The organism is Citrobacter sp. wls714, assembly GCF_005281025.1.
GTDB classification, from domain to species: Bacteria; Pseudomonadota; Gammaproteobacteria; order Enterobacterales; family Enterobacteriaceae; genus Citrobacter; species Citrobacter werkmanii.
Genome location: NZ_SZWZ01000063.1, coordinates 57,672 through 115,142 on the forward strand (window position 1 = coordinate 57,672; position 57,471 = coordinate 115,142).

Annotated in this window: 57 protein-coding genes (2 of these 57 running past the window's edge); 45 read left to right on the forward strand and 12 right to left on the reverse strand. The window is 53.4% G+C overall.

The features are described from left to right. The 15 genes from pdxB to hisP all read left to right on the forward strand — a co-directional run. Window positions 1–445, forward strand: partial view of a 4-phosphoerythronate dehydrogenase PdxB gene (gene pdxB, locus FDX11_RS12690; protein ID WP_042307060.1) — the final stretch only. It extends 692 nt beyond the left edge of the window; 445 of the gene's 1,137 nt are visible here — the last part of the coding sequence; the start codon falls outside the window, past its left edge; its stop codon occupies window positions 443–445. Window positions 446–512: 67 nt separating this feature from the next. After that, window positions 513–1,526, forward strand: coding sequence for an aspartate-semialdehyde dehydrogenase (locus tag FDX11_RS12695; RefSeq protein ID WP_137398014.1), 1,014 nt, complete (start codon window positions 513–515; stop codon window positions 1,524–1,526). Beyond that, entirely contained in the window at window positions 1,526–2,338 is an 813-nt protein-coding gene (truA, locus tag FDX11_RS12700) for a tRNA pseudouridine(38-40) synthase TruA (protein WP_042307062.1), read from the forward strand. The genes FDX11_RS12695 and truA overlap by 1 nt, the downstream gene beginning before the upstream one ends. 24 nt (window positions 2,339–2,362) lie before the next feature. Then, complete coding sequence (locus FDX11_RS12705) at window positions 2,363–3,022, forward strand: DedA family protein (protein WP_003028140.1); 660 nt, start codon at window positions 2,363–2,365, stop codon at window positions 3,020–3,022. 149 nt (window positions 3,023–3,171) lie between these two features. Beyond that, window positions 3,172–4,086 carry an acetyl-CoA carboxylase, carboxyltransferase subunit beta gene (gene accD, locus FDX11_RS12710; protein ID WP_137398015.1) on the forward strand — a complete coding sequence of 305 codons (915 nt, stop codon included), beginning with the start codon at window positions 3,172–3,174 and terminating at the stop codon, window positions 4,084–4,086. A 192-nt stretch (window positions 4,087–4,278) separates the two neighbouring features. Further along, a complete protein-coding gene (gene folC / locus FDX11_RS12715) occupies window positions 4,279–5,547 on the forward strand; it encodes a bifunctional tetrahydrofolate synthase/dihydrofolate synthase (RefSeq protein ID WP_079223280.1) in 1,269 nt (422 codons plus the stop codon). Continuing rightward, window positions 5,537–6,205 carry a cell division protein DedD gene (dedD, locus tag FDX11_RS12720; protein ID WP_137398016.1) on the forward strand — a complete coding sequence of 223 codons (669 nt, stop codon included), beginning with the start codon at window positions 5,537–5,539 and terminating at the stop codon, window positions 6,203–6,205. Before folC ends, dedD begins: the two co-directional genes overlap by 11 nt. A gap of 202 nt (window positions 6,206–6,407) precedes the next feature. Next, complete coding sequence (gene cvpA / locus FDX11_RS12725) at window positions 6,408–6,896, forward strand: colicin V production protein (RefSeq protein WP_006683632.1); 489 nt, start codon at window positions 6,408–6,410, stop codon at window positions 6,894–6,896. A gap of 33 nt (window positions 6,897–6,929) precedes the next feature. Continuing rightward, window positions 6,930–8,447: an amidophosphoribosyltransferase gene (purF, locus tag FDX11_RS12730; RefSeq protein ID WP_005129677.1), complete on the forward strand. Its 1,518-nt coding sequence runs from the start codon at window positions 6,930–6,932 to the stop codon at window positions 8,445–8,447. Window positions 8,448–8,544: 97 nt separating this feature from the next. Further along, window positions 8,545–9,114 (forward strand): UbiX family flavin prenyltransferase, encoded by a 570-nt coding sequence (locus FDX11_RS12735; protein ID WP_137398017.1) that lies wholly within the window; start codon window positions 8,545–8,547, stop codon window positions 9,112–9,114. Window positions 9,115–9,401: 287 nt separating this feature from the next. Next, the gene (gene argT / locus FDX11_RS12740; protein WP_137398018.1) at window positions 9,402–10,184 is read left to right on the forward strand and encodes a lysine/arginine/ornithine ABC transporter substrate-binding protein ArgT; all 783 of its coding nucleotides are present in this window, start codon (window positions 9,402–9,404) and stop codon (window positions 10,182–10,184) included. 248 nt (window positions 10,185–10,432) lie between these two features. Next, window positions 10,433–11,215, forward strand: coding sequence for a histidine ABC transporter substrate-binding protein HisJ (gene hisJ, locus FDX11_RS12745; protein ID WP_003028120.1), 783 nt, complete (start codon window positions 10,433–10,435; stop codon window positions 11,213–11,215). Between the two features lie 185 nt (window positions 11,216–11,400). Beyond that, the gene (locus tag FDX11_RS12750; protein ID WP_038642334.1) at window positions 11,401–12,087 is read left to right on the forward strand and encodes a histidine ABC transporter permease HisQ; all 687 of its coding nucleotides are present in this window, start codon (window positions 11,401–11,403) and stop codon (window positions 12,085–12,087) included. After that, entirely contained in the window at window positions 12,084–12,791 is a 708-nt protein-coding gene (gene hisM, locus FDX11_RS12755) for a histidine ABC transporter permease HisM (RefSeq protein WP_006683637.1), read from the forward strand. Before FDX11_RS12750 ends, hisM begins: the two co-directional genes overlap by 4 nt. Window positions 12,792–12,804: 13 nt before the next feature. Continuing rightward, window positions 12,805–13,578 carry a histidine ABC transporter ATP-binding protein HisP gene (gene hisP / locus FDX11_RS12760; protein ID WP_038642330.1) on the forward strand — a complete coding sequence of 258 codons (774 nt, stop codon included), beginning with the start codon at window positions 12,805–12,807 and terminating at the stop codon, window positions 13,576–13,578. 33 nt (window positions 13,579–13,611) lie between these two features. On the opposite strand, the gene FDX11_RS12765 is transcribed toward hisP, so the two are convergent. From FDX11_RS12765 to yfcG, 4 genes are all read right to left on the reverse strand, one after another. Beyond that, window positions 13,612–14,127, reverse strand: coding sequence for a GNAT family N-acetyltransferase (locus FDX11_RS12765; RefSeq protein WP_137398019.1), 516 nt, complete (start codon window positions 14,125–14,127; stop codon window positions 13,612–13,614). Window positions 14,128–14,198: 71 nt separating this feature from the next. Next, window positions 14,199–15,092, reverse strand: a complete 894-nt coding sequence (locus FDX11_RS12770; RefSeq protein WP_137398020.1) for a TIGR01777 family oxidoreductase — start codon at window positions 15,090–15,092, stop codon at window positions 14,199–14,201. 19 nt (window positions 15,093–15,111) lie between these two features. Further along, window positions 15,112–15,474, reverse strand: a complete 363-nt coding sequence (gene folX, locus FDX11_RS12775) for a dihydroneopterin triphosphate 2'-epimerase (protein ID WP_038642324.1) — start codon at window positions 15,472–15,474, stop codon at window positions 15,112–15,114. Window positions 15,475–15,528: 54 nt separating this feature from the next. Continuing rightward, window positions 15,529–16,164: a GSH-dependent disulfide bond oxidoreductase gene (yfcG, locus tag FDX11_RS12780; RefSeq protein ID WP_042307078.1), complete on the reverse strand. Its 636-nt coding sequence runs from the start codon at window positions 16,162–16,164 to the stop codon at window positions 15,529–15,531. Between the two features lie 134 nt (window positions 16,165–16,298). Between yfcG and yfcF the strand changes: the two genes are divergently transcribed. The 3 genes from yfcF to yfcD are packed head-to-tail and all read left to right on the forward strand — an operon-like array spanning window position 16,299 to window position 18,161. Then, on the forward strand, window positions 16,299–16,943 hold the full coding sequence (gene yfcF, locus FDX11_RS12785; protein ID WP_061382116.1) for a glutathione transferase: 645 nt from the start codon (window positions 16,299–16,301) through the stop codon (window positions 16,941–16,943). A 55-nt stretch (window positions 16,944–16,998) separates the two neighbouring features. Continuing rightward, on the forward strand, window positions 16,999–17,550 hold the full coding sequence (yfcE, locus tag FDX11_RS12790) for a phosphodiesterase (protein ID WP_042307082.1): 552 nt from the start codon (window positions 16,999–17,001) through the stop codon (window positions 17,548–17,550). 56 nt (window positions 17,551–17,606) lie between these two features. After that, window positions 17,607–18,161, forward strand: a complete 555-nt coding sequence (yfcD, locus tag FDX11_RS12795; protein WP_042307083.1) for an NUDIX hydrolase YfcD — start codon at window positions 17,607–17,609, stop codon at window positions 18,159–18,161. A 56-nt stretch (window positions 18,162–18,217) separates the two neighbouring features. Here the strand turns inward: yfcD and yfcC are convergent, their stop codons facing one another. The 3 genes from yfcC to ackA all read right to left on the reverse strand — a co-directional run bounded on the left by yfcC (window position 18,218) and on the right by ackA (window position 23,360). Continuing rightward, window positions 18,218–19,738 carry a putative basic amino acid antiporter YfcC gene (gene yfcC / locus FDX11_RS12800; protein WP_042307085.1) on the reverse strand — a complete coding sequence of 507 codons (1,521 nt, stop codon included), beginning with the start codon at window positions 19,736–19,738 and terminating at the stop codon, window positions 18,218–18,220. Window positions 19,739–19,939: 201 nt separating this feature from the next. After that, a complete protein-coding gene (pta, locus tag FDX11_RS12805) occupies window positions 19,940–22,081 on the reverse strand; it encodes a phosphate acetyltransferase (protein WP_042307087.1) in 2,142 nt (713 codons plus the stop codon). Between the two features lie 76 nt (window positions 22,082–22,157). Beyond that, window positions 22,158–23,360 carry an acetate kinase gene (gene ackA, locus FDX11_RS12810; protein WP_042307090.1) on the reverse strand — a complete coding sequence of 401 codons (1,203 nt, stop codon included), beginning with the start codon at window positions 23,358–23,360 and terminating at the stop codon, window positions 22,158–22,160. A 339-nt stretch (window positions 23,361–23,699) separates the two neighbouring features. Between ackA and yfbV the strand changes: the two genes are divergently transcribed. From yfbV to FDX11_RS12830, 4 genes are all read left to right on the forward strand, one after another. Beyond that, on the forward strand, window positions 23,700–24,155 hold the full coding sequence (yfbV, locus tag FDX11_RS12815) for a terminus macrodomain insulation protein YfbV (protein WP_038642312.1): 456 nt from the start codon (window positions 23,700–23,702) through the stop codon (window positions 24,153–24,155). Window positions 24,156–24,237: 82 nt separating this feature from the next. Beyond that, the gene (locus FDX11_RS12820; protein WP_137366470.1) at window positions 24,238–24,732 is read left to right on the forward strand and encodes a YfbU family protein; all 495 of its coding nucleotides are present in this window, start codon (window positions 24,238–24,240) and stop codon (window positions 24,730–24,732) included. Then, the gene (locus FDX11_RS12825; protein WP_094301032.1) at window positions 24,725–25,402 is read left to right on the forward strand and encodes a sugar phosphatase; all 678 of its coding nucleotides are present in this window, start codon (window positions 24,725–24,727) and stop codon (window positions 25,400–25,402) included. Before FDX11_RS12820 ends, FDX11_RS12825 begins: the two co-directional genes overlap by 8 nt. Window positions 25,403–25,479: 77 nt before the next feature. Next, the gene (locus tag FDX11_RS12830; RefSeq protein ID WP_038642308.1) at window positions 25,480–27,312 is read left to right on the forward strand and encodes an SLC13 family permease; all 1,833 of its coding nucleotides are present in this window, start codon (window positions 25,480–25,482) and stop codon (window positions 27,310–27,312) included. Between the two features lie 48 nt (window positions 27,313–27,360). Here the strand turns inward: FDX11_RS12830 and yfbR are convergent, their stop codons facing one another. Then, complete coding sequence (gene yfbR / locus FDX11_RS12835) at window positions 27,361–27,960, reverse strand: 5'-deoxynucleotidase (RefSeq protein ID WP_042307093.1); 600 nt, start codon at window positions 27,958–27,960, stop codon at window positions 27,361–27,363. Between the two features lie 97 nt (window positions 27,961–28,057). Continuing rightward, complete coding sequence (gene alaA / locus FDX11_RS12840) at window positions 28,058–29,275, reverse strand: alanine transaminase AlaA (RefSeq protein ID WP_137398021.1); 1,218 nt, start codon at window positions 29,273–29,275, stop codon at window positions 28,058–28,060. Window positions 29,276–30,205: 930 nt separating this feature from the next. Here alaA and lrhA point away from each other — a divergent pair. The 14 genes from lrhA to nuoN all read left to right on the forward strand — a co-directional run bounded on the left by lrhA (window position 30,206) and on the right by nuoN (window position 46,720). Continuing rightward, the gene (gene lrhA, locus FDX11_RS12845; protein ID WP_042307095.1) at window positions 30,206–31,144 is read left to right on the forward strand and encodes a transcriptional regulator LrhA; all 939 of its coding nucleotides are present in this window, start codon (window positions 30,206–30,208) and stop codon (window positions 31,142–31,144) included. Between the two features lie 627 nt (window positions 31,145–31,771). Continuing rightward, on the forward strand, window positions 31,772–32,215 hold the full coding sequence (nuoA, locus tag FDX11_RS12850) for an NADH-quinone oxidoreductase subunit NuoA (protein WP_003028077.1): 444 nt from the start codon (window positions 31,772–31,774) through the stop codon (window positions 32,213–32,215). Between the two features lie 15 nt (window positions 32,216–32,230). After that, window positions 32,231–32,884: an NADH-quinone oxidoreductase subunit NuoB gene (nuoB, locus tag FDX11_RS12855; RefSeq protein WP_137398022.1), complete on the forward strand. Its 654-nt coding sequence runs from the start codon at window positions 32,231–32,233 to the stop codon at window positions 32,882–32,884. An 85-nt stretch (window positions 32,885–32,969) separates the two neighbouring features. After that, the gene (nuoC, locus tag FDX11_RS12860; protein ID WP_072276965.1) at window positions 32,970–34,772 is read left to right on the forward strand and encodes an NADH-quinone oxidoreductase subunit C/D; all 1,803 of its coding nucleotides are present in this window, start codon (window positions 32,970–32,972) and stop codon (window positions 34,770–34,772) included. Between the two features lie 2 nt (window positions 34,773–34,774). Next, a complete protein-coding gene (gene nuoE, locus FDX11_RS12865) occupies window positions 34,775–35,275 on the forward strand; it encodes an NADH-quinone oxidoreductase subunit NuoE (RefSeq protein ID WP_006683660.1) in 501 nt (166 codons plus the stop codon). Next, window positions 35,272–36,609: an NADH-quinone oxidoreductase subunit NuoF gene (nuoF, locus tag FDX11_RS12870; protein WP_003839356.1), complete on the forward strand. Its 1,338-nt coding sequence runs from the start codon at window positions 35,272–35,274 to the stop codon at window positions 36,607–36,609. Before nuoE ends, nuoF begins: the two co-directional genes overlap by 4 nt. A gap of 80 nt (window positions 36,610–36,689) precedes the next feature. After that, window positions 36,690–39,416, forward strand: a complete 2,727-nt coding sequence (gene nuoG / locus FDX11_RS12875) for an NADH-quinone oxidoreductase subunit NuoG (RefSeq protein WP_137398023.1) — start codon at window positions 36,690–36,692, stop codon at window positions 39,414–39,416. Continuing rightward, window positions 39,413–40,390 carry an NADH-quinone oxidoreductase subunit NuoH gene (gene nuoH, locus FDX11_RS12880; protein WP_003028063.1) on the forward strand — a complete coding sequence of 326 codons (978 nt, stop codon included), beginning with the start codon at window positions 39,413–39,415 and terminating at the stop codon, window positions 40,388–40,390. The genes nuoG and nuoH overlap by 4 nt, the downstream gene beginning before the upstream one ends. Window positions 40,391–40,404: 14 nt before the next feature. Then, window positions 40,405–40,947: an NADH-quinone oxidoreductase subunit NuoI gene (gene nuoI / locus FDX11_RS12885; protein ID WP_003028062.1), complete on the forward strand. Its 543-nt coding sequence runs from the start codon at window positions 40,405–40,407 to the stop codon at window positions 40,945–40,947. An 11-nt stretch (window positions 40,948–40,958) separates the two neighbouring features. Further along, window positions 40,959–41,513: an NADH-quinone oxidoreductase subunit J gene (gene nuoJ / locus FDX11_RS12890; RefSeq protein WP_003028059.1), complete on the forward strand. Its 555-nt coding sequence runs from the start codon at window positions 40,959–40,961 to the stop codon at window positions 41,511–41,513. After that, window positions 41,510–41,812, forward strand: coding sequence for an NADH-quinone oxidoreductase subunit NuoK (gene nuoK / locus FDX11_RS12895; RefSeq protein ID WP_006683663.1), 303 nt, complete (start codon window positions 41,510–41,512; stop codon window positions 41,810–41,812). The genes nuoJ and nuoK overlap by 4 nt, the downstream gene beginning before the upstream one ends. Next, on the forward strand, window positions 41,809–43,650 hold the full coding sequence (gene nuoL, locus FDX11_RS12900) for an NADH-quinone oxidoreductase subunit L (protein WP_042307099.1): 1,842 nt from the start codon (window positions 41,809–41,811) through the stop codon (window positions 43,648–43,650). Before nuoK ends, nuoL begins: the two co-directional genes overlap by 4 nt. Before the next feature lie 76 nt (window positions 43,651–43,726). Continuing rightward, window positions 43,727–45,256, forward strand: coding sequence for an NADH-quinone oxidoreductase subunit M (gene nuoM, locus FDX11_RS12905; RefSeq protein WP_061382114.1), 1,530 nt, complete (start codon window positions 43,727–43,729; stop codon window positions 45,254–45,256). A gap of 6 nt (window positions 45,257–45,262) precedes the next feature. After that, complete coding sequence (gene nuoN / locus FDX11_RS12910; protein ID WP_137398024.1) at window positions 45,263–46,720, forward strand: NADH-quinone oxidoreductase subunit NuoN; 1,458 nt, start codon at window positions 45,263–45,265, stop codon at window positions 46,718–46,720. Window positions 46,721–46,779: 59 nt separating this feature from the next. Here the strand turns inward: nuoN and FDX11_RS12915 are convergent, their stop codons facing one another. Beyond that, on the reverse strand, window positions 46,780–47,784 hold the full coding sequence (locus tag FDX11_RS12915) for a chemotaxis protein (RefSeq protein ID WP_042307102.1): 1,005 nt from the start codon (window positions 47,782–47,784) through the stop codon (window positions 46,780–46,782). Window positions 47,785–47,848: 64 nt separating this feature from the next. Further along, window positions 47,849–48,766, reverse strand: coding sequence for a ribonuclease BN (rbn, locus tag FDX11_RS12920; protein WP_042307104.1), 918 nt, complete (start codon window positions 48,764–48,766; stop codon window positions 47,849–47,851). Between the two features lie 67 nt (window positions 48,767–48,833). Here rbn and FDX11_RS12925 point away from each other — a divergent pair, with 67 nt between their 5' ends. The 9 genes from FDX11_RS12925 (at window position 48,834) to pmrD (ending at window position 57,179) form a co-directional block, all read left to right on the forward strand. Further along, window positions 48,834–49,295 carry a GNAT family N-acetyltransferase gene (locus tag FDX11_RS12925; protein WP_042307106.1) on the forward strand — a complete coding sequence of 154 codons (462 nt, stop codon included), beginning with the start codon at window positions 48,834–48,836 and terminating at the stop codon, window positions 49,293–49,295. A gap of 63 nt (window positions 49,296–49,358) precedes the next feature. Beyond that, on the forward strand, window positions 49,359–49,664 hold the full coding sequence (gene elaB / locus FDX11_RS12930; RefSeq protein WP_042307107.1) for a stress response protein ElaB: 306 nt from the start codon (window positions 49,359–49,361) through the stop codon (window positions 49,662–49,664). A gap of 104 nt (window positions 49,665–49,768) precedes the next feature. Continuing rightward, window positions 49,769–51,067: an isochorismate synthase MenF gene (gene menF, locus FDX11_RS12935; protein ID WP_042307109.1), complete on the forward strand. Its 1,299-nt coding sequence runs from the start codon at window positions 49,769–49,771 to the stop codon at window positions 51,065–51,067. An 84-nt stretch (window positions 51,068–51,151) separates the two neighbouring features. Next, a complete protein-coding gene (gene menD, locus FDX11_RS12940) occupies window positions 51,152–52,822 on the forward strand; it encodes a 2-succinyl-5-enolpyruvyl-6-hydroxy-3-cyclohexene-1-carboxylic-acid synthase (RefSeq protein ID WP_042307111.1) in 1,671 nt (556 codons plus the stop codon). After that, window positions 52,819–53,577, forward strand: a complete 759-nt coding sequence (gene menH, locus FDX11_RS12945; protein ID WP_137360953.1) for a 2-succinyl-6-hydroxy-2,4-cyclohexadiene-1-carboxylate synthase — start codon at window positions 52,819–52,821, stop codon at window positions 53,575–53,577. Before menD ends, menH begins: the two co-directional genes overlap by 4 nt. A gap of 14 nt (window positions 53,578–53,591) precedes the next feature. After that, complete coding sequence (gene menB / locus FDX11_RS12950; protein ID WP_038642278.1) at window positions 53,592–54,449, forward strand: 1,4-dihydroxy-2-naphthoyl-CoA synthase; 858 nt, start codon at window positions 53,592–53,594, stop codon at window positions 54,447–54,449. Beyond that, window positions 54,449–55,411 carry an o-succinylbenzoate synthase gene (gene menC, locus FDX11_RS12955; RefSeq protein WP_042307116.1) on the forward strand — a complete coding sequence of 321 codons (963 nt, stop codon included), beginning with the start codon at window positions 54,449–54,451 and terminating at the stop codon, window positions 55,409–55,411. The genes menB and menC overlap by 1 nt, the downstream gene beginning before the upstream one ends. Then, window positions 55,408–56,820 carry an o-succinylbenzoate--CoA ligase gene (gene menE, locus FDX11_RS12960; protein ID WP_137398025.1) on the forward strand — a complete coding sequence of 471 codons (1,413 nt, stop codon included), beginning with the start codon at window positions 55,408–55,410 and terminating at the stop codon, window positions 56,818–56,820. The genes menC and menE overlap by 4 nt, the downstream gene beginning before the upstream one ends. A 95-nt stretch (window positions 56,821–56,915) precedes the next feature. Then, on the forward strand, window positions 56,916–57,179 hold the full coding sequence (gene pmrD, locus FDX11_RS12965; protein WP_042307121.1) for a signal transduction protein PmrD: 264 nt from the start codon (window positions 56,916–56,918) through the stop codon (window positions 57,177–57,179). Window positions 57,180–57,181: 2 nt separating this feature from the next. Here the strand turns inward: pmrD and arnF are convergent, their stop codons facing one another. Then, on the reverse strand, window positions 57,182–57,471 hold the 3' portion of the coding sequence (gene arnF, locus FDX11_RS12970; protein ID WP_137398026.1) for a 4-amino-4-deoxy-L-arabinose-phosphoundecaprenol flippase subunit ArnF. Its footprint extends 97 nt past the window's final position; 290 of the gene's 387 nt are visible here — the last part of the coding sequence; the start codon falls outside the window, past its right edge — the gene reads right to left on this strand; the stop codon is at window positions 57,182–57,184.

A 57,471-nucleotide genomic window follows, 5' to 3' on the forward strand; every position in this document is an offset into this window, starting at 1 on the left:
GGATGTCTGGGAAGGCGAGCCGGATCTCAATGTGGCGTTGCTGGAGAAAGCCGATATTGGCACCGCGCACATTGCCGGATATACCCTGGAAGGAAAGGCTCGTGGGACCACGCAGGTCTTTGAGGCCTATAGCAAGTTTATTGGTCGCGAGCAGCACGTGGCGCTGAACACCCTGTTACCTGCGCCGGAATTCGGTCGTATCACGTTGCATGGCCCGTTAGATCAGCCAACGCTGAAAAGGTTGGCGCATTTAGTGTATGATGTGCGCCGCGATGATGCGCCGCTGCGTAAAGTCGCTGGAATTCCGGGTGAATTTGATAAACTGCGTAAAAATTATCTTGAGCGCCGTGAATGGTCGTCTTTATACGTGATGTGTGACGACGAGACGGCAGCCGCCTTGCTGTGTAAGCTGGGTTTTAACGCTGTTCATCACCCGGCACATTAATGTCTTCTTAATGCTCCCTGTCGAATAATGCGACAGGGACGCTTATGTATTTCTGGAGTAAATCACCATGTCTGAAGGCTGGAACATTGCCATTCTGGGCGCAACGGGCGCCGTAGGCGAAGCCCTGCTCGATACGCTGGCTGAACGCCAGTTCCCGGTCGGTGAAATTTTTGCGCTGGCGCGTAACGAAAGTGCCAGTGAGCACCTGCGTTTTAACGGTAAATCGGTCATTGTTCAGGATGTTGCAGACTTTGACTGGACGCAAGCACAACTGGCATTTTTTGTTGCGGGCGCTGAGGCCACCGCTGCATGGGTGGAAGAAGCAACCAATGCCGGTTGCCTGGTTATCGACAGCAGTGGTTTGTTCGCACTTGAGCCTGACGTTCCGCTGGTGGTTCCGGACGTTAACCCGTTCGTGTTGGCAGATTACCGCAACCGCAATGTGATTGCGGTCCCTAATAGCCTGACCAGTCAACTGTTGTCTGCGCTGAAACCGCTGATTGATGATGGTGGTCTTTCACGTATTACGGTGACCAATATTCTGTCGGCCTCTGCGCACGGTAAAAAAGCGGTGGATGCGTTGGCAGGGCAAAGTGCGAAACTGCTCAATGGTATCCCGATTGACGAAGACGATTTCTTTGGTCGCCAGCTGGCATTCAATATGCTGCCGCTGCTGCCAGATCGCGAAGGTAGCGTGCGTGAAGAACGTCGTATCGTTGATGAAGTGCGCAAAATTATGCAGGATGACGGTCTGCTTATCTCCGCTAGCATCGTACAGTCACCGGTATTCTACGGTCACGCGCAGATGGTGAATTTTGAAGCTCTGCGTCCATTAGCTGCGGAAGAAGCGCGCGATGCGTTTTCTCGCGCTGAAGACGTGGCGTTGTCGGAAGAGACCGATTTCCCGACTCAGGTTGGCGATGCGTCAGGTACGCCACATCTTTCCATCGGCTGTGTACATAACGATTACGGTATGCCGGAGCAGGTTCAGTTCTGGTCCGTGGCAGACAACGTGCGTTTTGGCGGCGCGTTGATGGCGGTGAAAATTGCGGAGAAACTGGTGCAGGAGTATCTGTACTAATGTCGGACCTGCAACAGCCGCTAACCCATAAAATTGCGCTGGGCATTGAGTATGACGGCAGCAAATATTATGGCTGGCAGCGCCAGAACGAAGTGCGTAGCGTTCAGGAAAAGCTGGAAAAAGCGCTTTCTCAGGTCGCGAATGAGCGTATCAATGTCTTTTGTGCGGGGCGCACGGATGCGGGCGTTCATGGCACAGGGCAGGTCGTGCATTTTGAAACGCACGCTGTGCGTAAAGACGCCGCCTGGACGTTGGGCGTAAATGCGAATTTACCTGGTGACATCGCCGTGCGCTGGGTGAAAGCTGTACCTGATGATTTTCATGCCCGATTTAGCGCCACGGCTCGCCGTTATCGCTACATCATCTACAATCATCGGTTGCGCCCTGCGGTTTTGGGCAAAGGGGTAACCCATTACTATGAGCCGCTGGATGCTGAACGTATGCATCGTGCAGCCCAGTGTCTGATCGGCGAAAATGATTTTACCTCGTTTCGTGCGGTGCAGTGCCAGTCACGCACACCGTGGCGTAACGTGATGCACATTAACGTTGAACGTTTTGGTGCATATGTGGTGGTGGATATTAAAGCGAATGCCTTTGTACATCATATGGTCAGGAATATTGTCGGCAGCCTGATGGAAGTAGGCGCCAACAACCAGCCGGAGAGCTGGATAGCAGAACTGTTAGCAGCGAAGGACAGAACGCTGGCAGCGGCAACGGCGAAAGCGGAAGGACTGTATTTGGTCGCGGTAGATTACCCTGACCGGTTCGACCTGCCAAAACCGCCAATGGGCCCGCTATTTCTGGCGGACTAATTTGAGTCGTATAAAGGCAAAACTATGGACCTGATTTACTTTCTTATCGATTTTATTCTGCACATTGATGTGCACCTGGCGGAGCTGGTCGCGGAATACGGTATCTGGGTATACGCGATTCTGTTTCTGATCCTGTTCTGTGAAACCGGGCTGGTAGTGACGCCGTTCCTGCCGGGGGACTCACTGCTGTTTGTTGCTGGCGCACTTTCTGCGCTGCCAACTAACGATCTCAATGTTCATCTGATGGTGGCGTTGATGATTGTAGCTGCGATTGTCGGCGATGCGGTGAACTATACGATTGGCCGGTTGTTCGGTGAAAAACTCTTTAGTAACCCGAACTCCAAAATTTTTCGTCGCAGCTACCTGGATAAAACCCATGCGTTCTACGAGCGTCATGGCGGAAAAACGATTATCCTGGCGCGTTTCGTGCCTATCGTGCGGACATTTGCGCCATTTGTTGCCGGTATGGGACACATGTCCTACCGCCACTTTGCGATGTATAACGTTGTAGGTGCACTGCTGTGGGTATTGCTGTTCACCTATGCAGGCTATCTGTTTGGCGATCTGCCCATCGTTCAGGAAAACCTGAAATTATTGATTGTGGCGATTATCGTCCTTTCCGTATTGCCGGGTGTGATTGAAGTAATTCGTCATAAACGGGCTGCGTCACGGGCTGCAAAATAGAAAGTAACTCAGCGGTTCGACCACTTTTTTATCCAAAGTTTCGGGCTGTTATGTTTTAATGTGCAACATTCATGGTCTGTTAGGGGCAAAAATGGCATTATGCGCCCCTTATAACAAAGCTGACTAGGGTTCAGGCAGAAAGGTCACCAATGAGCTGGATTGAACGAATTAAAAGCAACATTACTCCCACCCGCAAGGCAAGCATTCCTGAAGGGGTGTGGACCAAGTGTGATAGCTGCGGTCAGGTTTTATACCGTGCTGAGCTGGAACGTAATCTTGAGGTCTGTCCGAAGTGTGACCATCATATGCGCATGTCGGCGCGCAATCGCCTGCATAGCCTGTTAGATGAAGGTACTCTTGTGGAACTGGGTAGCGAACTTGAGCCGAAAGACGTGCTGAAGTTTCGTGACTCCAAAAAGTACAAAGACAGACTGGCCTCAGCACAGAAAGAAACCGGCGAGAAAGATGCGCTGGTGGTGATGAAAGGCACGCTTCACGGTATGCCGGTCGTTGCGGCTGCATTCGAGTTCGCGTTTATGGGCGGCTCCATGGGTTCTGTCGTCGGTGCGCGTTTCGTCCGTGCCGTTGAGCAGGCGCTGGAAGACAACTGTCCGCTAATCTGCTTCTCCGCTTCTGGCGGGGCGCGTATGCAGGAAGCGCTGATGTCTCTGATGCAGATGGCGAAAACCTCTGCTGCGCTGGCGAAAATGCAGGAACGCGGTTTACCGTACATTTCTGTACTGACCGACCCAACGATGGGCGGTGTTTCCGCAAGCTTCGCGATGCTGGGCGATCTCAACATTGCCGAACCGAAAGCGTTGATCGGCTTTGCGGGTCCGCGTGTTATCGAGCAAACCGTACGTGAGAAACTGCCGCCGGGATTCCAGCGCAGCGAGTTCCTGATTGAAAAAGGCGCTATCGATATGATCGTCCGCCGTCCGGAAATGCGCCTGAAACTGGCAAGCATTCTGGCGAAGCTGATGAATCTTCCGGCGCCGAATCCGGATGAGCCGCGTGAAGGCGAGGTGGTACCTTCGGTACCCGATCAGGGATCAGAGTCCTGATAATTTACTCTATGGATTTCGAGTTGCAGGTAGGCGGCAAGAGAGTTCATCCCGATGAGCTTGCACAGGCAAGTGATTCGGGTGAACGAGAGCAGCCAACAAGCCTGCAGCTTGAAAGACGACGAGTACAAAAGGGCAGGGCCAGTTGGCGCTGCCTTTTGCTTTTCTCAACGTAAAGAATCTACAGGCATCATGGACAATAAACGTATTCCTCAAGCCGCGTCGCCTCTGGCGTCGTGGCTTTCTTATCTGGAAAACCTGCACAGTAAAACTATCGATCTGGGCCTCGAACGCGTAAGCCTGGTGGCGCGCAAACTGGGCGTGTTGAAACCCGCACCATTTGTCTTTACGGTGGCGGGAACCAACGGAAAAGGCACGACCTGCCGTACGCTGGAATCGGTGCTGACCGCCGCAGGTTATAAAGTCGGAGTATACAGTTCGCCGCATCTGGTGCGTTACACGGAACGCGTGCGCGTGCAGGGGCGTGAACTGCCGGAATCCGCGCATACCGCCTCGTTTGCTGAGATTGAAGACGCACGTGGCGATATTTCCCTGACCTACTTTGAATACGGTACGCTATCGGCGCTCTGGTTGTTTAAACAGGCTAAGTTGGACGTAGTCATTCTGGAAGTGGGGTTAGGCGGTCGCCTTGACGCGACGAATATCGTCGATGCCGATGTTGCGGTCGTCACCAGTATTGCGCTTGATCATACCGACTGGCTGGGCCCGGATCGCGAGAGCATTGGTCGTGAGAAAGCGGGGATTTTCCGCGCAGAGAAACCGGCCATCGTTGGCGAACCGGAAATGCCATACACTATTGCGGATGTGGCGCAAGAGTGCGGGGCGATTTTGCAACGCTGTGGTGTGGACTGGCGCTATACGGTAACGGAGAACGACTGGTCCTTTACGGACGCTCACGGCACGTTGGCGCATCTGCCATTGCCACAGGTTCCACAACCGAACGCCGCGACCGCACTGGCTGCGCTGCGTGCCAGTGGTCTTGATGTTAGCGAGCAGGCAATTCGTGACGGAATCAAACAGGCGATTTTACCGGGGCGCTTCCAGATTGTAAGCGAGTCGCCGCGGGTGATTTTTGATGTTGCCCATAACCCGCATGCGGCGGAATATCTGACCGGACGTCTGAAAAAGTTAGTGAAAAGCGGGCGTGTACTTGCAGTTATCGGTATGCTACATGATAAAGATATTGCCGGTACGTTGGCCTGGTTAAAAAGCGTGGTCGACGCCTGGTACTGCGCGCCACTGGAAGGGCCGCGTGGCGCAACGGCAGAACAGCTGTTAGAACATCTGGGCAAAGGTGAAGCCTATGACAGCGTGGCGCAGGCATGGTCTGCGGCACTGGCCGAGGCGAAGCCAGAAGATACCGTGTTGGTGTGTGGATCGTTTCACACTGTCGCACATGTCATGGAAGTGATAGACGTGGGGAGAAGCGGTGGCGAGTAAGTTTCAGAATCGATTAGTTGGCACAATTGTGCTGGTCGCGCTTGGGGTGATTGTGCTCCCCGGGCTGCTTGACGGGCAAAAAAAACATTATCAGGATGAGTTTGCTGCGATCCCTCTGGTGCCCAAACCTGGCGATCGCGACGAACCGGACATGATGCCTGCGGCAACGCAGGCGCTGCCGACGCAACCACCTGAAGGGGCGGCAGAAGAGGTGCGCGCGGGCGATGCCGCCGCGCCATCGTTGGAACCGTCGCGTATGACAACGGCAAACAGCGCGGAGTTAGATCCTGTCCCCGTACCTGTTGAACCGCCGAAACCTAAACCGAAGCCGCAACCCGTTGTCGCCACACCGGCGCCAACGCCTGCGCCAGCTCCAGCGCCGAAACCGGTCGCTGAAGAAGCGCCAGCCCCGACCGGCAAAGCGTATGTTGTGCAGCTCGGCGCGCTGAAAAATGCGGATAAGGTCAATGAGATCGTGGGTAAACTTCGTGGCGCGGGCTTCCGGGTATATACTTCCCCGTCAACGCCGGTACAGGGTAAAATAACCCGCATTCTCGTAGGGCCTGACGCCTCCAGAGATAAGCTGAAGAACTCGCTGGGCGAGCTGCAGAAGATCTCTGGTCTGAGTGGGGTTGTGATGGGGTATACCCCTAATTAAGGGGCCGTCTCATGTCGGCCGGATACGGTGTTTTCACCGCTATCCGGCAGTGTCCGAAGAGGCATAAAACCGTATGGCGTTGAAGATTTTTTCAGCGCCATTTTTATTTACGCGTGGAAAGGAAATCCCTACGCAAACGTTTTCTTTTTCTGTTAGAATGCGCCCCGAACAGGACGACAGGGCGTAAAATCGTGGGACACTTATGGTCTGGATTGATTACGCCATTATCGCGGTGATTGGTTTTTCCTGTCTGGTTAGCCTGATCCGTGGCTTTGTTCGTGAAGCATTATCGTTGGTGACTTGGGGTTGTGCTTTCTTTGTCGCCAGCCATTACTACACTTACCTGTCTGTCTGGTTTACGGGCTTTGAAGACGAACTGGTTCGAAATGGGATTGCTATCGCGATACTGTTCATCGCGACACTTATCGTCGGCGCTATCGTTAACTTTGTGATAGGCCAACTGGTAGAGAAAACAGGTCTGTCGGGTACCGACAGGGTGTTGGGGGTTTGCTTTGGTGCTCTGCGAGGAGCGCTGATCGTCGCCGCCATACTGTTCTTTCTCGATACGTTTACCGGTCTGTCGAAAAGTGAAGACTGGAGTAAGTCGCAGCTGATCCCGCAGTTCAGTTTCATCATCAGATGGTTCTTTGACTATCTGCAAAGCTCGTCAAGTTTCTTGCCCAAAGTATAAACTTTGGGTCGTTGCTGAACGAGGAAAAGACGTATGTGCGGTATTGTCGGTATCGCCGGTGTTATGCCGGTAAACCAGTCGATTTATGACGCGTTAACGGTGCTCCAGCATCGTGGTCAGGATGCTGCGGGCATCATCACTATTGATGCCAACAACTGCTTCCGCTTGCGTAAAGCAAACGGAATGGTGAGCGATATTTTTGAAGCGCGCCATATGCAGCGTTTGCAGGGCAATATGGGCATCGGTCATGTGCGTTACCCAACGGCTGGCAGCTCCAGCGCCTCCGAAGCTCAACCTTTTTACGTTAACTCACCGTATGGCATCACGCTTGCCCACAACGGCAACCTGACCAATGCGCATGAGCTGCGTAAAAAGCTGTTTGAAGAAAAGCGCCGCCACATCAATACCACTTCAGATTCTGAAATCCTGCTGAATATTTTCGCCAGCGAGCTGGATAACTTCCGCCATTACCCGCTGGAAGCAGACAATATTTTTGCGGCCATTGCGGCAACTAACCGCCAGATCCGTGGCGCCTACGCCTGCGTGGCGATGATTATCGGCCACGGTATGGTTGCCTTCCGCGATCCAAACGGTATTCGCCCGCTGGTACTGGGCAAACGCGATATTGGCGACGGTCGCACCGAGTATATGGTGGCTTCCGAGAGCGTGGCGCTGGATACGCTGGGCTTTGAATTTCTGCGCGACGTAGCACCTGGCGAAGCGGTGTACATCACCGAAAAAGGCCAGCTGTTTACCCGCCAGTGCGCCGATAACCCGGTCAGCAATCCGTGCCTGTTCGAATACGTTTACTTTGCGCGTCCTGATTCCTTTATCGACAAGATTTCCGTCTACAGCGCCCGTGTGAATATGGGAACTAAGCTCGGCGAAAAAATTGCCCGCGAGTGGGAAGATCTGGATATCGACGTGGTGATCCCGATTCCGGAAACCTCTTGTGATATCGCGCTGGAAATCGCCCGTATTCTCGGCAAGCCGTACCGTCAGGGGTTTGTGAAAAACCGCTACGTAGGGCGTACCTTTATCATGCCGGGCCAGCAGCTGCGTCGTAAATCCGTGCGCCGTAAACTGAACGCCAACCGTGCGGAGTTCCGTGATAAGAACGTGCTGCTGGTGGATGACTCTATCGTACGTGGCACCACCTCAGAACAGATTATCGAGATGGCGCGTGAAGCTGGGGCGAAGAAGGTGTATCTGGCCTCTGCCGCACCGGAAATTCGCTTCCCGAACGTGTATGGTATCGATATGCCGACGGCGACGGAGCTGATTGCCCACGGTCGCGAAGTGGACGAGATTCGTCAGATAATCGGCGCAGACGGGCTTATCTTCCAGGACCTGAACGATCTGATTGAGGCCGTTCGCGCTGAGAACCCAGATATTCAGCAGTTTGAATGTTCAGTGTTTAACGGCGTCTATGTCACCAAAGACGTTGACCAGCAGTATCTCGATTTCCTCGATTCCCTGCGTAATGACGATGCCAAAGCGATATTGCGTCAGAATGAAGCGGAAAACCTTGAGATGCATAACGAAGGTTAATGTTTGCTCGCAAGCAAGGGCACAATCCGCACCCTTGCTTGCAACTCCCCATAAATTCCTGCAAAGTCGGCCCTGAAGCAAGCAAGGGCGATTAAACATGAAACGACTCATCATTGGTATTTCTGGCGCAAGTGGCGCAATTTACGGCGTGCGCCTGCTGCAGGTTTTGCGTGACGTTACTGATGTGGAAACCCATCTGGTGATGAGCGCCGCTGCCCGGCAGACGCTGGCGCTGGAAACGGACCTCTCTGTACGCGACGTGCAGGCGCTGGCGAATGTGACTCACGATACGCGCGATATCGCCGCCAGTATTTCCTCTGGCTCTTTTCAGACCGCCGGAATGGTTATTCTGCCGTGTTCAATCAAAACGCTTTCTGGCATCGTTCACAGCTACACCGATGGACTGCTTACCCGTGCGGCAGACGTGGTGTTAAAAGAACGTCGCCCGCTGGTGCTGTGCGTGCGTGAAACGCCATTGCATCTGGGGCATCTGCGGCTAATGACGCAGGCGGCAGAAATTGGGGCGGTGATTATGCCACCGGTGCCGGCGTTTTATCATCGCCCGCAAACCCTCGATGACCTGATTAATCAAACGGTTAATCGTGTCCTTGACCAGTTTGATATCTCCCTTCCTCATGACCTCTTCACCCGCTGGCAAGGGGCGTAAGCCGTTCCATCAGGGTGCAAAGAAACATCCGTTGCCCTGTTTCAGGGCAATTTTGTAACCGCGATCATATCCTCAACATTTAATTCGTCAAAACTCAACGAAACGCTGCGTTTCAACCGTCAGACCTGCTATCTTCAAAATCAGGACAATATTGCAACGTTTTATTAACATATTTAACGTCGAATATCCTCAACGACGCGAAAATGGCATAAGACCTGCATGAAAAAGTCTGCAAACACACAACACAACGTAAAACATAATAAAATTACGCCACTTGAGGGTTATGTATGAAGAAGACGGTTCTTGCTTTGTCTTTGCTGGTAGGACTTTCCGCAACCGCGGCCAGCTACGCAGCACTTCCGCAGACAGTTCGTATTGGTACAGATACCACGTATGCACCTTTTTCCTCTAAAGATGCCAAAGGCGATTTCGTCGGTTTTGATATCGATCTGGGAAATGAGATGTGTAAGCGCATGCAGATCAAATGTACCTGGGTTGCCAGCGACTTTGATGCGCTGATCCCGTCGTTGAAAGCGAAAAAAATTGATGCCATCATCTCCTCGCTTTCCATCACCGAGAAGCGTCAGCAAGAGATTGCCTTCTCAGACAAGCTTTACGCCGCAGATTCTCGTTTGATCGCCGCGAAAGGTTCCCCGATTCAACCGACTCTGGACTCCCTCAAAGGTAAACACGTAGGCGTACTGCAAGGCTCTACTCAGGAAGCCTATGCCAATGATAACTGGCGCAGCAAAGGCGTGGATGTGGTGGCCTACGCGAACCAGGACCTGATCTATTCTGACCTGACGGCGGGACGTCTGGATACGGCATTGCAGGATGAAGTCGCGGCCAGCGAAGGTTTCCTGAAACAACCGGCAGGTAAAGACTACGCTTTTGCCGGTCCTTCAGTTAAAGATAAAAAATACTTTGGCGACGGAACCGGGATTGGCTTGCGCAAAGATGATGCGGAGCTGAAAGCGGCTTTCGATAAAGCGCTGGGTGAACTGCGCAAAGACGGCACCTACGACAAAATGGCGAGTAAGTATTTTAACTTTAATGTCTACGGCGATTAATTCATCGACGTGGGGGCGTTGGCTGCACCATTGCGGGTAACCATTACGGTGCATCATAAATTCAGTGCACTGTTTTGGTGCCTTTATCGCTGGCTTAATAAGCATGAGTGCATACTTAAGCGCTTTTCATGCAAATAAATACCGCCGACAAGGTAGAATGCTTTGCCTTGTCGGCCTGATTAATGGCACGATAACTGCACCTGGTCCTGTAAAGATCCCCTATAAAAGACAGTCTGTTGAGGATAGTTATGAAAAAACTGGTGTTGTCTCTTTCTTTGGTCCTGGCTTTCTCCAGTGCTACCGCAGCATTTGCAGCCATTCCGCAAAAAATTCGTATCGGCACCGATCCTACTTATGCGCCGTTCGAATCGAAAAATGCGCAGGGTGAATTAGTCGGTTTTGATATCGATCTGGCTAAAGAGCTATGCAAACGTATTAATACACAATGTACCTTCGTGGAAAACCCGCTGGATGCGCTGATCCCTTCGCTAAAAGCGAAGAAAATCGATGCGATTATGTCCTCGCTTTCCATTACTGAAAAACGTCAGCAGGAAATCGCGTTTACCGACAAGCTTTATGCAGCCGACTCGCGTCTGGTTGTCGCTAAGGATTCTGCTATTCAGCCGACCATTGAGTCGTTGAAAGGCAAACGTGTCGGCGTGCTGCAGGGTACCACTCAGGAAACGTTCGGCAACGAACACTGGGCGCCAAAAGGCATTGAAATTGTCTCCTATCAGGGACAAGACAACATCTATTCTGACCTGACAGCCGGGCGTATTGACGCCGCATTCCAGGATGAAGTCGCTGCCAGCGAAGGCTTCCTGAAACAGCCAGTTGGTAAAGATTACAAATTCGGCGGCCCGTCTGTGAAAGACGAGAAATTGTTTGGCGTGGGTACCGGTATGGGACTGCGTAAAGACGATAACGAGCTGCGCGAAGCACTGAATAAAGCCTTTGCTGAGATGCGCGCCGACGGCACTTACGAGAAGCTGGCTAAAAAGTACTTCGATTTTGATGTTTACGGCGGTTAATCACCGCAGGTGCTGATAAAGCCCGTAGATTTTTGACGCGTTAAATTTATGCCTGATGGCGCTGCGCTCATCCGGCCTACGTTGATTTGTAGGCCGGATAAGGCAAAGCCGCCATCCGGCATTTAACGGTAAGTCTGAAATCAAAAGAGGCTTATTACTCCACCACACACGACAGGACAGGCAGCATGTTGTATGGCTTTTCAGGTGTTATTTTACAGGGCGCAATTGTTACGCTTGAGCTGGCTCTCAGCTCAGTGGTGCTGGCGGTTCTGATAGGTCTTGTCGGCGCGGCAGCAAAACTGTCGCAAAGCCGGGCGTTGGGGCTTATTTTCGAAGCGTACACCACGCTTATCCGCGGCGTGCCCGATCTGGTCTTAATGTTGCTCATCTTCTATGGATTACAAATCGCGCTGAATACCATTACCGATGCAATGGGGGTCAGCCAGATTGATATCGATCCGATGGTAGCGGGGATAATCACGCTCGGATTTATCTACGGGGCCTACTTTACGGAAACGTTCCGCGGCGCGTTTATGGCTGTGCCCAAAGGCCATATTGAAGCCGCGACGGCATTCGGCTTTACCAGTTCACAAATTTTTCGCCGCATTATGTTCCCGGCAATGATGCGCTATGCCTTACCGGGAATTGGTAATAACTGGCAGGTTATTCTCAAAGCCACTGCGTTGGTATCGCTGCTCGGTCTGGAAGATGTGGTGAAAGCGACTCAGCTTGCCGGGAAAAGTACCTGGGAGCCGTTCTATTTTGCCGTCGTGTGCGGGGTCATCTATCTGGTGTTTACCACAGTTTCTAATGGTGTGCTGCTGTACCTTGAGCGCCGCTACTCCGTGGGTGTGAAGAGGGCTGACCTGTGATTGAGATTATTCAGGAATACTGGAAGTCCCTGCTGTGGACCGACGGATACCGCTTTACTGGCGTGGCTATCACCCTGTGGCTTCTGATTTCGTCGGTGGTGATGGGCGGGATACTGGCGCTGTTTTTGGCGATTGGTCGCGTTTCCAGTAATAAATTTATTCAGTTTCCCATCTGGTTATTCACCTATATTTTTCGTGGGACACCGCTGTATGTACAGCTACTGGTGTTTTATTCCGGGATGTATACGCTGGAGATAGTCAAAGGAACGGACTTCCTCAACGCGTTTTTCCGCAGCGGGTTGAATTGCACCGTACTGGCGCTGACGCTGAATACCTGCGCCTATACCACGGAGATTTTCGCCGGGGCGATTCGTTCCGTGCCGCACGGTGAGATTGAAGCCGCGCGCGCTTACGGTTTCTCGTCATTCAAACTGTATCGCTGCATAATTTTGCCTTCCGCGCTGCGTATTGCGTTGCCGGCATACAGCAATGAAGTGATTTTAATGCTGCATTCCACGGCGCTGGCGTTTACCGCCACGGTGCCTGATTTGTTGAAAATCGCCCGCGATATCAACTCGGCAACGTATCAACCGTTTACCGCTTTCGGTATTGCCGCGGTGCTGTATTTGATTATTTCGTATGTCCTGATCAGTCTGTTCCGTAAAGCGGAAAAACGCTGGTTGCAGCATGTATCCTCTAAATAATTCGAGTAACACGATGTCTGAGAATAAATTAAACGTTATCGATTTACATAAGCACTACGGCGAACATGAAGTGCTGAAAGGGGTATCTCTGCAGGCTAATGCGGGTGATGTTATCAGTATTATCGGCTCGTCAGGTTCCGGTAAAAGTACCTTTCTGCGCTGCATTAACTTTCTTGAAAAACCGAGTGCTGGTTCCATTGTCGTCAGTGGGCAGAACATTGGTCTGGTGCGTGACAAAGATGGCCAGCTCAAGGTTGCGGACAAAAATCAGCTGCGTTTGCTGCGCACAAGACTAACCATGGTCTTTCAGCACTTTAATCTGTGGAGCCACATGACGGTGCTGGAAAACGTCATGGAAGCGCCGATTCAGGTACTGGGACTGAGCAAGCAGGAAGCCCGCGCACGCGCGGTGAAGTATCTGGCTAAAGTGGGTATTGATGAGCGAGCGCAGGGCAAATATCCGGTGCATTTGTCTGGTGGTCAGCAGCAGCGCGTTTCTATTGCGCGTGCGCTGGCGATGGAACCGGAGGTGTTGCTGTTTGATGAACCCACCTCGGCGCTTGACCCAGAGCTGGTCGGCGAGGTACTACGCATTATGCAGCAACTGGCCGAAGAGGGGAAAACCATGGTGGTCGTGACCCATGAAATGGGGTTTGCCCGAAATGTCTCCACGCACGTGATTTTTCTGCATCAGGGGAAAATCGAAGAAGAGGGCGACCCGGAGCAGGTATTCGGCAACCCGCAAAGCCCACGCTTGCAGCAGTTCCTCAAAGGATCGCTGAAGTAATTCAGTTGCCCGGAGGTGCCATGCTTTCCGGGCCTACCGCTTTAACGCATCGCACTCCAGGCGATAAACCCAGTCGTCGTGCGCGATCCCATTAATCTGATACGCTTTTTCCAGCACCTGCGTTCGTACAAAGCCTGTCTTTTCCAGAACACGTATCGAACCCTTATTCTCTGCCAGCACGTAAGCATTTATCGCCGTGACGCCAGCATGTTCAAAGGCATACTGGCACACCGCGCGCACGGCTTCGCTGGCAATACCTTTCCCCTGCGCATGTGGCATGATGGCGTAACCGAGGTCGGCCTCCTGCGGATAAAGATGACTGATTTGCAGACCAATATCGCCGAGCGGCGTCGGGTTGTTATGCTCGCGAATAACAAATGTGTGCTGTGCGGCAAGGCGTCTGGCGAATAACAGACGCGTATCCTTCGCTGGGGCGATGTCGCCCATATAGCGCATGACTTCAGGGCTTTCACGTAATCTCTGGAAAAATGACCAGTCAGAAAATTGAAACAAAGAGAGGGTAAGACGGGGAGTCGATATTTTTGCCATAACGTCGCCATTGCGGAAGTCAGATCTATAACCTTACCATCGCAACGGCGAATGTGAATAGCGCTTAGCAACTATCGGATAACATCCGCTAGCGCCTCTTCTAAATCGTACCAGCGAAACGCGAAACCGGACGCTTCCAGACGTTTGGGTAACGCCCGCTGTCCGCCGAGAACCAGCACGGAAGACTCGCCCATCAGTAGACGTATTACGCCAGCGGGAACGCGCAGAATGGCCGGGCGGTTTAAGGCATGGCCCAGCGCGTGGGCAAACTGCTCATTGTGTACCGGATATGGCGAAACCATATTGAAGGGGCCACGCAGATCGTTATCCAGCAGCCAGATAATGCCGTTGACCATATCATCAATATGAATCCAGGCCAGATACTGGCGTCCGTTACCGATCGGGCCGCCTAAGCCAAGACGAAACGGCGGGACCATTTTTCCCAGAATCCCGCCAGCAGAGGCCAGTACCACGCCGGTACGCAACATACACACGCGGGTTTTGTCACTTTGCGCTGTGCTGGCAATTTGCTCCCAACGGGCGCACAGTTTATGGGTAAATTCGTTATGCGGCGGCTCTTCTTCCGTGACCACAACTTCGCCCAGATCGCCGTAGTAACCGGTAGCGGAACCGGATATTAACACCGCGGGCGGCGTCTCGCTGGCGTGGATTAAATCGACCAGTTTCTGCGTGATGCCCCAGCGACTCTGACACAGGCGCTCCTTTTGCTCAGCGCTCCAGCGCTTATCTGCAATAGGCTCTCCGGCAAGATTAATCACGGCATCAATGCCATTGAGATTTTGCTGCTCTGTCAGCCCCTTCCACAACGTGACCCGAGAGCCGAGAATCTGACGCGCCTTATCAGGGTTACGTGTCACTATGGTTACCTGATGCCCCAGTTCGAACAGGCGGGGGATCAGATGACGTCCAATCAGGCCAGTACCGCCGGTAATCAGAATCTGCATGTCGCCTCCCGGGTTACGTTTAGCGCTGCCAGCTCAGCGTCATGGATACTGAGTCGGCGTAACGCAATGCGTGAAGTTTATCGATCTCTACTTCAGCATAAGTGACCCAGTGATGTTCGCGTGCGATATCGAGCACATCTTGAGTTAATTTTTCTAATAGTGAGAAGCGGTTACTCTCCACGTGCGCAATGATGCTTTTGGTGATAGTGCGATAATTCAGCGCGTCGTTGATGTCTTCGCTGATACGGGCTTTGTCTGCCGGATAATGAATGGCAATGTTGATGACGATATCCTGGCGGTTAAGGATCTCCTCTTCTTTGATGCCGATAAAGGTGCGCAGACGAAGGTTTTTTATACGAATAATAGCGTCAGGTTGTGACATTGCAGGTTTCCTCCATGTATGAACCTATTCATGATACACGAGAATCGAACCGTGTTACCGCTTCTCACTCTGCGCTTGCTGCATGGCGCGTTCCGTGGCAGGCCGCGTACGGATGCGCTCATGCCAGTTATTAACCGCCGGGTAATTGTCGAGGTCGATACGCTGACGCTGGTGGGCATGAATCCATGGCCAGCAGGCTATGTCAGCAATGCTGTAGTGATCGCCCCCCAGCCAGGGGGAGGTTTCCAGACGTTTATTCATCACGTTGTACAGGCGCTGAGTTTCAACCTGGTATCTTTCAATGGCGTAGGGGATCGTCTGCGGGGCGTAATGACTGAAATGGTGATTCTGACCGAGCATGGGCCCCAGGCCGCTGACCTGCCAGAACAGCCATTGCAACGTGGTGTGGCGCTCACGTAACTCACCGCTCAGCAGCTTGCCGCTCTTTTCCGCCAGATAGAGTAAAATTTCTCCGGACTCAAACAGGCTGATCGGGCTTCCGCCGTCCTGCGGTGCATTGTCGATAATGGCCGGGATTTTATTGTTCGGCGAGATCTGCAGAAAATCAGGACGAAACTGGCTACCTTTGTTGATATCAACATGAATCAGACGGTATTGCAGCTGCGTCTCTTCAAGAAACAGCGTGATTTTGTGACCGTTTGGCGATGGCGTGTAATAGAGATCGATCATTTTCAGCGTCCGTTTTGTCATGAACCGGGTCATTACAAGTATAGAGGCTGTTAGCGTGCGTGAGTTTTCATCAAGTGACAGCGAGAGAAAGACTCTATATTTTGAAGGCAAGCCAATACACTTCAGAGGACGTTATGAGCAAACCTGCAATTACGCTGTGGTCAGATGCCAATTTTTTCTCCCCTTACGTGCTGTCTGTTTATGTCGCTCTGCAAGAGAAAGGACTACCTTTTACGCTGAAAACTGTTGATCTCAACAGCGGTGAACACTTGCAACCTTCATGGCAAGGTTATGCGTTGACGCGCCGCGTGCCGGTCCTGGAGATTGACGATTTCGAGCTGAGCGAATCATCAGCAATTACTGAGTTTCTGGAAGAGAGCTTTGCCCCGCCGCAGTGGGAGCGCATCTACCCACACGATGTGCAAAAGCGCGCGCGGGCTCGCCAGGTGCAGGCGTGGATCCGCAGCGATCTGATGCCTATTCGTGAAGAACGTTCAACGGATGTAGTTTTTGCTGGCGTGAAAAAAGCGGCGTTGAGCGAAGCCGGAAAAGCCAGTGCAGAAAAATTGTTCGCCACTGCGAGCAGTTTACTGAGCCACGGTAAACAAAATTTATTTGGCGAATGGTGTATCGCTGATTGCGATTTAGCGCTAATGCTTAATCGTCTGGTCCTTAACGGCGATGAGGTGCCAGAAGCGCTTGCGGAATATGCCACCTTCCAGTGGCAGCGCGCTTCCGTTCAGCGTTTTATCGCGCTTTCAGCGAAGCGTTCCTGCTGACCATCGAAGCGTAATCCAGTATCATTACAAGGTACTTTTCAACGAGGAGTGAGTGATGAAACTGATGTTCGCATCGGACATTCATGGTTCGTTGCCAGCCACGGAACGCGTACTCGAACTGTTTACCGCAAGCGGAGCGCAATGGCTGGTGATATTGGGTGATGTTTTAAATCACGGACCGCGTAATGCGTTGCCGGAAGGCTATGCGCCCGCGCAGGTTGCAGAGCGGTTGAATGAACTGGCAGCGCGGATTATTGCGGTGCGTGGCAATTGCGACAGCGAAGTGGATCAGATGCTCCTGCATTTTCCGATAACCGCGCCGTGGCAGCAAATTCTGACAGAAAACCAGCGACTCTTTTTGACGCACGGGCATCTTTTTGGCCCGCAAAATATGCCAGCGCTCAGCGCGGGAGATGTACTGGTTTATGGCCATACGCATCTGCCAGTTGCCGAGTTGCAAGGGGATGTCTATCACTTTAACCCCGGCTCGGTAAGCATCCCGAAAGGAGGCTTTGCGGCAAGCTACGGGATTCTGGATGATAATGTTCTCAGCGTCATGGCACTCAATGATCAAAGTGTTATTGCGCAGATCGAGATTAATCCGTAATTTACCCCACAAACATAAACGCGCCGTAAGAGCGCCAGAAAAAAGAAGGTTTCCTGATGGTGGAACAGCGTCATTTGGCAAGTACGGAATGGGTGGATATTGTGAACGAAGACAACGAAGTCATCGCACAGTCCAGCCGGGAACAAATGCGGGCGCAGCGCTTACGCCATCGTGCGACGTATATCGTGGTGCACGATGGTATGGGCAAAATTCTGGTTCAGCGTAGGACTGAGACAAAAGACTTTTTGCCCGGCATGCTGGATGCCACCGCTGGCGGTGTTGTTCAGGCTGACGAGCAGCTACTGGACTCAGCGCGCCGTGAAGCGGAAGAGGAGTTGGGGATTGCGGGCGTGCCGTTTGCCGAGCACGGTCAGTTTTATTTTGAAGACCAGAATTGTCGCGTCTGGGGTGGGCTGTTTAGCTGTGTGTCCCACGGACCGTTCGCGTTACAGGAAGAAGAGGTCAGTGAAGTTTGCTGGCTTACGCCGGAAGAAATTACCGCACGCTGCGACGAATTTACGCCGGACTCTCTGAAAGCGCTGGCGCTGTGGATGACCCGCAACGCCAAGAATGAAGGGGCAAAAGCCGAAAAGCAGGAAGAAGCCGAGTAACGTCTGCTCATCCGGCCTACAGCGTCGAGAAATCATGTAGGCCGGGCAATCATTTTTTAATGGTAACCCATTATCTGCGCACCAATCACCACCACGCTGGACATAATAAACAGCAGGCCTAACAGCGTGGCACCTACTTTCAGCCAGTTACGAAAATCCACCCGACAAACGCCTAACGTTGCCATCAATGATGCCGACGTCGGATAGATAATGTGGCTGAATCCGTCGCCAAACTGGAAGGCCAGTACGGTGACCTGACGGTTTACGCCAACCAGATCGCCCAGCGGCGCTAATAGCGGCATGGTCAATGCAGCCTGGCCAGAGCCGGACGTAACGAAGAAATTAAATACCGCCTGGAACAGCAGCATAAACCATGCAGCGATAGCGTTATCCAGCCCGCTGATACCGTTGGCAATACTGTGCAGCAGGGTATTTAATACGCTGGCTTCGCCCGCCTCTCCGTTACCGACCAGCAGTAATATGCCCTTGGCGAAACCGACCAGCAGGGCGGGAGCAATCATCATTCGCGCACCTTCAGTGAAGGAAGATGCCATGACGTTGACCGTCATACCGTTGAGACGGAACACCACACCGATGATGCCAATCACCAGTCCCATCGTGAAGAACTGGCTGGCGATCTCAGGAATAAACCACGCGTTGACGATAACGCCCCAGACGACCCAAATCATCACCGCGGTCAGTACCAGCAATACCAGCCAGTCGCCCAGCGTGAAGCGTCGTTCTACAACCTCGTCCTGCTGCTCACGAAAGAAGCGGTCGGACTCATGTACCCGGGAGAGAAGCGGATTTTTTTTGATGCGCGCTGCGTAGGCCAGGGTGAAGGTCAACCCTATCAGGGTCGCAACGACCCATACTACGATACGCAGACCGGAACCAGAGAGCACCGGGACACCTGCAATACCCTGCGCGACCACCACGCAGAACGGGTTCATCCATGAACTGGCAAAACCAATTTGGGTAGCGATATAGGTGACCAGCACGGTGGTGATACTGTCGTAACCTAAGCGTACCATCAAAGGCGCAATGATAATGGCAAAAGCAACCGCCTCTTCGCCCATGCCAAACACCGCGCCGCCTAATGAGAAGAGAATAAACAGCACCGGGATAAACAGAACTTCGTTACCCCGCGTATGACGAATGAGCGCCAGAATGCCATTATCAATGGTTCCGGTACGCATAACGATGCCAAATGCGCCGCCAATCACCAGCATAAACATGATGATACCAACCGCCGTGCCGAACTTAGAGCCGGAGGTTAACCCTTCAAACGGAAAATTCATCAGGCCGGGGCGTTCATCTCCGGTGGTGAAAAACTGCACCCGGTGATACTGCTCTTCACCCGCGTCGTTGGTCAGAATACGAAAAGAGTGGGGGTCAACAACTTTACGGGTTTTGGTTTGCCCATCAACCTGATACTGCACTTCCTGGCTGTCGAACATCCCGACCGGAACTACCCATGTCGCCAGGCTGGTTAAAATGGCGACGAAAAAAATAATCACCAGCGTATCGGGCATCGCCCATTTTTTGGCTGGCTGTGATTCTGTGACTGCTGACATGAAAGACTATCCCTGTTGCAATGCAAAAGAGAGTAAGTATGCAAACAGAAGAATAGTTATTCATTGATGCAGCGCATCCTGGCAAATATTTCAGAATTTACAAAAGAAAAAAACGGATATAAAAAAACCGGAAATATCAGCTATTTCCGGTTTGATAAGCAGAGGTGTTGCCGGATAAGAGATCCGGCACACTGCAGCAAATTACTGCTGCTGGGAAGACTGGATCGCGGTCAGGGCGATGGTATAGACGATATCGTCTACCAGCGCGCCACGGGACAGGTCGTTCACCGGCTTGCGCATACCCTGCAGCATCGGCCCGATGGAGATCAGGTCGGCAGAACGCTGTACCGCTTTGTAGGTGGTGTTACCGGTATTCAGATCCGGGAAGATGAACACTGTAGCGCGACCTGCAACCGGCGAGTTCGGCGCTTTGGATTTCGCTACGTCAGCCATAACCGCGGCGTCGTACTGCAACGGACCGTCGATCATCAGGTCAGGACGTTTTTCCTGCGCCAGACGAGTCGCTTCGCGAACTTTCTCTACGTCGCTACCTGCACCAGAGGTACCGGTGGAGTAGGAGAGCATCGCAACGCGCGGTTCGATACCGAAGGCGATGGCGGATTCAGCGGACTGAATGGCGATTTCTGCCAGCTGTTCAGCAGTTGGATCCGGGTTGATCGCACAGTCACCGTAAACGTAAACCTGTTCCGGCAGCAGCATGAAGAACACGGAAGACACCAGAGAGCTACCCGGCGCAGTTTTGATCAACTGCAGCGGCGGACGAATGGTGTTTGCGGTGGTGTGAACGGCACCAGAAACCAGACCGTCAACGTCGTCCTGCTCCAGCATCAGGGTACCGAGAACCACGTTGTCTTCCAGCTGTTCGCGGGCAACGGTTTCGGTCATGCCTTTGTTCTTACGCAGCTCAACCAGGCGAGCAACGTAGCTTTCGCGAACCACATCCGGGTCAACGATTTCTACGCCAGCGCCCAGCTCAACGCCCTGAGAGGCCGCAACGCGGGTGATCTCGTCCGGGTTACCCAACAGAACGCAGGTAGCGATACCGCGTTCAGCACAGATAGCAGCCGCTTTAACGGTGCGCGGTTCGTCGCCTTCCGGCAGAACAACGCGTTTGCCCGCTTTACGCGCCAGCTCGGTCAGCTGATAACGGAACGCCGGCGGAGACAGGCGACGGCTGCGCTCAGAGGTCGCGGTCAGAGATTCAATCCAGTCAGCGTTGATGTAGTTAGCAACGTATTCCTGAACTTTTTCGATGCGCTCGTGATCGTCAACCGGAACTTCCAGGTTGAAGCTCTGCAGGCTCAGAGAGGTCTGCCAGGTATTGGTGTTCACCATGAATACCGGCAGGCCGGTAGCGAATGCACGTTCGCACAGTTTGTTAATACGCGCGTCCATTTCGTAGCCGCCGGTCAGCAGCAGTGCACCGATTTCTACACCGTTCATCGCTGCCAGACATGCTGCAACCAGCACGTCAGGACGGTCGGCAGAAGTCACCAGCAGAGAACCTGCGCGGAAGTGCTCCAGCATGTGCGGAATGCTGCGTGCGCAGAAAGTCACAGACTTCACGCGGCGGGTGTTGATATCGCCTTCGTTAACGATGGTAGCGTTCAGGTGACGCGCCATATCGATTGCACGGGTAGCGATCAGATCGAAGCTCCATGGCACCGCGCCCAGAACCGGCAGCGGGCTGGATTCTTGCAGTTTAGCCGGATCAACTTTGATCACCTGCGCTTTGGAAGAGTCGTCGAAAATCTCGGACAGATCCGGGCGAGTACGGCCCTGGTCATCAACCGGCGCGTTCAGTTTGTTAACGATGACGCCAGTGATGTTGGTGTTTTTCGCGCCGCCGAAGCTGCTGCGAGTCAGTTCAATACGCTCGTTCAGCTGTTCCGGAGTATCGGTGCCCTGAGACATCACGAAGACGATTTCCGCATTCAGCGTTTTCGCGATTTCGTAGTTCAGAGACTGCGCGAACTGATGTTTACGGGTTGGGACCAGGCCTTCAACCAGTACGACTTCAGCATCTTTGGTGTTCGCGTGGTAATTCGCGATGATCTCTTCCATCAGCACATCTTTCTGATTGCTGGACAGCAGAGATTCAACGTGGCTCATCTTCAGCGGCTCAGCAGCTGGCAGGTTAGAGTTCGCACGAACGATAGTAGTAGTCTGGTCTGGCGCATCGCCACCGGCACGAGGCTGAGCGATTGGCTTAAAGACGCTCAGACGAACGCCTTTGCGTTCCATAGCGCGGATCACGCCGAGGCTGACGCTGGTCAGGCCGACGCTGGTTCCGGTAGGGATCAGCATAATAATACGGGACACGGTTTATCCTCTTTCGTTACCGCCCATTTCAGGCGGGTTACAAAACAGCACCGCCAGCTAGGCTGGCGGTGTGAAATCAGGCAGTCAGACGGCTCGCGTCTTGCGCGATAACCAGTTCTTCGTTGGTTGGGATAACCACCGCAGGACGGGTACCTTCTTTGTTGATGAAACCAGATTTGCCGAAACGTGCGGCCAGGTTACGTTCGTGGTCAACTTCAAAGCCCAGAACGCCCAGTTTGCCCAGAGACAGTTCACGAACCATCGCTGCGTTTTCACCGATACCACCGGTGAAGACAACCGCATCCAGACGACCATCCATCAGCGCAGTGTAAGAACCGATGTACTTCGCCAGACGGTGGCAGTAAACGTCCATTGCACGTTTAGCGTCTTCTTTGGTTGCGTAGTTATCTTCAACATAACGGCAGTCGCTGGTGACTTCGGTCAGACCCAGCAGGCCGGACTCTTTGGTCAGCATTTTGTTGATCTGGTCAACGCTCATGCCCAGGGTGTCGTGCAGGTGGAAGATGATCGCCGGGTCGATGTCACCGGAACGCGTACCCATCACCAGACCTTCCAGTGGGGTCAGACCCATGGAGGTATCAACACATTTACCGTTACGGATAGCAGATACAGAACCGCCGTTGCCCAGGTGGCAAGTGATGATGTTCAGTTCATCAACCGGTTTGTTCAGCATTTTTGCCGCTTCCTGAGTAACAAAGAAGTGGCTGGTACCGTGCGCGCCGTAACGACGAACGCCGTGTTCTTTGTACAGGCTGTACGGCAGAGCATAGAGGTAAGACTCTTCCGGCATAGTCTGATGGAACGCGGTGTCGAATACAGCCACGTTTTTGTCTTTCAGGCTTGGGAAGGATTTCAGCGCTTCTGCGATACCGATCAGGTGAGCAGGGTTATGCAGCGGTGCGAAAGAGGCAGAATCTTTGATGCCCTGGATAACAGAATCATCGATAACCACAGAGCTGGTATACTTCTCGCCGCCGTGTACGATACGGTGACCGATAGCGGTCAATTGCGCAGACAATTCTGGTTTTTGTGCCAGAATAGTGTTAACGATAAAGTTCAGCGCTTCACTGTGAGCGGCGCCTGCACCTAAAGCCGCTTCTTGTTTACCGCCGTCCATTTTCCACTTGATGCGTGCTTCTGGGAGATGGAAACATTCGGCTAAACCAGAGAGGTATTCTTCACCGTTTACTGCATCGATGATGGCAAATTTCAGTGAGGAGCTACCGCAGTTCAGAACCAGTACTAACTTACTCGACATGGAAGTACCTATTTATGATACGTGGCTAAAAAAACGTCAGAGAGTCATAGAGCGTAGCGCATGATGACACCGACGTTTATGATTAACATCATGCGCCAGAGTCTTTTTGGGCACGATGGAATAAATACCTTTGAGTCTATGTCATTTTGCGTATTTTTCAGCCAGTGGCATACTGTATGCCAATTTGACGACTCAATGATTTTGGACTAAAGGCCTTACAGGCCGGCACAGGATACCTGAATGTGGGTATCAAAGACAAAATGTTTTGAACGATGTCCCTTGTAGTTGTTGTTTTGCACAAATTTTTTAATTTTTATATGTGAAGTTGAGGTAACCGCCATGTCGACACCGGATAATCGTTCCGTCAATTTTTTTAGTTTGTTTCGCCGGGGGCAGCACTATGCGAAGACGTGGCCGATGGAAAAGCGCCTCGCGCCCGTGTTTGTTGAGAACCGCGTGATCCGCATGACGCGTTACGCAATCCGTTTTATGCCGCCCATCGCTGTTTTCACCTTATGCTGGCAAATTGCTTTAGGCGGGCAGTTGGGACCGGCCGTGGCGACAGCGCTGTTTGCACTCAGCCTGCCGATGCAGGGCATGTGGTGGCTGGGTAAGCGTTCCGTCACACCGCTGCCGCCTTCAATACTCAACTGGTTCTACGAAGTTCGGGGTAAATTGCAAGAGGCCGGACAGGCGCTCGCTCCGGTAGAAGGAAAGCCTGATTATCAGGCGCTGGCTGACACGCTTAAGCGCGCCTTCAAACAACTGGATAAAACTTTCCTCGATGATTTGTAATTGACCCCTGATTACGCATATAAAAGAAGGCACAAGATGCCTTCTTTTTTTCATCGTAGTAGCAGTGATACAGGAGTCCCAAATGGAAATGACCAACGCTCAACGTCTGATTTTGTCTAACCAGTACAAAATGATGACTATGCTCGATCCCACTAACGCCGAGCGTTATCGTCGTTTGCAGACGATTATTGAACGCGGTTACGGCTTGCAGATGCGTGAGTTGGATCGTGAGTTTGGTGAGCTGACGGAAGAAACCTGTCGTACGATTATCGATATTATGGAGATGTATCACGCATTACATGTCTCCTGGACCAATCTAAAAGACGCGCAGTCTATTGATGAGCGCCGCGTGACCTTCCTCGGTTTTGACGCCGCAACGGAAGCCCGTTTCCTCGGGTACGTTCGTTTTATGGTCAATGTGGAAGGGCGTTATACCCACTTCGATGCGGGTACGCATGGTTTCAACGCCCAGACCCCGATGTGGGAAAAATATCAGCGTATGCTGAATATCTGGCACTCTTGCCCGCGCCAGTATCACCTGAGCGCGAATGAAATTAACCAAATCATTAATGCCTGAGGGGGCGAGCGTGCAGTGCAAAGGTTTTCTGTTTGATCTGGATGGAACGCTGGTCGATTCCTTACCCGCAGTAGAACGCGCGTGGTGCAACTGGGCCGATCGTTTTGGCCTCGATCACGCCGAGGTGCTCGGCTTTATTCATGGTAAGCAGGCCATTACCTCCCTGCGACACTTTATGGTGGGCAAGTCCGAGGCGGAGATCGCTGCGGAGTTCACCCGCCTGGAGCAGATCGAAGCGACGGAAACCGCGGGGATCACCGCGCTGCCAGGGGCGGTTGACTTGCTCAACCATCTCAACAAAGCGGGCATTCCATGGGCGATTGTGACTTCAGGATCAATGCCGGTCGCACGGGCGCGCCATCGTGTCGCAGGACTTCCTGCTCCTGAGGTGTTTGTCACTGCCGAACGGGTAAAAAGAGGTAAACCAGAGCCTGACGCCTATCTGTTAGGCGCTCAGTTACTGGGCCTGGCGCCACAGGAATGCGCGGTAGTCGAGGATGCGCCCGCAGGGGTGCTCTCGGGACTGGCTGCAGGGTGCCATGTAATAGCGGTAAATGCGCCAGCGGACACGCCGCGTCTGGATGAGGTCGATTTTTCGCTGACCAGTCTGGAACAGATTTCTGTGACCAAACAGCCCAACGGAAATGTGGTCGTTGTAAGAAATACCTGATCATGATTTAGCCCCAGATTGTTGGGGCTTTTTTATGGCAGAATCGGTCCATCCATCTCATTTAACAAGGATATGTTGTGAACGGTGAATTGATATGGGTTCTCTCATTGCTGGCGATTGCCGTCGTCTTGTTTGCAACTGGCAGAGTGCGTATGGACGCGATCGCTTTGCTGGTCATTATTGCCTTTGTTCTGAGTGGAACATTGAGCATCACAGAAGCTTTTTCCGGGTTCAGCGATCCTAACGTTATTTTGATCGCGGCTTTATTTATTATCGGCGACGGTCTGGTGCGTACCGGGGTGGCGACGGTGATGGGGGCCTGGCTGGTGAAGGTCGCCGGCAGCAGTGAAGTCAAAATGCTGGTGTTGCTGATGATAACCGTGGCCGGGCTCGGTGCGTTTATGAGTTCGACCGGCGTGGTTGCTATCTTTATACCGGTTGTCTTAAGCGTTTCCATGCGCATGCAAATTTCTCCCTCACGTCTGATGATGCCGCTGAGCTTTGCCGGATTGATAAGCGGCATGATGACGCTGGTGGCGACACCGCCAAACCTGGTCGTCAACAGTGAGTTGCTACGCGAAGGACTTAACGGTTTCAGCTTTTTTAGCGTCACTCCGCTGGGGCTGGTGGTTCTGGTGCTTGGCATAATTTATATGCTGCTGATGCGCTTTATGCTGAAGGGCGAAGACTCCGGGCAGCCAGGAGACGGTTGGAAACGCCGGACTTTTCGCGATTTAATCAAAGAGTATCGCCTTACAGGGCGTGCCCGCCGTCTGGCTATTCGCCCTGGTTCACCGATGATTGGCCAGCGTCTGGACGACCTGAAACTGCGTGAGCGTTACGGAGCAAACGTGATTGGCGTGGAGCGCTGGCGGCGCTTTCGTCGCGTGATTGTTGACGTTAACGGGGTTTCTGAGTTTCGCGCCCGTGACGTGCTGCTGATTGATATGTCTGCAGCGGATGTCGATCTGCGAGAATTTTGCAGTGAGCAACTGCTGGAGCCGATGGTGCTGCGCGGGGAATACTTCTCCGAGCAGGCGTTGGATGTGGGCATGGCCGAGATCTCACTGATCCCAGAATCGGAACTGATTGGCAAAACGGTACGGGAGATAGCCTTTCGTACGCGTTACGGTCTGAATGTGGTCGGCCTGAAACGCGATGGTACGGCGCTGGCAGGCGCGGTGGTGGATGAACCGTTGCTGATGGGGGATATCATTCTGGTGGTGGGTAACTGGAAGCTCATCACACTGCTGGGACAAAAAGGGCGCGACTTCGTGGTGTTGAACATGCCAGCTGAGGTCAGTGAAGCTTCCCCGGCGCACAGCCAGGCGCCGCATGCCATTTTCTGCCTGGTGCTGATGGTCGCCCTGATGCTCACCGATGAAATTCCTAATACGGTTGCCGCAATTATCGCCTGCCTGCTGATGGGGAAATTCCGCTGTATCGATGCCGAAAGCGCCTATAAAGCGATTCACTGGCCAAGCATTATTTTGATCGTCGGGATGATGCCCTTCGCATTGGCACTACAAAAAACTGGCGGTGTCGATCTGGTGGTAAAAGGACTGATGGACGTCGGCGGCGGGTATGGCCCGTACATGATGCTGGGCTGCCTGTTCGTCCTGTGCGCGAGCATTGGGTTATTTATCTCTAACACTGCAACGGCGGTACTCATGGCGCCAATCGCCCTGGCGGCGGCAAAGTCGATGGGGGTTTCGCCGTATCCTTTTGCGATGGTGATTGCAATGGCGGCATCCGCAGCCTTTATGACACCGGTCTCTTCGCCGGTAAACACGCTGGTGCTGGGACCGGGTAACTATAGCTTTAGCGATTTCGTGAAAATTGGCGTGCCGTTTACGGTGATCGTGATGGCGGTGTGCGTGGTGATGATCCCGATGCTGTTCCCGTTTTGATTTTTATGTGCCGGATAAGACGTTGACGTCGCCATCCGGCAAAATCGTTTAAAGCGGTGAATCCTGGCTGATCTCATCTAATGAGAGGTGAAAGCTCGGGACAAACACCTCCATAAAATAGTCCATCTCTTCGCTGCGCCGCGACTCCAGCGTTTTTTCCAGCCGCGTTTTCGCCAATAGGAACTCATTATTGCCCGCCGAAAGTTCCTCCAGACACTTCAGATAGGCGCACAGCGCATCGGCTTGTTTGACGATAGATTTCTCTTCTTCGCTGTAAGCATGTTCATCAATCAGCGGAGCAAAAATATCGCGCAGCTCGTCGGGCACCATATCGACCAGCTTTTGCTGGGCAATTTTCTCTATCGCTTTATATTCCTGGGCTATTTGTGAGTTGAAGTATTTTACCGGGGTAGGGAGGTCACCGGTCAGCACCTCTGAAGCGTCATGGTACATTGCCAACAGGGCAATGCGCTCTGCATTAAGCTGACCACCAAATTTACGGTTTTTGATCGCGGCCAGCGCATGAGCGACCATGGCAACTTGCAAACTATGCTCGGACACATTTTCGGTGCGCACGTTGCGCATCAGCGGCCAGCGGTTAATGAGCTTCAGACGGGAGAGGTGGGCAAAAAAATGGCTCTGCTTCATAACGACCCTTATATGATGGCAACCTAAGAGTCATTGTGCGCAGAGAAGGCTGTCAGATGCAAATACTCGTCATACTGATCCAACAGCCCGTGTTTTATTACAGCTGGTGATACCCTGACAGGAAGCGCTCAAATTTACTCAGCGACATTTCGATATCGTCAATGCGCGGGAGCGTGACGATGCGGAAATGATCCGGCCACGGCCAGTTGAACGCCGTCCCCTGAACCAGCAGCACTTTTTCCTGCAACAGGAAGTCGAGCACCATTTTCTGGTCGTCATGAATGTTGAAGCGTTTAGCGTCGATTTTCGGGAACATATACAGCGCGCCGCGTGGTTTCACGCAGGAGACGCCGGGAATATCATTGAGTAACTCCCAGGCGCGGTTGCGTTGTTCATACAGGCGCCCGCCAGGCATGATAAATTCACTGATGCTCTGGTATCCGCCCAGCGCGGTCTGAATCGCATGTTGCGCCGGAACGTTAGCACATAAGCGCATAGAGGCCAGCATCTCAAGACCTTCGATGTACCCCTTGGCATGTTTCTTCGGCCCGTTCAGCACCATCCAGCCCTGACGGAAACCGGCAACGCGATAGGTTTTTGACAGGCCGTTGAAGGTAATAGTCAGCAGGTCCGGCGCCATTGCGGCGATCGAGTGGTGTTCAGCGTCATCGTAGAGAATTTTGTCGTAAATCTCGTCCGCAAAAATGATTAGATTGTTCTGGCGAGCAATTTCAACAATCTCCATCAGCAGCTCTTTGGAGTAAACAGCGCCGGTTGGGTTGTTGGGGTTAATGATGACAATCCCACGCGTGCGTGGGGTAATTTTGGCGCGAATGTCGTCCAGGTCCGGGTACCAGTCTGATGATTCGTCACACAGGTAGTGCACGGCATTACCGCCGGAGAGCGATACCGCCGCCGTCCACAGCGGGTAATCAGGTGCCGGAACGAGCATTTCGTCCCCACTGTTCAGCAATGCCTGCATAGCCTGCACAATCAATTCGGAAACGCCATTGCCGATATAGATATCTTCCACGGTCACATCGCGCATCCCGCGGGCCTGATAATGCTGCATGATCGCTTTACGGGCTGAATAGAGACCTTTTGAGTCGCAATATCCTTGCGCTGTTGGCAAATTGCGGATCACATCAACCAGAATTTCATCTGGCGCTTCAAACCCGAATGGCGCCGGGTTGCCGATGTTCAGTTTCAGAACTTTATTGCCTTCTTCTTCCAGGCGCTTTGCTTCCTTCAGAACCGGGCCGCGAATGTCATAACAGACGTTTTCTAATTTGCTGGATTTTTCAATGGGGGACATGAACGTTGACCTTTTTAGCTGTGAATGCCACTCCCTGCCATGGAAGTCAGCCCAGCACAATGTACTCCCACGACGGTAAGTTTTGAAGGGTCTTTAGTAGAAGATTTTGAAAATCCATGAAGTTATAATTGACTGTTAATATCTAAATATATCAGAAATATTAGTATAATAAACCAATAAAATGTATTTTATTGGTTTTATATTTTATACCTTCGGTTTTGATGTGGTGGTTTGTCTGGTCAAAAAAACTTAAGTCTGGAAAGCAAAAGGTAACCGACACTTAAGCTGTATGACGTCATTCGAAAATACTGAGGTTTTATCTGCGAGGGCTGTTATCGGCCTGATCCGCGCGTGGTACGGTGTGAATTCATTGTTAAGCATAATTAATGAATTGAGGGATTCTTAATTAATTATTATTTAATATTTAAATCGCATTAATTTGAATGGACTAATAATACGAAAACCTCAGTTCTGACATAACGCCTTGTTGCCTCGAATTATTCGCGATAACACTTATAAATATAGTGGTTTTAGGTTAAGATAAGTCTCATGAAATGGTGCGTAGTAAGAATTTTACGATAATTCAAATGTTTGTTGGTTGTTCCTAACATACTGAAAAGTTAGTTTTTAATGTGTAAATTATTGTTCGTTAACTTTTTTTAAATTTACAAAATTTACATGTTTTCCATTAGTCAGAATCATCCAGCAGCTAAAAATATGGCCCTTTCTCGTTGCTATATTCCGATGAGTGTCACGGTTATTATATAGCGTAGAAAGAGAATTGTTTCGTTTGTTAAACCAAATACATCCTTATTTTCACTTGGTTACACTAAGCGAAACTGCAAGGAAGGCAGGCAGATAACAAATGGAGTTGTTTGATTCTGAATGCACAGCATTAACACGGTATGACCCGCGAGTAAGTGAAAAACTATGATAAATGCAAATCGTCCGATAATTAACCTCGACCTCGATCTGCTGAGAACCTTCGTTGCTGTTGCCGACCTGAATACCTTCGCGGCTGCGGCAGCTGCGGTATGTCGCACTCAGTCTGCGGTGAGTCAGCAAATGCAGCGTCTTGAGCAACTCGTGGGGAAAGAGTTGTTCGCGCGCCATGGACGCAACAAACTGCTGACCGAACATGGTATACAGCTGTTGGGTTACGCCAGAAAAATCTTGCGTTTTAATGATGAGGCATGCTCATCATTAATGTTTAACAATCTTCAGGGAGTGTTAACTATCGGAGCTTCTGATGAATCTGCCGATACTATACTGCCTTTCCTGCTCAACCGTATAAGTTCGGTTTATCCGAAGCTTGCATTGGATGTGAGGGTCAAGCGCAACGCCTATATGGTGGATATGCTGAAGTCGCAAGAAGTGGATTTGGTGGTAACGACTAACCGTCCGGGCGATTTTGAATGCCTGAATCTGCGCACTTCACCGACGCACTGGTATTGTGCAGCTGAATATATCCTGCAAAAAGGTGAGCCGGTTCCGTTGGTTCTGCTGGACGATCCGAGCCCGTTCCGCGATATGGTGTTGGCAACGCTGAATGCTGCACAGATCCCGTGGCGCTTAGCGTATGTTGCTTCAACATTGCCTGCGGTTCGTGCTGCGGTCAAAGCCGGTCTGGGCGTTACTGCACGTCCCGTTGAAATGATGAGTCCTGATTTACGCGTACTGGGCGCGGCGGACGGATTACCGCCATTGCCTGATACCGAGTATCTGTTGTGCTGCGATCCGGCTACGCAAAATGATTTAGCTCAGGTTATCTTTAACTCGATGCAGACTTATCAAAATCCTTGGCAATACAATCAGTTTACCCCCGAAGGGGGAGATGATTCGCTCCTTGTTGAAGGGGACTTCGAGTAACGCGTCACAAAAAACGTTTTAAAATGTAAGTGTAAAAAAAGAGCCGCTAATGATGAAAAAACATCCAGCGGCTCTTTTTTTATGCAAATAACGTTGGTTTATGTCATTTGCTATACTAAAACTTAACAAAATCAGCGGGTAAAAAAACAGCCTGCAAATAGGGTGAAAAATAATCAGCAGAAGTGTTAATTGTTTCCATGTTAAAAAACTAGAGAAATTGTTGCTGTTTTTTATGGTGAATTAACAAAAGCGTGTCACAGATCAAGAAAATACTCCCATTTAGGGGGAGGCATTAGTGTGAATTCCTGTCAAAATAGACGTGTATTATCTTTTTTACTTCACTACGGACACGATTCAACAACATTAAAAAAGACCGATGATGCGATCGAAATGGGTCTAAACAGCACTTTATGTTAATGAGGTTGGAACAGTGTAAAATAATGTGAGGAAACTTTTGTTAAAGTTGACAAAAGGTTATAGAAAGGAGTAAAAAACCCCATCAATTGGCTGTATAAAATGGTTTTCTACAGTGATTGTAAGGTTTTTTTTATTCCTCCCCATGAATCGATGTGGCGTTCATCTGCCGAAAAGAGCAGAGAATTTGGCGCTACTTTTGATGAGTAAGCAATGAGTATGTCAACATCCACTGAAATCATCGCTCATCACTGGGCATTCGCTATCTTTCTTATTGTCGCCATTGGCCTGTGCTGCCTGATGCTCGTCGGCGGCTGGTTTTTAGGTGGTCGCGCACGCGCGAGATCTAAAAACGTGCCGTTTGAATCAGGTATCGACTCGGTCGGCACCGCCCGCTTGCGCCTGTCTGCCAAGTTTTATCTGGTAGCCATGTTCTTCGTTATCTTCGACGTTGAAGCGCTGTATCTGTTCGCATGGTCAACATCTATCCGTGAAAGCGGTTGGATTGGCTTTGTGGAAGCTGCAATTTTTATTTTTGTGTTACTGGCTGGTCTGGTTTATCTGGTGCGTATTGGCGCGCTGGACTGGACGCCCGCGCGTTCACGCCGCGAGCGTATGAACCCGGAAACGAACAGTATCGCTAATCGTCAACGCTAACCGCGAGGCATTAAGATGGATTATACGCTCACCCGCATAGATCCTAACGGTGAGAACGACCGTTACCCCCTGCAAAAACAGGAGATCGTAACCGACCCCCTGGAGCAAGAAGTTAATAAAAATGTGTTCATGGGTAAGCTCCATGACATGGTTAACTGGGGCCGTAAAAACTCAATTTGGCCATATAACTTTGGCCTTTCCTGCTGCTACGTTGAGATGGTGACCTCGTTTACCGCCGTGCACGATGTGGCCCGTTTTGGTGCGGAAGTACTGCGTGCCTCGCCGCGTCAGGCTGACCTGATGGTCGTGGCTGGAACCTGCTTTACCAAAATGGCTCCTGTTATTCAGCGCCTCTACGATCAGATGCTGGAACCAAAATGGGTTATTTCCATGGGCGCATGCGCCAACTCCGGCGGTATGTACGACATCTATTCTGTGGTGCAGGGCGTTGATAAATTTATTCCGGTTGATGTGTACATCCCGGGATGTCCGCCGCGTCCGGAAGCGTATATGCAGGCTCTGATGCTGCTGCAGGATTCCATACGCCGTCCACTCTCCTGGGTGGTTGGCGATCAGGGCGTTTATCGCGCCAATATGCAGTCAGAACGCGAGCGTAAACGCGGCGAACGTATTGCTGTAACGAATCTTCGTACACCAGACGAGATTTAATTTGCGCCTGTCGGCAGCAGCCCTTCCTTCGCTTATCACTACATAAATAGCGCGAAGCACTGCCGACTACCACGGACCATTTGCAATGGTGAACAATATGACCGACTTAACCGCGCAAGACGCTGTATGGCAAACACGGGATCACCTTGATGACCCAGTCATTGGCGAACTGCGCAACCGTTTTGGGCCGGATGCCTTTACCGTTCAGGCGACTCGCACCGGGGTACCCGTTGTTTGGGTCAAGCGTGAACAATTACTGGAAGTTGGCGATTTCTTAAAGAAACTGCCGAAACCTTACGTCATGCTGTTTGACTTACACGGCATGGACGAACGTCTGCGTACGCACCGCGAAGGGTTACCTGCCGCGGATTTTTCCGTTTTCTATCACCTGATTTCCATTGAACGCAATCGCGATATCATGCTCAAGGTGGCTTTGTCTGAAAACGATCTGCGTGTACCGACGTTTACCAAACTGTTCCCGAACGCCAACTGGTATGAGCGTGAAACCTGGGAAATGTTTGGCATTGATATCGAAGGTCACCCGCACCTGACGCGTCTGCTGATGCCGCATACCTGGCAAGGTCACCCGCTGCGTAAAGACTACCCGGCGCGTGCGACCGAATTCGATCCGTTTGAGCTGACCAAAGCCAAACAGGATCTGGAGATGGAGTCTCTGACCTTCAAACCCGAAGACTGGGGCATGAAACGTAGCACCGAAAACGAGGACTTTATGTTCCTCAACCTCGGTCCTAACCACCCGTCTTCTCACGGTGCGTTCCGTATTGTGCTGCAGCTTGATGGCGAAGAAATCGTCGACTGTGTACCTGACATCGGCTACCACCACCGTGGCGCTGAAAAGATGGGTGAACGTCAGTCCTGGCACAGCTACATTCCTTACACTGACCGTATCGAATACCTCGGCGGCTGCGTCAACGAAATGCCTTACGTACTGGCGGTTGAGAAACTGGCGGGCATCACCACGCCGGATCGCGTCAACGTGATTCGCGTGATGCTGTCTGAACTGTTCCGTATCAACAGCCACCTGCTGTACATCTCCACGTTCATTCAGGACGTCGGCGCGATGACGCCGGTCTTCTTCGCCTTTACCGACCGTCAGAAAATTTATGACGTGGTGGAAGCGATCACCGGTTACCGTATGCACCCGGCCTGGTTCCGTATCGGCGGTGTCGCACACGATCTGCCGCGCGGTTGGGACAAGCTGCTGCGTGACTTCCTCGACTGGATGCCAAAACGTCTGGATTCCTACGAGAAAGCTGCACTGCGTAACACCATCCTGAAAGGTCGTTCCCAGGGCGTTGCCGCCTATGGCAAGAAAGAAGCGCTGGACTGGGGTTGTACCGGTGCTGCGCTGCGTGCGACCGGTATTGATTTCGACGTGCGTAAAGCCCGTCCATACTCTGGCTACGAAAACTTTGACTTTGAAGTTCCGGTTGGCGGCGGCGTGTCTGACTGCTATACCCGCGTAATGCTGAAAGTTGAAGAGCTGCGCCAGAGTCTGCGCATCCTTGAGCAGTGCCTCAACAACATGCCGGAAGGCCCGTTCAAAGCGGATCACCCGCTGACGACGCCGCCGCCGAAAGAGCGCACGCTGCAACATATCGAAACCCTGATCACCCACTTCCTGCAGGTTTCGTGGGGACCGGTTATGCCGGCAAACGAGTCCTTCCAGATGGTGGAAGCGACCAAGGGTATCAACAGTTACTACCTGACCAGCGATGGCAGCACCATGAGTTATCGTACTCGTATCCGTACCCCGAGCTATGCGCACCTGCAGCAGATCCCGGTAGCGGTACGTGGCAGCCTGGTGTCCGACCTTATCGTCCATCTGGGTAGTATTGATTTTGTTATGTCAGATGTGGACCGCTAATTATGCACGAGAATCAACAACCACAAACCGAGGCTTTTGAGCTGAGTGCGGCTGAGCGTGAAGCGATTGAGCACGAGAAGCACCACTACGAAGACCCGCGTGCGGCGTCCATTGAAGCGCTGAAGATCGTTCAGAAGCAGCGTGGCTGGGTGCCGGATGGCGCGATCTATGCGATCGCGGATGTGCTGGGTATCCCGGCGAGCGACGTAGAAGGTGTTGCCACGTTCTACAGCCAGATCTTCCGCCAGCCGGTAGGTCGCCACGTGATCCGCTATTGCGACAGCGTGGTGTGCCATATCAATGGTTATCAGGGGATCCAGGCTGCGCTGGAGAAAAAACTCAACATCAAGCCGGGGCAGACGACCTTTGATGGTCGCTTTACGCTGCTGCCGACCTGCTGCCTGGGGAACTGTGATAAAGGGCCGAACATGATGATCGATGACGACACTCATGCTCACCTGACCCCGGAAGGCATTCCTGAACTGCTGGAGCGGTATAAATGAAAGACATTATCCGTACTCCCGAAACACATCCGCTGACCTGGCGTCTGCGTGATGACAAACAGCCGGTCTGGCTGGACGAGTACCGTAGCAAAAACGGTTACGAAGGTGCGCGTAAGGCCCTGACCGGCTTGTCGCCGGACGAAATCGTCAATCAGGTAAAAGACGCTGGCCTGAAAGGGCGCGGCGGCGCAGGCTTTTCTACCGGCCTGAAGTGGAGCCTGATGCCGAAAGACGAATCCATGAACATCCGTTACCTGCTGTGTAACGCCGATGAAATGGAACCGGGTACCTATAAAGACCGTCTGCTGATGGAACAGCTGCCGCACCTGCTGGTGGAAGGCATGCTGATTTCCGCGTTTGCGCTGAAAGCATACCGTGGTTACATCTTCCTGCGCGGTGAATATATCGAGGCGGCTGTGCATCTGCGCCGCGCGATCGCTGAAGCAACCGAAGCCGGTCTGCTGGGCAAAAATATCATGGGCACGGGTTTCGATTTCGAACTGTTTGTCCATACCGGGGCAGGGCGTTACATCTGCGGTGAAGAAACTGCGCTGATTAACTCCCTCGAAGGTCGTCGTGCTAACCCGCGCTCCAAGCCGCCTTTCCCGGCAAGCTCTGGCGCATGGGGTAAGCCGACCTGCGTAAACAACGTCGAAACGCTGTGTAACGTACCGGCCATCCTCGCCAACGGCGTGGAGTGGTACCAGAACATCTCGAAGAGCAAAGATGCGGGCACCAAGCTGATGGGCTTCTCCGGTCGCGTGAAGAACCCTGGCCTGTGGGAACTGCCTTTCGGTACTACCGCGCGTGAGATCCTCGAAGATTACGCAGGCGGCATGCGCGATGGTCTGAAGTTCAAAGCCTGGCAGCCTGGCGGCGCGGGGACAGACTTCCTGACCGAAGCACATCTCGATCTGCCGATGGAATTCGAAAGCATTGGTAAAGCAGGCAGCCGTCTGGGCACCGCGCTGGCAATGGCTGTCGATCACGAGATTGGCATGGTACCGCTGGTGCGTAACCTCGAAGAGTTCTTCGCCCGCGAGTCCTGCGGCTGGTGTACGCCGTGCCGTGACGGTCTGCCGTGGAGCGTGAAAATTCTGCGTGCGCTGGAGCGTGGCGAAGGCCAGCCTGGGGATATCGAGACACTTGAGCAACTGTGTCGTTTCCTCGGCCCGGGTAAAACCTTCTGTGCACACGCACCGGGCGCGGTGGAGCCGCTACAGAGCGCCATTAAATATTTCCGCGAAGAATTCGAAGCTGGCATCAAGCAGACATTCAGCAATACCCACGCTATTGGTGGTATTCAGCCGAACCTGCTGAAAGAGCGCTGGTAATTGCAGGTTACCCCTGCATCGCGATAAGTAATTCGATTAACGCTTAGTCCCTGACTAAGCCAACTGGAAGCATGCTGACTATGGCTACGATTCATGTAGACGGCAAAGAATATGAGGTCAACGGAGCGGACAACCTGCTGGAAGCTTGTCTGTCTCTTGGCCTTGATATTCCGTACTTTTGCTGGCACCCGGCGCTGGGCAGCGTCGGTGCTTGCCGCCAGTGTGCGGTGAAGCAATATCAAAACGCGGAAGATACGCGTGGTCGCCTGGTGATGTCTTGTATGACACCAGCCACCGAAGGCACCTTTATTTCTATTGATGACGAAGAAGCGAAACAGTTCCGCGAAAGCGTTGTGGAGTGGTTGATGACTAACCACCCGCACGACTGTCCGGTCTGCGAAGAGGGCGGTAACTGCCACCTGCAGGATATGACCGTCATGACCGGTCATAGCTTCCGTCGCTATCGCTTCACGAAGCGTACGCACCGCAACCAGGACCTGGGGCCGTTCATCTCTCACGAAATGAACCGCTGCATCGCCTGCTATCGCTGCGTACGTTACTACAAAGATTACGCCGATGGCGCGGATCTGGGCGTGTATGGCGCGCATGACAACGTCTACTTCGGTCGCCCGGAAGACGGTACGCTGGAAAGCGAATTCTCCGGTAACCTGGTCGAGATTTGCCCGACCGGCGTGTTCACCGATAAAACGCACTCCGAGCGCTACAACCGTAAGTGGGACATGCAGTTTGCGCCGAGCATCTGCCAGCAGTGTTCCATTGGCTGTAACACCAGCCCGGGCGAACGCTATGGTGAACTGCGTCGTATCGAAAACCGTTACAACGGTACCGTTAACCACTACTTCCTCTGCGACCGTGGTCGCTTTGGCTATGGTTACGTGAACCTGAAAGACCGTCCGCGTCAGCCGGTACAGCGTCGTGGCGATGACCTGATCACGCTCAACGCCGAACAGGCGATGCAGGGCGCGGCAGATATTCTGCGCCAGTCGAAGAAAGTGATTGGTATCGGCTCCCCGCGTGCCAGCGTTGAAAGCAACTTCGCACTGCGTGAACTGGTCGGGGCGGATAACTTCTATACCGGTATCGCCCAGGGTGAGCAGGAACGTCTGCAACTGGCGCTGAGCGTTCTGCGTGACGGCGGTATTCATACCCCCGCACTGCGCGAAATTGAGTCTTACGATGCGGTTCTGGTGCTGGGCGAAGATGTCACCCAGACTGGCGCGCGCGTTGCGCTGGCAGTGCGTCAGGCGGTGAAAGGTAAAGCACGCGAAATGGCTGCGGCGCAGAAAGTGGCTGACTGGCAGATCGCGGCAATCCTTAACATCGGCCAGCGTGCTAAGCACCCGCTGTTTGTAACTAACGTCGATAACACCCGTCTGGATGATATCGCTGCATGGACCTACCGCGCACCGGTAGAAGATCAGGCGCGTTTAGGCTTCGCTATCGCTCATGCGCTGGACAACAACGCCCCGGCGGTTGACGGTATCGATCATGACCTGCAGAACAAAATTGACGTGATCGTTCAGGCATTAGCCGGAGCGAAGAAACCACTGATTATTTCTGGCACCAACGCCGGTAGCGCCGAAGTGATTCAGGCTGCTGCCAACGTGGCGAAGGCGCTGAAAGGTCGTGGCGCTGACGTCGGCATCACCATGATTGCGCGCTCTGTTAACAGCATGGGCCTGGGTATGATTGGCGGTGGTTCCCTTGACGATGCGCTGACCGAGCTGGAAACAGGTCGTGCTGACGCCGTTGTGGTGCTGGAAAATGACCTGCATCGCCATGCTTCAGCAACGCGCGTTAATGCCGCGCTGGCGAAAGCGCCGTTGGTACTGGTTGTTGACCATCAGCGTACGGCAATTATGGAGAACGCCCATCTGGTGCTTTCCGCCGCGAGCTTTGCCGAAAGCGATGGGACGGTGATTAACAACGAAGGCCGCGCGCAGCGCTTCTTCCAGGTCTATGACCCGTCCTACTATGACAGCAACACCGTGATGCTGGAAAGCTGGCGCTGGCTGCACTCGCTGCACAGCACCGTCCAGAGCCGGGAAGTGGACTGGACGCAGCTCGACCACGTTATCGACGCGGTTGTTGAGAAGTTGCCGCAACTGGCTGGGATCAAAGATGCCGCGCCGGATGCAAGCTTCCGTATCCGTGGACAGAAACTGGCGCGCGAGCCGCACCGCTACAGCGGTCGTACCGCGATGCGCGCTAACATTAGCGTCCATGAACCACGTCAGCCGCAGGATAAAGACACCATGTTCGCCTTCTCGATGGAAGGGAACAACCAACCGTCTGCGCCGCGTTCACAAGTTCCGTTTGCCTGGGCTCCGGGCTGGAACTCCCCACAGGCGTGGAACAAGTTCCAGGATGAAGTGGGCGGGAAACTGCGTCATGGCGATCCGGGGGTGCGTCTGATCGAAGCTTCTGCGGATGGGATGGATTACTTCACTACCGTTCCGGCGAGCTTCCAGGCTCAGGATGGTCAGTGGCGTATCGCGCCGTACTACCATCTGTTTGGTAGTGACGAATTGTCTCAGCGTGCGCCGGTCTTCCAGACCCGTATGCCACAGCCGTACATCAAACTTAACCCGGCAGACGCCGCGAAGTTGGGTGTTAATGCCGGTACCCGTGTTTCTTTCAGCTACGATGGCAATACGGTCACGCTGCCGGTTGAAATCGCTGAAGGATTAACGGCAGGGCAGGTTGGTTTACCGATGGGTATGCCTGGCATCGCGCCGGTTCTGGCAGGCGCGCGTCTTGAAGATCTGCAGGAGGCACAACAATGAGTTGGATTACACCCGATCTGATTGAGATCCTGCTGAGCATTCTCAAAGCGGTGGTGATTCTGCTGGTGGTGGTCACCTGCGGGGCATTCATGAGCTTTGGCGAACGTCGTCTGCTGGGTCTGTTCCAGAACCGTTACGGACCGAACCGTGTTGGCTGGGGCGGTTCGCTCCAGCTGGTTGCGGACATGATCAAGATGTTCTTTAAAGAAGACTGGATCCCGAAATTCTCGGATCGCGTCATCTTTACCCTGGCACCGATGATCGCCTTTACGTCACTGCTGCTGGCTTTCGCCATCGTGCCGGTGAGTCCAAACTGGGTGGTTGCTGACCTGAACATCGGCATCCTGTTCTTCCTGATGATGGCGGGCCTCGCGGTATACGCGGTGCTGTTCGCTGGCTGGTCCAGTAACAACAAATACTCCCTGCTTGGTGCGATGCGTGCTTCTGCGCAGACGCTGAGCTATGAAGTGTTCCTTGGGCTGTCCCTGATGGGCGTGGTGGCGCAGGCCGGTTCATTCAATATGACCGACATCGTCAATAACCAGGCTGATATCTGGAACGTTATTCCGCAGTTCTTTGGTTTTGTCACCTTTGCCATCGCGGGCGTGGCGGTATGTCACCGTCACCCGTTTGACCAGCCAGAAGCCGAGCAGGAACTGGCCGACGGTTACCACATTGAATATTCCGGCATGAAATTCGGTCTGTTCTTCGTGGGCGAGTACATCGGTATCGTCACCATTTCTGCACTGATGGTTACCTTGTTCTTCGGTGGCTGGCATGGCCCGTTCTTACCGCCATTCGTCTGGTTCGCGCTGAAAACCGCGTTCTTCATGATGATGTTCATTTTGATTCGTGCGTCGTTACCGCGTCCTCGTTATGACCAGGTAATGTCCTTCGGCTGGAAAGTCTGTCTGCCGCTGACGCTCGTCAACTTGTTGGTAACGGCGGCTGTCATTCTGTGGCAGGCGCAATAAGGGACACAAAGACCATGACCTTAAAAGAATTGTTCGTAGGTTTCGGCACCCAGGTACGCAGTATCTGGATGATCGGCCTGCATGCGTTCGCGAAACGTGAAACGCAGATGTACCCGGAAGAGCCGGTCTATCTCCCGCCCCGTTTTCGTGGTCGTATCGTTCTGACCCGCGACCCGGACGGTGAAGAGCGCTGCGTTGCCTGTAACCTGTGCGCGGTAGCATGTCCGGTAGGCTGTATCTCTCTGCAAAAAGCAGAGACCAAAGACGGCCGCTGGTATCCGGAGTTTTTCCGCATTAACTTCTCACGCTGCATTTTCTGCGGCCTGTGCGAAGAAGCCTGTCCGACAACGGCTATTCAGCTGACTCCAGATTTCGAGCTGGGTGAGTACAAGCGCCAGGACCTGGTTTACGAGAAAGAGGATCTGCTGATCTCCGGTCCGGGCAAATACCCGGAATATAACTTCTACCGGATGGCAGGTATGGCAATCGACGGCAAAGATAAGGGCGAAGCAGAGAACGAAGCTAAGCCTATCGACGTCAAGAGCCTGTTACCGTAAGGAGAGGGGCAATGGAGTTCGCTTTTTATATCTGTGGCCTGATAGCCATTCTCGCAACCTTGCGGGTGATCACCCACACCAATCCGGTACACGCGCTGCTGTATCTGATTATTTCGCTGCTGGCGATTTCTGGGGTGTTCTTCTCGTTAGGCGCTTATTTCGCCGGTGCGCTGGAAATTATCGTCTACGCGGGTGCCATCATGGTGCTGTTCGTGTTCGTGGTCATGATGCTCAACCTCGGTGGCTCTGAAATCGAACAAGAACGCCAGTGGCTGAAACCGCAGGTGTGGATTGGTCCGGCGATTCTGTCGGCCATCATGCTGGTCGTGATTGTGTACGCCATTCTTGGCGTTAACGATCAGGGCATCGACGGTACGCCAATTAGCGCGAAAGCGGTCGGTATTTCCCTGTTCGGACCGTATGTACTGGCGGTCGAACTGGCTTCGATGCTGCTGCTGGCGGGCCTGGTTGTGGCCTTCCACGTGGGTCGCGAAGAGCGTTCAGGTGAAGTGCTGAGCAATCGCACCGATGACCGTGCGAAAAGAAAAACGGAGGAGCACGCATGATCCCCTTACAACATGGACTGATCCTCGCGGCTGTCTTATTCGTGCTGGGCTTAACAGGTCTGGTTATCCGCCGCAATCTGCTGTTTATGCTGATTGGGCTGGAAATCATGATTAACGCCTCCGCGTTGGCCTTTGTGGTCGCCGGAAGCTACTGGGGCCAGACCGATGGTCAGGTGATGTACATTCTCGCCATCAGCCTTGCGGCTGCGGAAGCGAGCATTGGACTTGCACTGTTGCTGCAACTTCATCGCCGTCGCCAGAACCTGAACATCGATTCAGTAAGTGAGATGCGTGGATGAACATGCTTGCCTTAACCATTATTCTGCCATTTATTGGCTTTGTATTACTGGCGTTCTCTCGCGGTCGTTGGTCAGAAAATCTGTCCGCTACCGTGGGCGTTGGCTCTATTGGCCTGGCTGCGCTGGTGACGGCGTTTGTTGGCGTTGACTTCTTTGCTAATGGTCAACAAGCCTACAGTCAGCCGCTGTGGACGTGGATGTCTGTCGGTGACTTCAACATCGGCTTCAACCTGGTGCTGGACGGCCTGTCGCTGACTATGCTCAGCGTGGTGACCGGCGTCGGTTTCCTGATCCATATGTTCGCCTCCTGGTATATGCGTGGGGAAGAGGGCTACTCTCGTTTCTTCGCTTACACCAACCTGTTTATCGCCAGCATGGTGGTTCTGGTACTGGCGGATAACCTGCTGCTGATGTACCTCGGTTGGGAAGGCGTGGGCCTGTGCTCCTATCTGCTGATCGGTTTCTATTACACCGATCCGAAGAATGGCGCTGCGGCAATGAAAGCCTTCGTGGTGACCCGTGTCGGTGATGTGTTCCTCGCCTTCGCGCTGTTCATCCTCTACAACGAGCTGGGCACGCTGAACTTCCGCGAAATGGTCGAACTGGCGCCTGCGCACTTTGAAGCGGGTAATAACATGCTGATGTGGGCAACCCTGATGCTGCTGGGTGGTGCGGTGGGTAAATCCGCGCAGCTGCCGTTGCAGACCTGGCTTGCTGACGCGATGGCCGGCCCGACGCCTGTCTCCGCGCTAATCCACGCCGCGACGATGGTTACCGCTGGTGTCTACCTGATTGCACGTACCCATGGTCTGTTCCTGATGACCCCGGAAATCCTGCATCTGGTGGGGATTATCGGTGCGATCACGCTGGTGCTGGCGGGTTTTGCCGCGCTGGTACAGACCGACATCAAACGCGTTCTCGCTTACTCCACCATGAGCCAGATTGGCTACATGTTCCTGGCGCTTGGCGTTCAGGCATGGGATGCGGCGATTTTCCACCTGATGACGCACGCCTTCTTTAAAGCGCTGCTGTTCCTGGCATCCGGCTCGGTTATCCTGGCTTGCCACCACGAACAGAACATCTTCAAGATGGGCGGCCTGCGTAAGTCGATTCCGCTGGTGTATGTCTGCTTCCTGATTGGTGGCGCGGCGCTGTCGGCTCTGCCGCTGATTACCGCGGGCTTCTTCAGTAAGGATGAGATTCTGGCCGGTGCGATGGCGAACGGTCATATTAATCTGATGGTTGCAGGTCTGGTCGGTGCGTTTATGACCTCGCTGTACACCTTCCGTATGATTTTCATCGTGTTCCACGGTAAAGAACAAATTCACGCTCACGCCGGGAAGGGGATTACCCATCATCTGCCGCTGATTGTGCTGATGATCCTGTCTACCTTTGTTGGCGCGCTGATTGTGCCGCCGCTGCAGGGAGTATTGCCTGCAACGACCGAACTTGAGCATGGTCGCGTCATGACGCTGGAAATTACCTCCGGCATCGTAGCGATTGCGGGCATCCTGATCGCAGCGTGGCTGTGGCTGGGTAAACGTACGCTTGTTACGTCGATTGCCAACAGTGCGCCGGGCCGCCTGCTGGGTACCTGGTGGTATAACGCCTGGGGCTTCGACTGGCTGTATGACAAAGTGTTCGTTAAGCCGTTCCTGGGCATTGCCTGGCTGCTGAAGCGCGACCCGCTGAACTCAATGATGAACATTCCGGCTGTCCTTTCCCGCTTTGCAGGTAAAGGCCTGCTGTTAAGCGAGAACGGTTATCTGCGCTGGTATGTGGCATCAATGAGCATTGGCGCTGTCGTTGTGCTGGCACTGTTGATGGTACTGCGTTGATCGTAAAGTGAATTTTATCCAAATTCGTTGAAAATCAGGCCTCTGTCAGAGGCCTTAAAAAGGAATAAAAATCGCCATGTTACTACCCTGGCTAATATTGATTCCCTTTATCGGTGGCTTCCTGTGCTGGCAGACCGAACGCTTTGGCGTGAAGGTGCCGCGTTGGATCGCGCTGATTACCATGGGACTGACGCTGGCGCTTGGCCTGCAACTGTGGTTGCAGGGCGGCTATTCACTGACGCAATCCGCGGGTATTCCGCAGTGGCAGTCTGAGTTTGTCCTGCCGTGGATCCCACGTTTTGGCATCTCTATCCATTTAGCAATCGACGGCTTGTCGCTGCTAATGGTAGTGCTGACCGGTCTGCTCGGTGTTCTGGCGGTCCTTTGCTCCTGGAATGAAATCGAAAAATACCAGGGCTTCTTCCACCTGAACCTGATGTGGATCTTAGGCGGCGTGATCGGCGTGTTCCTGGCCATCGACATGTTCCTGTTCTTCTTCTTCTGGGAAATGATGCTGGTGCCGATGTACTTCCTGATCGCGCTGTGGGGGCATAAAGCTTCTGACGGTAAAACGCGTATCACGGCGGCAACCAAGTTCTTCATTTACACCCAGGCGAGTGGTCTGGTGATGTTGATTGCCATCCTGGCGCTGGTGTTTGTGCACTATAAAGCGACCGGCGTGTGGACCTTCAATTATGAAGATCTGCTGAATACCCCGATGTCCCACGGCGTGGAATATCTGCTGATGCTCGGCTTCTTCATCGCCTTCGCGGTGAAAATGCCGGTGGTTCCGCTGCACGGCTGGTTGCCGGATGCGCACTCCCAGGCACCGACCGCGGGTTCCGTTGACCTGGCGGGGATCCTGCTGAAAACCGCAGCCTACGGTCTGCTGCGTTTCTCTCTGCCGCTGTTCCCGAACGCGTCGGCGGAGTTTGCGCCTATCGCCATGTGGCTTGGCGTAATCGGTATCTTCTACGGCGCGTGGATGGCCTTTAATCAGTACGACATCAAACGTCTGATTGCCTACACCTCCGTATCCCACATGGGCTTCGTGCTGATTGCTATTTATACCGGCAGCCAACTGGCTTACCAGGGCGCGGTTATCCAGATGATCGCGCACGGTCTGTCCGCAGCCGGTCTGTTCATCCTGTGTGGTCAGCTGTACGAACGTCTGCACACGCGTGACATGCGTATGATGGGTGGTCTGTGGGGCAAAATGAAATGGTTGCCTGCGCTGTCCATGTTCTTCGCAGTATGTACGCTGGGTATGCCGGGTACAGGTAACTTCGTTGGCGAATTTATGATTCTGTTCGGCAGCTACCAGGTGGTTCCGGTCATTACCGTGATCTCGACCTTTGGTCTGGTGTTTGCCTCTGTATACTCGCTGGCGATGCTGCATCGCGCTTACTTTGGTAAGGCGAAGAGCCAGATTGCCAGCGTAGAACTGCCAGGGATGTCGCTGCGTGAGCTGTTTATCATCCTGTTGCTGGTCGTGCTTCTGGTACTGCTTGGCTTCTATCCGCAGCCGATTCTGGATACCTCGCATTCTGCGATGAGCAACATCCAGCAGTGGTTTGTTAATTCCGTTACTACTACAAGGCCGTAAATCGCCATGACAATAACTCCACAACACCTGATTGCGCTGCTACCGCTGCTGATCGTCGGCTTGACGGTGGTGGTTGTGATGCTCTCCATTGCGTGGCGACGCAATCACTTCCTCAATGCCACGCTGTCGGTCATTGGGCTTAACGCCGCGCTGGTTTCGCTCTGGTTTGTTGGCCAGGCGGGCGCCATGGACGTCACCCCGCTGATGCGGGTTGACGGTTTCGCCATGCTCTACACCGGGCTGGTGCTGCTGGCGAGTCTTGCCACCTGTACCTTTGCTTACCCGTGGCTGGAAGGCTACGACGACAACCGGGAAGAGTTTTACCTGCTGGTGTTGATTGCCGCGCTTGGCGGTATTCTGCTGGCAAATGCTAACCATCTGGCGGCGCTGTTCCTCGGTATCGAACTGATTTCTCTGCCTCTGTTTGGTCTGGTTGGCTATGCGTTCCGTCAGAAATGTTCGCTGGAAGCCAGTATCAAATACACCATTCTGTCTGCCGCAGCGTCTTCCTTCCTGCTGTTCGGTATGGCGCTGGTGTACGCGCAGTCTGGCAACCTGTCGTTTGTTGCGCTCGGTAAGAGTCTTGGCGACGGCATGCTGCACGAACCGCTGCTGCTGGCGGGCTTCGGTCTGATGATTGTTGGCCTCGGCTTTAAACTCTCGCTGGTTCCGTTCCACCTGTGGACGCCAGACGTATACCAGGGCGCTCCGGCTCCGGTTTCCACCTTCCTGGCGACGGCGAGCAAAATCGCTATCTTCGGCGTAGTGATGCGTCTGTTCCTGTACGCACCGGTTGGCGACAGCGAAGCGGTACGTACCGTGCTGGGTGTGATTGCCTTTGCCTCCATCATCTTCGGTAACCTGATGGCGCTGAGCCAGACCAACATCAAGCGTCTGCTCGGTTACTCCTCCATCTCTCACCTCGGCTATCTGTTGGTGGCGTTGATTGCCCTGCAGAGTGGCGAAATGTCGATGGAAGCGGTTGGCGTTTACCTGGCCGGTTATCTGTTCAGCAGCCTCGGCGCGTTCGGTGTGGTCAGCCTGATGTCCAGCCCGTACCGCGGCCCGGATGCCGATTCTCTGTTCTCCTACCGTGGTCTGTTCTGGCATCGTCCGATCCTCGCGGCAGTGATGACGGTAATGATGCTGTCTCTGGCGGGTATCCCGATGACGCTGGGCTTTATCGGTAAGTTCTACGTGCTGGCAGTCGGTGTGCAGGCTAACCTTTGGTGGCTGGTTGCTGCCGTGGTGGTCGGTTCCGCAATTGGTTTGTACTACTATCTGCGTGTTGCCGTGAGCCTGTACCTGAGCGCGCCGCAACAGCTGAACCGCGATGCGCCGTCTAACTGGCAGTACAGCGCGGGCGGGATCGTGGTGCTGATTTCTGCTCTGTTGGTGCTGGTGCTGGGTATCTATCCGCAACCGCTGATCAGCATTGTGCAGTTAGCGACGCCGCTGATGTAAGCGATCCGCTAAAACGAAAAAAACCCGCCTTGGCGGGGTTTTTTATGCGTGAAATCCGGTCAATTTAAAAGCTGCCTGCTCACCAGCGGACCGCTAATGTCTTTCGCTGCGCGCTCCATGACTTCCTGAATGACAGAAGAGAGTTCATTGACCTCAAATTTTGCCACGTAGCCATCAGCTTTAACCCGGCGAACGTGATCTTCATTGGCACTACCGGAAAGCGAGGAGTGGATAACGACCGGGATTTTCTTCAGGCGTTCGTCGGTCTTGATCTTACGGGTAAGCGTAAAACCGTCCATCTCCGGCATTTCCAGGTCGGTGAGCACCAGGGCTATCTTCTCGGTGATTGGCTTGCCTTCCGCCTGTGCTTCTGCGGAAAGCTGCTGGATTTTTTCCCATGCATCCTTACCTGTCACATGCATCTGATGCGGGATTTCCATGGCATTAAGCCCTTTCTCCAGCATCGCGCGAGCGACTTTCGAATCTTCTGCTACAATCGCCACCGCACCCGGCGTGATGTTGAATTTACTGGTTTTCAGGTCTGTCGCGCGTAAATCGTGATTGGACGGTACGATGTCGTAAAGGATTTGCTCAACGTCGAGCACAAGCGCCAGGTTGTTGGTCTCTTTATCGTCATCCAGGCAGGCGATACTGGTGATGTAGCGGCCGTTGACGGCTTTCTCGGCGGTATGCACCTGTTGCCAGTCCAGACGCATAATGTTTTCCACTGATTCCACCGCAAACGCCTGTACGCTGCGGGCGTATTCTGTAATGAGCAGGATGTTGAGTCCGGTCTCGGGTTTACAGCCCGCCACCGCCGGCAGGTCAATCACCGGAATCACTTGATCGCGAATGTTCACCATACCTAACAGCGGAGCTTTCATTCCCGCCGGACGCGTAAACGTCGGCATCGGCACGATTTCACGTAGTTTAAATACGTTGATGCCAAACAGCTCTGATTTCTGCTCCTCAACAGATTTGCCGAGGCGAAACAGTAGCAGTTCAAAACGGTTAGACAGGGTTAGGTTGGTCCTGTCATCAATATCTTTCTGGAAATTGTTCATCCTGTCCTCAGTGTGAAAGCCAGCCTTTTCACTGTTATCGGCACTGAGGCGAAAAAATAGAGCATTAAACGGTGAAAATGGCGAAATCGTGAGCCAGTTCTGTTGCCGGGAACAGCGTTCTGCACTCTTCGAGTAATCGCTGACAGCCTTTTTCATCGTAGCGTGAGCTAACGTGGGTCATGATCAAGCGTCCGACACCTGCTTTAAGCGCCAGAAGCGCGGCTTGTCGGGTTGAGCTGTGTCCACGACTATTGGCCTTCTCCTCCATTGACGAGTCCAGCGTAGTTTCATGCACCATCACATCCACACCTTTTGCCAGTTCGAGGGCACTTGCGCACGGGCCTGTATCGCCGAAAATAGCCACCGATTTTCCCCTGGTGGCCGGGGCAAGAAAGTCGGCACCGTTAATCGCGCGACCATCTTCCAGTACGATGGTTTTCCCGGCTTTCAAATCCTGAAACCACGGGCCGGATTTAACACCAGCCGCCTTCAGAGCACTGGCGTCAAGTGCACCGGGTTTGTCGTGCTCTTCAATGCGAAAACCATAGCATTCCAGCGGATGTTCTAGTGGATATGCCGTTACCTTACGCAGGCCGTCATCCACGATTTCACCTGCGGTGATTTCCACAATATCCAGAGGATAATCAGTCCATGAACCGCTCAGACGCAATGCGGTTTCGGTAAATTCCCGTAATCCTTTTGGTCCGTAAAGCGTCAGTGGCTTCACGTTCCCGGCCATCGAACGACTGCATAGCAGACCAGGTAAACCAAACAGGTGGTCGCCATGCAGGTGGCTGATAAAAATACGGTCGAGTTTTCCCGGATTGAACGGCGTGGCGAGCATCTGATGCTGTGTTCCTTCGCCGCAATCAAAAAGCCACAGCCCCGGCTGAGTCGGGTGTTGCAGATTGAGTAAAATTGCCGTTACATTGCGTGAGCGGGTAGGAACTCCCGCTGACGTGCCTAAAAATAGTAATTCCATCTTTGCGTTACACTTTTCGCCATCAATAAGGCAGGGTGTTCAGGTTATCACAACAAAGGGGCAGACAATGATTCACTGGCAAGATCTCCACCATGCAAAGCTGAGTACACAAGAACTGTATGCCATTCTTCAGCTTCGCTGCGCGGTGTTTGTTGTTGAACAACAGTGTCCATATCAGGATGTGGATGGCGACGATCTGGTTGGAGAAAATCGGCACATTCTGGGCTGGCACAATGATGAGTTGGTGGCGTATGCGAGGATTCTGAAAAGCGATGACGATCTGGAGCCGGTGGTCATTGGCCGGGTGATTGTCAGCGAAGCGCTACGCGGCGCAAAACTTGGGCAACAGCTGATGACCCAGACGCTGGCATCCTGTGCGCAACACTGGCCGCACAAGGCGCTGTATCTGGGGGCGCAGGCGCATCTGCAATCGTTTTATGCGCGCTTTGGTTTTATACCGGTGACGGATATTTATGACGAAGACGGGATTCCGCACATCGGGATGGCGCGAGAAGCACATCAGGCATAAACAGGCGCAAACGGTCCAGGTTGTCTATAGTTAGCGGATACGTCAATAGAAAGGGAGAATACAATGTCTTTTCAATCTTATGAATCACGTATCGATGATGATCTGGAGCTCTTGAGCGAAACGCTGGAAGAGGTGCTGCGTTCTTCCGGCGATCCGGCCGATCAAAAATATCTTGAGTTAAAAGCGCGGGCAGAGCGGGCGTTACAAGAGGTGAGAAATCGCGTCAGCCATGCCTCTGACAATTATTATTTCCGCGCGAAAAAGGCCGTTTGCCGTGCAGATGACTATGTGCATGAAAAACCCTGGCGTGGAATCGGCGTTGGCGCCACGGTCGGTTTAGTGATGGGATTGTTGTTAGCACGGCGATAAATTCCGCTCCGTCAGCGCATTTGTTCGTACTCCCTAACTGGGGGTACTGCTTTTTCTGTTCAGTACCCCGTATAATAAGAGGTTTTTAACAGGGAGAGGTCCGCGTGCAATCAATCACTACTGCGCTGGAAGGTCTGATGCGTCATTTGTCGCAAGAGATACCGGCAGCACCTGGAATTCGTATTTACGACATACCTTTCCCTCTGAACGATGCGTTTGACGCTTTAGGATGGCTGGCCAGTCAACCCGTCTGGCCCCAGTTTTACTGGCAGCAGCGTAACGGCGACGAAGAAGCCGCTGTGCTGGGTGCCGTTGCCACGTTTTCCTCGCTGGCATCCGCTCAACAGTTTTTACGTCAGCACGACAACCAACCTGACCTGCGTATCTGGGGCCTTAATGCGTTCGAGCCCCGGCACGGCAATTTGTTGTTACCGCGACTGGAATGGCGACGCTGCGCCGGGGTGGCAAGCTTACGGCTACACCTGTACAGCGATGTTTCGCTGCGTGAAGACGCCGTACGCGCGGTCGAATTTATTTCCACGCTGGCCAACGTTAAGCCGTTGCCCGCGTTGCGTTTGAGTTTGACGGGAGAACAACACTGGCCAGATAAGGCCGGCTGGACAGACCTGATAAAACTTGCCACGCACACCATCAATGGCGAAGAACTCGACAAAGTTGTGCTGGCGCGAGCGACAGATTTACAGTTTTCACAGTCGGTGAATGCCGCTGCGGTGATGGCTTCCAGCCGTCGCCTGAACCTTAACTGCTACCATTTCTTTATGGCATTCTCTGCCGACTCCGCTTTTCTTGGTTCTTCCCCTGAACGTTTGTATCGGCGGCGTGATACGGCGCTGCGCACCGAAGCGCTGGCCGGAACCGTTGCCAACCACGCTGAGGATCATCGCGCCTGGCAGTTAGGCGACTGGTTGATGAAAGATGATAAAAACCAGCGCGAGAATATGCTGGTGGTCGAAGATATTTGCCAGCGGCTGCAAGGCTGTACGCAAACCCTTGATGTGCTCCCCCCGCAGGTGCTCAGACTGCGTAAGGTGCAGCATCTACGCCGTTGTATCTGGACGGAACTGAATCAGGCCGACGATACGCTTTGCCTGATGCAACTCCAGCCTACGGCGGCCGTTGCAGGCATTCCGCGTGAGCTGGCGCGCGAATTCATCCAGCAAAATGAACCCTTTGAACGCGAGTGGTATGCCGGCTCTGCGGGTTATCTTTCTCTGCGCCAAAGTGAATTCTGCGTATCATTGCGTTCGGCGAAAATTAACGCCAACGTGGTCCGCCTGTATGCCGGCGCGGGGATTGTACGTGGTTCAGATCCTGAGCAAGAATGGCAAGAAATAGACAATAAAGCGGCAGGACTGCGCACTTTATTACAGATGGAAGGGTAATGAGTTGTATATTACCGACTCATATCAAAAATCCATTTATTCGATTCTTTATACTGTGTCGCAATATTGATACCGGACAATCTCATGTCAGTAAGCGCATTTAACCGACGCTGGGCGGCGGTCATACTGGAAGCACTCACTCGCCACGGCGTCAGGCATATCTGCATTGCCCCTGGCTCTCGTTCTACACCGTTGACGCTGGCAGCCGCGGAAAATCCTGCTTTCATCCACCATACCCATTTTGATGAGCGTGGTCTTGGGCATCTGGCCTTAGGTCTGGCAAAAGTGAGTCGCCAGCCTGTCGCCGTGATTGTCACGTCCGGTACGGCGGTGGCGAACCTGTATCCCGCATTGATTGAAGCGGGCCTGACCGGTGAAAAACTGATTTTACTCACGGCTGACCGACCGCCAGAACTTATCGACTGTGGCGCTAATCAGGCGATTCGTCAGGCCGGCATGTTTGCTTCTCATCCGTCGCAAACGCTCTCCTTACCGCGTCCAACTCAGGACATTCCGGCAAGCTGGCTGGTGTCCACCATTGATAATGCCCTGGCCGCGCTGCATAGCGGAGCGGTTCATATTAATTGTCCGTTTGCCGAACCGCTGTATGGCGACATGGACGAAACGGGGATCGCCTGGCAGCAGCGCCTCGGCGACTGGTGGCAGGATGATAAACCCTGGCTACGTGAAGCGCGTCGGCTGGAAAGCGACAAACAACGTGACTGGTTTTTCTGGCGACAAAAGCGCGGCGTAGTCATTGCAGGCCGTATGAGCGCGGAAGAGGGCAAGAAAGTTGCGCAATGGGCGCAGATGCTTGGCTGGCCGCTGATTGGCGATGTGTTGTCGCAAACCGGACAACCCCTGCCGTGTGCTGACCTGTGGTTGGGGAATGCGAAGGCGGTGACTGAGTTACAGCAGGCGCAGATAGTGGTGCAGCTTGGCAGTAGCCTGACCGGAAAACGACTCCTGCAATGGCAGGCCAGTTGCGATCCGCAGGAATACTGGATTGTCGATAATATCGAAGGTCGCCTCGATCCGGCGCATCATCGTGGACGCAGGCTGGTGGCGAAGGTTGGTGACTGGCTGGATCTGCATCCGGCGGAAAAACGCCAACCCTGGTGCGTGGAAATCCCGCGCCTGGCGCAACTGGCATGGCAGGCGGTGGAAGCCCGTCGCAACGTGTTTGGTGAAGCGCAATTAGCCCATCGTATTCACGAATATCTGCCCGAACAAGGGCAACTGTTCGTGGGTAACAGTCTGGTGGTGCGCCTGATTGATGCACTGTCGCAGCTTCCGGCTGGTTTCCCGGTCTATAGCAACCGTGGCGCGAGCGGCATTGACGGTCTGCTGTCAACGGCGGCGGGCGTACAGCGCGCCAGCGCAAAATCAACGTTGGCTATCGTCGGCGATTTATCTGCACTGTATGATCTCAATGCGCTGGCGTTATTGCGTCAGGTTTCCGCGCCGTTTGTCCTGATAGTGGTCAATAATAACGGTGGGCAGATATTTTCCCTGCTACCGACGCCGGCAAGTGAACGTGAACGGTTCTATCTGATGCCGCAGAACGTGCACTTTGAGCATGCCGCAGCCATGTTTAACCTTAAATATCAGCGCCCAGAAAACTGGGAGCAACTGGAGAACGCGTTGACAAATGCCTGGCGTACTCCTGCGGCAACGGTTATTGAGCTGGTGGTGAACGAAACTGACGGGGCGCAAACCCTGCAGCAACTGCTGGCGCAGGTAAGCCATCTATGATCCTGCATGCCCAGGCGACCGTAAGCCAGAGTGGATCACCCTGGCTGGTTTTCCTGCACGGTTTCTCCGGCGACTGTCGGGAATGGCACACGGTCGGCGAAGCGTTTCAGGATTATTCGCGGCTATATATCGACCTGCCGGGACACGGCGGTTCCGCCGAGATTAAGGTGAGCGGGTTCAATGATGTCTGTGCGTTATTGCGTAACACCTTGCTTAGTTACAACATACTTAGCTACTGGCTGGTGGGATACTCTCTTGGCGGCAGAGTCGCGATGATGGCGGCCTGTCAGGAGATGCCCGGACTTTGCGGTCTGGTCGTTGAAGGTGGTCATCCTGGCTTGCAAAGCGAGGAGGCACGCGTTCAACGTCGTCTTTCAGATGGCCGCTGGGCCGCGCGTTTTCGCGCTGAGCCGCTGCGTGAGGTATTTAATGACTGGTATCAACAGCCAGTATTTTCCTCGCTGAATGCGGCGCAAAGAGAGGCGCTGGTCGATCTGCGTAGCCAGAATAACGGGCATACGCTGGCGGCGATGCTGGAGGCCACCTCGCTTGCCGTACAACCTGATTTACGTGCGCAACTCACTGCGCGCACATTTCCGTTTTATTATTTATGTGGTGAACGTGACGATAAATTCCGCGCGCTGGCGACGGAAATGTCAGTACCAAACCATGTGATTCGTAATGCCGGACACAACGCGCATCGGGACAACCCCGCTGGCGTGGTGGACTGTCTGGCTCAGATTCTACGTCGCTGACTATAGGACACTTTATGATCTATCCTGATGAAACAATGCTTTACGCACCGGTAGAATGGCACGATTGCTCTGCAGGCTATACCGACATTCTCTACGAGAAATCCACCGACGGTATCGCCAAAATCACCATTAATCGTCCACAGGTACGCAATGCTTTCCGTCCTGTTACCGTAAAAGAGATGATCCAGGCGCTGGCGGATGCCCGCTATGACGACAACATCGGTGTGATCATTCTGACCGGTGCGGGTGACAAAGCGTTTTGCTCAGGCGGCGATCAGAAAGTGCGTGGCGATTACGGCGGATACCAGGATGACTCCGGTGTGCATCACCTGAACGTGCTGGACTTCCAGCGTCAGATTCGTACCTGTCCGAAACCGGTCGTGGCGATGGTAGCAGGGTACTCCATCGGCGGCGGCCACGTGCTGCACATGATGTGTGACCTGACCATTGCGGCGGAAAACGCCATCTTTGGTCAGACCGGCCCGAAAGTGGGTTCCTTCGACGGTGGTTGGGGTGCCTCTTACATGGCCCGTATCGTGGGTCAGAAAAAAGCGCGTGAAATCTGGTTCCTGTGCCGTCAGTACGATGCGCAGCAGGCGCTGGACATGGGCCTGGTCAACACCGTGGTTCCGCTGGCGGATCTGGAGAAAGAGACCGTACGCTGGTGCCGTGAGATGCTGCAAAACAGCCCGATGGCGCTGCGTTGCCTGAAAGCGGCACTGAACGCCGACTGCGATGGACAGGCAGGTCTGCAAGAACTGGCCGGTAACGCCACCATGCTGTTCTACATGACGGAAGAAGGTCAGGAAGGTCGTAACGCCTTTAACCAGAAACGTCAGCCTGACTTCAGCAAATTCAAACGGAATCCGTAATGCGTAGCGCGCAGGTATACCGCTGGCAGATCCCCATGGACGCGGGGGTGATTCTGCGCGACAGGCGGTTAAAAACGCGTGACGGGTTGTATGTTTGTCTGCGTGACGGCGAGCATGAAGGGTGGGGAGAGATCTCCCCGCTGCCGGGCTTCAGTCAGGAAAGCTGGGAAGAGGCGCAAACCGAGCTGCTGTCCTGGGTGCAAGGCTGGCTGCAAGGGGATGATTCTTTACCACAGCTGCCTTCTGTCGCTTTTGGCGCAAGCTGTGCGCTGGCCGAACTGGCTGACGCTCTGCCGGAGGCTGCAGACTATCGTGCTGCGCCTCTGTGTACGGGCGATCCTGACGATTTGGTGCTGCAACTGGCGGATATGCCGGGCGAAAAAGTTGCCAAGATCAAGGTTGGGCTGTATGAAGCGGTTCGTGACGGAATGGTAGCCAATCTGCTGCTCGAGGCGATTCCGGAGCTGCATCTGCGACTCGACGCCAACCGCGCCTGGACGCCGTTGAAAGCCCAACAGTTCGCGAAATACGTCAATCCAGAGTATCGCGGACGCATTGCCTTCCTTGAAGAACCATGTAAAACGCGCGATGACTCACGCGCATTCGCACGTGAAACCGGCATCGCTATCGCCTGGGACGAAAGTCTGCGCGAAGCGGATTTCACCTTTGAAGCCGAAGAGGGCGTCAAGGCTGTGGTTATCAAACCTACTCTGACCGGTAGTCTCGACAAAGTGCGTGAACAGGTTGCGGCGGCGCATGCGCTTGGTCTCACCGCCGTTATCAGTTCATCTATTGAGTCGAGTCTTGGCTTAACCCAACTGGCGAGAATTGCCGCCTGGCTGACGCCGCAGACCATTCCGGGTCTGGACACGCTGAGTCTGATGCAGTGCCAGCAGGTACGCACCTGGCCGGGTAGCGCGTTGCCGTGTATTGCCGTTGATGCGCTGGAACGCCTGCTATGACCTCATGGGAAATGCCCGCGAGCGCAAGCTTAGCGGGCACTGACTGGCCCTGGCGCGACTGGCGGCAGGTTCGTGCGCAGGCGCCAGCGCTGCGCCTCAACGATGAAGTATTAAGCTGGAGTGAGCTCTGTACCCGCGTCGATCATCTGGCCAGCGGTTTTGCCGCTCAGGGCGTGGAAGAGGGCGATGGCGTCCTGCTCCGCGCATGGAATCATCCGCGTTCTTTACTGACCTGGCTGGCATTGCTGCAATGTGGGGCGCGGGTTTTACCTGTGAACCCACAGTTGCCTCAATCGCTGCTTGATGTGCTGGTCCCGGACTTAACGCTACGTTTTGCCCTGGATCTGGAGGCCGCTAACGCGTTTCCCGGGCTGGAACCGTTGCAGATGCAGGCGCTGCCAGGCGCACATGCCGCCGCGTGGTCGCCTCAGCGCTTGAGCACAATGACGTTAACCTCAGGTTCCACCGGATTGCCGAAAGCGGCGGTTCACACCTGTCAGGCACATCTGGCAAGCGCGCAGGGCGTGCTGTCATTAATGCCGTTTGGCGCTGAAGATGACTGGCTGCTTTCATTGCCGCTGTTTCATGTTTCCGGCCAGGGTATTTTATGGCGCTGGTTGTTTGCCGGGGCGCGAATGACCGTGCGCGACAAGCAGCCGCTGGAGCAAATGCTGGTCGGCTGCACCCATGCCTCGTTGGTCCCCACACAGTTGTGGCGCTTGTTGGTCAATAAAACGCCGGTCACGCTCAAAGCGGTGCTGCTGGGCGGCGCAGCTATTCCTGTTGAGTTGACGGAGCAGGCGTACGAGCAGGGGATTCGCTGCTGGTGCGGTTATGGACTGACGGAATTCGCTTCCACCGTCTGCGCGAAAGAAGCGGATGGTCTGGCTGATGTCGGTTCAGCCTTAGCGGGCAGAGAAGTCAGAATCGTGGATGACGAAGTCTGGCTGCGTGCGGCCAGCATGGCGCAAGGTTACTGGCGTAACGGACAGCTTATTCCTTTAGTGAACGCGGAAGGGTGGTTTGCTACCCGCGATCGTGGGGTGTTAAAGGACGGCAAGTTAACCATTATCGGTCGCATGGACAATCTGTTTTTTAGCGGTGGGGAAGGCATACAGCCAGAAGAAGTGGAACGCGTGATTGCAGCGCATCCGCAGGTTCTGCAGGCCTTTATTGTCCCGTTAGAAGATAAAGAGTTTGGTCATCGTCCGGTGGCGGTCGTTGAGTATGACACCAACGCTGGCGATGCCAATCTTGCAGAGTGGGTTAAAGATAAGCTGGCCCGTTTTCAGCAACCGGTATGTTGGCTGACGTTGCCACCTGAACTGAAAGCCGGAGGGATTAAAATCTCTCGTCGCGCGTTGGCGGATTGGGTAAGTGCTTCATTATTAACATTAAGAAAATATTAATTACATTTCTCATTTTTGCCATTCCGTCGCTATTGTCGTTTTGTTTATCAGCTAAAGTGTAACCTGATGTGAAATTCATTAACAAAAGGTGCGCTATGGAATGGCATGTGAAGAAGTCTTGCTGTCACAAGAAAGCGGGGAGGCTCTATATCGTACTTTGCGATAGCGGTGGTTCGCTTAAGATGCTTGCTGAGGCGCAATCTTCCGAACGGGTTAAGCCCGGGGATCTCCTTTCACCGCTGAAAGACGCACAGTATTGTGTTAATCGTGATGCATCCCGTGTGATTAAAATAATCGATGCCAGACAGTACATTTGTGACGAATGGGAGCGCCTGTTACGACTGTCGGCAGATAAATGAGCTCAGCGCCGGTGCTTGTCAGCAGGCAGAAAAATCGTCATTAAACCCGCCATGATGCACAGTACCCCAACCAGCGCCTTCACTGAAAATGTTCCCTGCCAGCCGGGCAGAATCATTGATGCGACCCAAACCAGAACATAGCTGAGGCTGAGCAGGGCATAAGCCTTGCTCAGGGCGAGCTGGTGCAGGGCCTTATGCCAGCAAATTACCGACAGTAAATATCCCGCCAGCCCACTAAAAAGAGCCAATGCGCCAGCGTTGAGGGCGAATATGGCGGATAGAAATTTCAACG

Coding starts and splice junctions, on each gene's coding strand:
- nuoN (WP_137398024.1), top strand. CDS start 45,263: ATGACAATAACTCCACAACACCTGATTGCGCTGCTACCGCTGCTGATC.
- FDX11_RS12925 (WP_042307106.1), top strand. CDS start 48,834: ATGATTCACTGGCAAGATCTCCACCATGCAAAGCTGAGTACACAAGAA.
- hisJ (WP_003028120.1), top strand. CDS start 10,433: ATGAAAAAACTGGTGTTGTCTCTTTCTTTGGTCCTGGCTTTCTCCAGT.
- nuoH (WP_003028063.1), top strand. CDS start 39,413: ATGAGTTGGATTACACCCGATCTGATTGAGATCCTGCTGAGCATTCTC.
- menH (WP_137360953.1), top strand. CDS start 52,819: ATGATCCTGCATGCCCAGGCGACCGTAAGCCAGAGTGGATCACCCTGG.
- yfbV (WP_038642312.1), top strand. CDS start 23,700: ATGTCGACACCGGATAATCGTTCCGTCAATTTTTTTAGTTTGTTTCGC.
- nuoI (WP_003028062.1), top strand. CDS start 40,405: ATGACCTTAAAAGAATTGTTCGTAGGTTTCGGCACCCAGGTACGCAGT.
- nuoA (WP_003028077.1), top strand. CDS start 31,772: ATGAGTATGTCAACATCCACTGAAATCATCGCTCATCACTGGGCATTC.
- yfcE (WP_042307082.1), top strand. CDS start 16,999: ATGAAACTGATGTTCGCATCGGACATTCATGGTTCGTTGCCAGCCACG.
- nuoE (WP_006683660.1), top strand. CDS start 34,775: ATGCACGAGAATCAACAACCACAAACCGAGGCTTTTGAGCTGAGTGCG.
- nuoK (WP_006683663.1), top strand. CDS start 41,510: ATGATCCCCTTACAACATGGACTGATCCTCGCGGCTGTCTTATTCGTG.
- FDX11_RS12695 (WP_137398014.1), top strand. CDS start 513: ATGTCTGAAGGCTGGAACATTGCCATTCTGGGCGCAACGGGCGCCGTA.
- menC (WP_042307116.1), top strand. CDS start 54,449: ATGCGTAGCGCGCAGGTATACCGCTGGCAGATCCCCATGGACGCGGGG.
- menE (WP_137398025.1), top strand. CDS start 55,408: ATGACCTCATGGGAAATGCCCGCGAGCGCAAGCTTAGCGGGCACTGAC.
- nuoM (WP_061382114.1), top strand. CDS start 43,727: ATGTTACTACCCTGGCTAATATTGATTCCCTTTATCGGTGGCTTCCTG.
- nuoJ (WP_003028059.1), top strand. CDS start 40,959: ATGGAGTTCGCTTTTTATATCTGTGGCCTGATAGCCATTCTCGCAACC.
- nuoF (WP_003839356.1), top strand. CDS start 35,272: ATGAAAGACATTATCCGTACTCCCGAAACACATCCGCTGACCTGGCGT.
- FDX11_RS12765 (WP_137398019.1), bottom strand. CDS start 14,127: ATGGCAAAAATATCGACTCCCCGTCTTACCCTCTCTTTGTTTCAATTT.
- nuoL (WP_042307099.1), top strand. CDS start 41,809: ATGAACATGCTTGCCTTAACCATTATTCTGCCATTTATTGGCTTTGTA.
- yfcG (WP_042307078.1), bottom strand. CDS start 16,164: ATGATCGATCTCTATTACACGCCATCGCCAAACGGTCACAAAATCACG.
- FDX11_RS12915 (WP_042307102.1), bottom strand. CDS start 47,784: ATGAACAATTTCCAGAAAGATATTGATGACAGGACCAACCTAACCCTG.
- FDX11_RS12705 (WP_003028140.1), top strand. CDS start 2,363: ATGGACCTGATTTACTTTCTTATCGATTTTATTCTGCACATTGATGTG.
- rbn (WP_042307104.1), bottom strand. CDS start 48,766: ATGGAATTACTATTTTTAGGCACGTCAGCGGGAGTTCCTACCCGCTCA.
- yfcC (WP_042307085.1), bottom strand. CDS start 19,738: ATGTCAGCAGTCACAGAATCACAGCCAGCCAAAAAATGGGCGATGCCC.
- alaA (WP_137398021.1), bottom strand. CDS start 29,275: ATGTCCCCCATTGAAAAATCCAGCAAATTAGAAAACGTCTGTTATGAC.
- FDX11_RS12735 (WP_137398017.1), top strand. CDS start 8,545: ATGAAACGACTCATCATTGGTATTTCTGGCGCAAGTGGCGCAATTTAC.
- elaB (WP_042307107.1), top strand. CDS start 49,359: ATGTCTTTTCAATCTTATGAATCACGTATCGATGATGATCTGGAGCTC.
- ackA (WP_042307090.1), bottom strand. CDS start 23,360: ATGTCGAGTAAGTTAGTACTGGTTCTGAACTGCGGTAGCTCCTCACTG.
- hisP (WP_038642330.1), top strand. CDS start 12,805: ATGTCTGAGAATAAATTAAACGTTATCGATTTACATAAGCACTACGGC.
- nuoB (WP_137398022.1), top strand. CDS start 32,231: ATGGATTATACGCTCACCCGCATAGATCCTAACGGTGAGAACGACCGT.
- FDX11_RS12750 (WP_038642334.1), top strand. CDS start 11,401: ATGTTGTATGGCTTTTCAGGTGTTATTTTACAGGGCGCAATTGTTACG.
- folX (WP_038642324.1), bottom strand. CDS start 15,474: ATGTCACAACCTGACGCTATTATTCGTATAAAAAACCTTCGTCTGCGC.
- argT (WP_137398018.1), top strand. CDS start 9,402: ATGAAGAAGACGGTTCTTGCTTTGTCTTTGCTGGTAGGACTTTCCGCA.
- lrhA (WP_042307095.1), top strand. CDS start 30,206: ATGATAAATGCAAATCGTCCGATAATTAACCTCGACCTCGATCTGCTG.
- cvpA (WP_006683632.1), top strand. CDS start 6,408: ATGGTCTGGATTGATTACGCCATTATCGCGGTGATTGGTTTTTCCTGT.
- FDX11_RS12825 (WP_094301032.1), top strand. CDS start 24,725: ATGCCTGAGGGGGCGAGCGTGCAGTGCAAAGGTTTTCTGTTTGATCTG.
- yfbR (WP_042307093.1), bottom strand. CDS start 27,960: ATGAAGCAGAGCCATTTTTTTGCCCACCTCTCCCGTCTGAAGCTCATT.
- purF (WP_005129677.1), top strand. CDS start 6,930: ATGTGCGGTATTGTCGGTATCGCCGGTGTTATGCCGGTAAACCAGTCG.
- yfcD (WP_042307083.1), top strand. CDS start 17,607: ATGGTGGAACAGCGTCATTTGGCAAGTACGGAATGGGTGGATATTGTG.
- nuoG (WP_137398023.1), top strand. CDS start 36,690: ATGGCTACGATTCATGTAGACGGCAAAGAATATGAGGTCAACGGAGCG.
- FDX11_RS12770 (WP_137398020.1), bottom strand. CDS start 15,092: ATGCAGATTCTGATTACCGGCGGTACTGGCCTGATTGGACGTCATCTG.
- truA (WP_042307062.1), top strand. CDS start 1,526: ATGTCGGACCTGCAACAGCCGCTAACCCATAAAATTGCGCTGGGCATT.
- nuoC (WP_072276965.1), top strand. CDS start 32,970: ATGGTGAACAATATGACCGACTTAACCGCGCAAGACGCTGTATGGCAA.
- pmrD (WP_042307121.1), top strand. CDS start 56,916: ATGGAATGGCATGTGAAGAAGTCTTGCTGTCACAAGAAAGCGGGGAGG.
- menD (WP_042307111.1), top strand. CDS start 51,152: ATGTCAGTAAGCGCATTTAACCGACGCTGGGCGGCGGTCATACTGGAA.
- accD (WP_137398015.1), top strand. CDS start 3,172: ATGAGCTGGATTGAACGAATTAAAAGCAACATTACTCCCACCCGCAAG.
- yfcF (WP_061382116.1), top strand. CDS start 16,299: ATGAGCAAACCTGCAATTACGCTGTGGTCAGATGCCAATTTTTTCTCC.
- folC (WP_079223280.1), top strand. CDS start 4,279: ATGGACAATAAACGTATTCCTCAAGCCGCGTCGCCTCTGGCGTCGTGG.
- menB (WP_038642278.1), top strand. CDS start 53,592: ATGATCTATCCTGATGAAACAATGCTTTACGCACCGGTAGAATGGCAC.
- FDX11_RS12820 (WP_137366470.1), top strand. CDS start 24,238: ATGGAAATGACCAACGCTCAACGTCTGATTTTGTCTAACCAGTACAAA.